This is a genomic window from Shewanella sp. Isolate11 (assembly GCF_022398315.1).
GTDB lineage: Bacteria > Pseudomonadota > Gammaproteobacteria > Enterobacterales > Shewanellaceae > Shewanella.
Genome location: NZ_JAKEVF010000001.1, coordinates 692,060 through 749,730, shown reverse-complemented (window position 1 = coordinate 749,730; position 57,671 = coordinate 692,060). Strand labels below are relative to the sequence as shown.

At 43.9% G+C, this 57,671-nt stretch carries 54 protein-coding genes and 1 other annotated feature (2 of these 55 running past the window's edge); of the genes, 15 read left to right on the top strand and 39 right to left on the bottom strand.

Annotated elements, in window-relative coordinates; genetic code table 11:
• Positions 1–211, bottom strand: the start of a protein-coding gene (locus L1D21_RS03270; RefSeq protein ID WP_239843792.1) for an alanine/glycine:cation symporter family protein. The gene continues 1,262 nt to the left of window position 1, outside the view; 211 of the gene's 1,473 nt are visible here — the first part of the coding sequence; its start codon is at positions 209–211; its stop codon lies off the left edge, out of view.
• Positions 212–637: 426 nt separating this feature from the next.
• Here L1D21_RS03270 and L1D21_RS03265 point away from each other — a divergent pair, with 426 nt between their 5' ends.
• The 5 genes from L1D21_RS03265 (at position 638) to L1D21_RS03245 (ending at position 7,638) form a co-directional block, all read left to right on the top strand.
• On the top strand, positions 638–3,001 hold the full coding sequence (locus tag L1D21_RS03265; RefSeq protein ID WP_239843791.1) for a phosphoketolase family protein: 2,364 nt from the start codon (positions 638–640) through the stop codon (positions 2,999–3,001).
• A 230-nt stretch (positions 3,002–3,231) separates the two neighbouring features.
• Complete coding sequence (locus tag L1D21_RS03260) at positions 3,232–4,341, top strand: OmpA family protein (RefSeq protein ID WP_239843790.1); 1,110 nt, start codon at positions 3,232–3,234, stop codon at positions 4,339–4,341.
• Between the two features lie 274 nt (positions 4,342–4,615).
• On the top strand, positions 4,616–5,572 hold the full coding sequence (gene tal / locus L1D21_RS03255) for a transaldolase (RefSeq protein WP_239843789.1): 957 nt from the start codon (positions 4,616–4,618) through the stop codon (positions 5,570–5,572).
• Positions 5,573–5,585: 13 nt separating this feature from the next.
• Positions 5,586–7,223 (top strand): glucose-6-phosphate isomerase, encoded by a 1,638-nt coding sequence (gene pgi, locus L1D21_RS03250; protein WP_239844179.1) that lies wholly within the window; start codon positions 5,586–5,588, stop codon positions 7,221–7,223.
• Positions 7,224–7,446: 223 nt separating this feature from the next.
• A complete protein-coding gene (locus L1D21_RS03245) occupies positions 7,447–7,638 on the top strand; it encodes a DUF3545 family protein (RefSeq protein WP_239843788.1) in 192 nt (63 codons plus the stop codon).
• A 69-nt stretch (positions 7,639–7,707) separates the two neighbouring features.
• Here L1D21_RS03245 and L1D21_RS03240 read toward each other — a convergent pair whose 3' ends face one another.
• Complete coding sequence (locus L1D21_RS03240; protein WP_239843787.1) at positions 7,708–8,250, bottom strand: hemerythrin; 543 nt, start codon at positions 8,248–8,250, stop codon at positions 7,708–7,710.
• Between the two features lie 283 nt (positions 8,251–8,533).
• On the opposite strand from L1D21_RS03240, the gene nfo reads away from it, so the two are divergent.
• A complete protein-coding gene (gene nfo / locus L1D21_RS03235) occupies positions 8,534–9,385 on the top strand; it encodes a deoxyribonuclease IV (RefSeq protein ID WP_239843786.1) in 852 nt (283 codons plus the stop codon).
• A gap of 334 nt (positions 9,386–9,719) precedes the next feature.
• On the opposite strand, the gene thrC is transcribed toward nfo, so the two are convergent.
• The 3 genes from thrC to thrA are packed head-to-tail and all read right to left on the bottom strand — an operon-like array spanning position 9,720 to position 14,429.
• On the bottom strand, positions 9,720–11,003 hold the full coding sequence (thrC, locus tag L1D21_RS03230) for a threonine synthase (protein WP_239843785.1): 1,284 nt from the start codon (positions 11,001–11,003) through the stop codon (positions 9,720–9,722).
• Between the two features lie 19 nt (positions 11,004–11,022).
• Complete coding sequence (gene thrB, locus L1D21_RS03225; protein ID WP_239843784.1) at positions 11,023–11,964, bottom strand: homoserine kinase; 942 nt, start codon at positions 11,962–11,964, stop codon at positions 11,023–11,025.
• Complete coding sequence (gene thrA, locus L1D21_RS03220) at positions 11,961–14,429, bottom strand: bifunctional aspartate kinase/homoserine dehydrogenase I (RefSeq protein WP_239843783.1); 2,469 nt, start codon at positions 14,427–14,429, stop codon at positions 11,961–11,963. Before thrA ends, thrB begins: the two co-directional genes overlap by 4 nt.
• Positions 14,430–15,153: 724 nt before the next feature.
• Here thrA and slyD point away from each other — a divergent pair.
• A complete protein-coding gene (gene slyD / locus L1D21_RS03215; protein WP_239843782.1) occupies positions 15,154–15,774 on the top strand; it encodes a peptidylprolyl isomerase in 621 nt (206 codons plus the stop codon).
• A gap of 206 nt (positions 15,775–15,980) precedes the next feature.
• Here the strand turns inward: slyD and trpR are convergent, their stop codons facing one another.
• Positions 15,981–16,259 (bottom strand): trp operon repressor, encoded by a 279-nt coding sequence (trpR, locus tag L1D21_RS03210; RefSeq protein WP_239843781.1) that lies wholly within the window; start codon positions 16,257–16,259, stop codon positions 15,981–15,983.
• 238 nt (positions 16,260–16,497) lie between these two features.
• Between trpR and L1D21_RS03205 the strand changes: the two genes are divergently transcribed.
• Complete coding sequence (locus L1D21_RS03205; protein ID WP_239843780.1) at positions 16,498–16,959, top strand: cytochrome c; 462 nt, start codon at positions 16,498–16,500, stop codon at positions 16,957–16,959.
• A 101-nt stretch (positions 16,960–17,060) separates the two neighbouring features.
• On the opposite strand, the gene L1D21_RS03200 is transcribed toward L1D21_RS03205, so the two are convergent.
• Positions 17,061–17,741, bottom strand: coding sequence for a cytochrome b/b6 domain-containing protein (locus L1D21_RS03200; RefSeq protein ID WP_239843779.1), 681 nt, complete (start codon positions 17,739–17,741; stop codon positions 17,061–17,063).
• A gap of 277 nt (positions 17,742–18,018) precedes the next feature.
• Here L1D21_RS03200 and raiA point away from each other — a divergent pair, with 277 nt between their 5' ends.
• Together raiA and L1D21_RS03190 are read left to right on the top strand one after the other, a co-directional pair.
• Entirely contained in the window at positions 18,019–18,381 is a 363-nt protein-coding gene (gene raiA, locus L1D21_RS03195; protein WP_239843778.1) for a ribosome-associated translation inhibitor RaiA, read from the top strand.
• A gap of 750 nt (positions 18,382–19,131) precedes the next feature.
• Positions 19,132–19,250 (top strand) — a sequence feature (Phe leader region).
• 39 nt (positions 19,251–19,289) lie between these two features.
• Positions 19,290–21,263, top strand: coding sequence for a chorismate mutase (locus L1D21_RS03190; RefSeq protein WP_239843777.1), 1,974 nt, complete (start codon positions 19,290–19,292; stop codon positions 21,261–21,263).
• A 79-nt stretch (positions 21,264–21,342) separates the two neighbouring features.
• Here L1D21_RS03190 and L1D21_RS03185 read toward each other — a convergent pair whose 3' ends face one another.
• The 10 genes from L1D21_RS03185 to ffh all read right to left on the bottom strand — a co-directional run bounded on the left by L1D21_RS03185 (position 21,343) and on the right by ffh (position 31,143).
• The gene (locus tag L1D21_RS03185; protein WP_239843776.1) at positions 21,343–21,678 is read right to left on the bottom strand and encodes a hypothetical protein; all 336 of its coding nucleotides are present in this window, start codon (positions 21,676–21,678) and stop codon (positions 21,343–21,345) included.
• 110 nt (positions 21,679–21,788) lie between these two features.
• Positions 21,789–22,853, bottom strand: a complete 1,065-nt coding sequence (locus L1D21_RS03180) for a hybrid-cluster NAD(P)-dependent oxidoreductase (protein WP_239843775.1) — start codon at positions 22,851–22,853, stop codon at positions 21,789–21,791.
• A 60-nt stretch (positions 22,854–22,913) separates the two neighbouring features.
• Positions 22,914–24,578, bottom strand: coding sequence for a hydroxylamine reductase (hcp, locus tag L1D21_RS03175; RefSeq protein ID WP_239843774.1), 1,665 nt, complete (start codon positions 24,576–24,578; stop codon positions 22,914–22,916).
• A gap of 446 nt (positions 24,579–25,024) precedes the next feature.
• Positions 25,025–26,164, bottom strand: coding sequence for a bifunctional chorismate mutase/prephenate dehydrogenase (gene tyrA / locus L1D21_RS03170; RefSeq protein WP_239843773.1), 1,140 nt, complete (start codon positions 26,162–26,164; stop codon positions 25,025–25,027).
• Positions 26,165–26,193: 29 nt separating this feature from the next.
• Positions 26,194–27,273 carry a 3-deoxy-7-phosphoheptulonate synthase gene (locus L1D21_RS03165; RefSeq protein ID WP_239843772.1) on the bottom strand — a complete coding sequence of 360 codons (1,080 nt, stop codon included), beginning with the start codon at positions 27,271–27,273 and terminating at the stop codon, positions 26,194–26,196.
• A 341-nt stretch (positions 27,274–27,614) separates the two neighbouring features.
• Positions 27,615–27,965: a 50S ribosomal protein L19 gene (gene rplS / locus L1D21_RS03160; RefSeq protein WP_028773138.1), complete on the bottom strand. Its 351-nt coding sequence runs from the start codon at positions 27,963–27,965 to the stop codon at positions 27,615–27,617.
• 35 nt (positions 27,966–28,000) lie between these two features.
• Entirely contained in the window at positions 28,001–28,747 is a 747-nt protein-coding gene (trmD, locus tag L1D21_RS03155; RefSeq protein WP_239843771.1) for a tRNA (guanosine(37)-N1)-methyltransferase TrmD, read from the bottom strand.
• A 15-nt stretch (positions 28,748–28,762) separates the two neighbouring features.
• The gene (gene rimM / locus L1D21_RS03150) at positions 28,763–29,293 is read right to left on the bottom strand and encodes a ribosome maturation factor RimM (RefSeq protein ID WP_239843770.1); all 531 of its coding nucleotides are present in this window, start codon (positions 29,291–29,293) and stop codon (positions 28,763–28,765) included.
• Between the two features lie 20 nt (positions 29,294–29,313).
• On the bottom strand, positions 29,314–29,565 hold the full coding sequence (rpsP, locus tag L1D21_RS03145) for a 30S ribosomal protein S16 (RefSeq protein WP_239843769.1): 252 nt from the start codon (positions 29,563–29,565) through the stop codon (positions 29,314–29,316).
• A 204-nt stretch (positions 29,566–29,769) separates the two neighbouring features.
• Entirely contained in the window at positions 29,770–31,143 is a 1,374-nt protein-coding gene (gene ffh / locus L1D21_RS03140; protein WP_239843768.1) for a signal recognition particle protein, read from the bottom strand.
• A 281-nt stretch (positions 31,144–31,424) separates the two neighbouring features.
• On the opposite strand from ffh, the gene ccsA reads away from it, so the two are divergent.
• Both ccsA and L1D21_RS03130 read left to right on the top strand, forming a co-directional pair.
• Entirely contained in the window at positions 31,425–32,213 is a 789-nt protein-coding gene (gene ccsA, locus L1D21_RS03135; RefSeq protein ID WP_239843767.1) for a cytochrome c biogenesis protein CcsA, read from the top strand.
• 128 nt (positions 32,214–32,341) lie between these two features.
• A complete protein-coding gene (locus L1D21_RS03130) occupies positions 32,342–33,616 on the top strand; it encodes a CNNM domain-containing protein (protein ID WP_239843766.1) in 1,275 nt (424 codons plus the stop codon).
• 77 nt (positions 33,617–33,693) lie between these two features.
• Here the strand turns inward: L1D21_RS03130 and L1D21_RS03125 are convergent, their stop codons facing one another.
• The 12 genes from L1D21_RS03125 to rpoE all read right to left on the bottom strand — a co-directional run bounded on the left by L1D21_RS03125 (position 33,694) and on the right by rpoE (position 44,126).
• Positions 33,694–34,221 (bottom strand): Mpo1-like protein, encoded by a 528-nt coding sequence (locus L1D21_RS03125; RefSeq protein ID WP_239843765.1) that lies wholly within the window; start codon positions 34,219–34,221, stop codon positions 33,694–33,696.
• Positions 34,222–34,372: 151 nt separating this feature from the next.
• Positions 34,373–34,771 carry a holo-ACP synthase gene (gene acpS, locus L1D21_RS03120; protein ID WP_239843764.1) on the bottom strand — a complete coding sequence of 133 codons (399 nt, stop codon included), beginning with the start codon at positions 34,769–34,771 and terminating at the stop codon, positions 34,373–34,375.
• A gap of 110 nt (positions 34,772–34,881) precedes the next feature.
• Positions 34,882–35,619 carry a pyridoxine 5'-phosphate synthase gene (gene pdxJ, locus L1D21_RS03115; protein ID WP_239843763.1) on the bottom strand — a complete coding sequence of 246 codons (738 nt, stop codon included), beginning with the start codon at positions 35,617–35,619 and terminating at the stop codon, positions 34,882–34,884.
• A gap of 117 nt (positions 35,620–35,736) precedes the next feature.
• On the bottom strand, positions 35,737–36,432 hold the full coding sequence (gene recO, locus L1D21_RS03110; RefSeq protein WP_239843762.1) for a DNA repair protein RecO: 696 nt from the start codon (positions 36,430–36,432) through the stop codon (positions 35,737–35,739).
• A gap of 114 nt (positions 36,433–36,546) precedes the next feature.
• Positions 36,547–37,530 (bottom strand): GTPase Era, encoded by a 984-nt coding sequence (era, locus tag L1D21_RS03105; protein ID WP_239843761.1) that lies wholly within the window; start codon positions 37,528–37,530, stop codon positions 36,547–36,549.
• Entirely contained in the window at positions 37,530–38,204 is a 675-nt protein-coding gene (gene rnc, locus L1D21_RS03100; RefSeq protein WP_239843760.1) for a ribonuclease III, read from the bottom strand. Before rnc ends, era begins: the two co-directional genes overlap by 1 nt.
• A gap of 1 nt (position 38,205) precedes the next feature.
• Entirely contained in the window at positions 38,206–39,123 is a 918-nt protein-coding gene (gene lepB, locus L1D21_RS03095) for a signal peptidase I (protein ID WP_239843759.1), read from the bottom strand.
• Positions 39,124–39,512: 389 nt separating this feature from the next.
• Positions 39,513–41,303: a translation elongation factor 4 gene (gene lepA / locus L1D21_RS03090; protein ID WP_239843758.1), complete on the bottom strand. Its 1,791-nt coding sequence runs from the start codon at positions 41,301–41,303 to the stop codon at positions 39,513–39,515.
• Between the two features lie 119 nt (positions 41,304–41,422).
• Positions 41,423–41,890 carry a SoxR reducing system RseC family protein gene (locus L1D21_RS03085; RefSeq protein WP_239843757.1) on the bottom strand — a complete coding sequence of 156 codons (468 nt, stop codon included), beginning with the start codon at positions 41,888–41,890 and terminating at the stop codon, positions 41,423–41,425.
• 5 nt (positions 41,891–41,895) lie between these two features.
• Positions 41,896–42,831, bottom strand: coding sequence for a MucB/RseB C-terminal domain-containing protein (locus L1D21_RS03080; protein ID WP_239843756.1), 936 nt, complete (start codon positions 42,829–42,831; stop codon positions 41,896–41,898).
• Positions 42,832–42,886: 55 nt separating this feature from the next.
• A complete protein-coding gene (locus L1D21_RS03075) occupies positions 42,887–43,492 on the bottom strand; it encodes an RseA family anti-sigma factor (RefSeq protein WP_239843755.1) in 606 nt (201 codons plus the stop codon).
• A gap of 55 nt (positions 43,493–43,547) precedes the next feature.
• The gene (gene rpoE, locus L1D21_RS03070; RefSeq protein ID WP_239843754.1) at positions 43,548–44,126 is read right to left on the bottom strand and encodes an RNA polymerase sigma factor RpoE; all 579 of its coding nucleotides are present in this window, start codon (positions 44,124–44,126) and stop codon (positions 43,548–43,550) included.
• Positions 44,127–44,325: 199 nt separating this feature from the next.
• Here rpoE and nadB point away from each other — a divergent pair, with 199 nt between their 5' ends.
• The gene (nadB, locus tag L1D21_RS03065) at positions 44,326–45,936 is read left to right on the top strand and encodes an L-aspartate oxidase (RefSeq protein WP_239843753.1); all 1,611 of its coding nucleotides are present in this window, start codon (positions 44,326–44,328) and stop codon (positions 45,934–45,936) included.
• A gap of 4 nt (positions 45,937–45,940) precedes the next feature.
• Here nadB and L1D21_RS03060 read toward each other — a convergent pair whose 3' ends face one another.
• The 9 genes from L1D21_RS03060 to rppH all read right to left on the bottom strand — a co-directional run bounded on the left by L1D21_RS03060 (position 45,941) and on the right by rppH (position 54,222).
• Entirely contained in the window at positions 45,941–46,351 is a 411-nt protein-coding gene (locus tag L1D21_RS03060) for a protein YgfX (RefSeq protein WP_345773502.1), read from the bottom strand.
• Entirely contained in the window at positions 46,332–46,571 is a 240-nt protein-coding gene (locus L1D21_RS03055) for a succinate dehydrogenase assembly factor 2 (RefSeq protein ID WP_239844178.1), read from the bottom strand. The genes L1D21_RS03060 and L1D21_RS03055 overlap by 20 nt, the downstream gene beginning before the upstream one ends.
• Positions 46,572–46,676: 105 nt before the next feature.
• Complete coding sequence (gene nhaR / locus L1D21_RS03050; RefSeq protein WP_239843751.1) at positions 46,677–47,585, bottom strand: transcriptional activator NhaR; 909 nt, start codon at positions 47,583–47,585, stop codon at positions 46,677–46,679.
• A gap of 29 nt (positions 47,586–47,614) precedes the next feature.
• Positions 47,615–47,998: a hypothetical protein gene (locus L1D21_RS03045; RefSeq protein ID WP_239843750.1), complete on the bottom strand. Its 384-nt coding sequence runs from the start codon at positions 47,996–47,998 to the stop codon at positions 47,615–47,617.
• Positions 47,995–49,170: a Na+/H+ antiporter NhaA gene (gene nhaA / locus L1D21_RS03040; RefSeq protein ID WP_239843749.1), complete on the bottom strand. Its 1,176-nt coding sequence runs from the start codon at positions 49,168–49,170 to the stop codon at positions 47,995–47,997. The genes L1D21_RS03045 and nhaA overlap by 4 nt, the downstream gene beginning before the upstream one ends.
• 300 nt (positions 49,171–49,470) lie before the next feature.
• Entirely contained in the window at positions 49,471–50,322 is an 852-nt protein-coding gene (locus tag L1D21_RS03035; RefSeq protein ID WP_239843748.1) for a thymidylate synthase, read from the bottom strand.
• A gap of 72 nt (positions 50,323–50,394) precedes the next feature.
• Complete coding sequence (locus L1D21_RS03030) at positions 50,395–51,189, bottom strand: sulfite exporter TauE/SafE family protein (protein WP_239843747.1); 795 nt, start codon at positions 51,187–51,189, stop codon at positions 50,395–50,397.
• An 86-nt stretch (positions 51,190–51,275) separates the two neighbouring features.
• A complete protein-coding gene (gene ptsP / locus L1D21_RS03025) occupies positions 51,276–53,507 on the bottom strand; it encodes a phosphoenolpyruvate--protein phosphotransferase (RefSeq protein ID WP_239843746.1) in 2,232 nt (743 codons plus the stop codon).
• A gap of 190 nt (positions 53,508–53,697) precedes the next feature.
• Complete coding sequence (rppH, locus tag L1D21_RS03020) at positions 53,698–54,222, bottom strand: RNA pyrophosphohydrolase (RefSeq protein WP_239843745.1); 525 nt, start codon at positions 54,220–54,222, stop codon at positions 53,698–53,700.
• A gap of 693 nt (positions 54,223–54,915) precedes the next feature.
• Here rppH and mutH point away from each other — a divergent pair.
• Positions 54,916–55,590 carry a DNA mismatch repair endonuclease MutH gene (gene mutH, locus L1D21_RS03015; RefSeq protein ID WP_239843744.1) on the top strand — a complete coding sequence of 225 codons (675 nt, stop codon included), beginning with the start codon at positions 54,916–54,918 and terminating at the stop codon, positions 55,588–55,590.
• A gap of 308 nt (positions 55,591–55,898) precedes the next feature.
• A complete protein-coding gene (locus L1D21_RS03010; RefSeq protein ID WP_239843743.1) occupies positions 55,899–56,978 on the top strand; it encodes an adenylate/guanylate cyclase domain-containing protein in 1,080 nt (359 codons plus the stop codon).
• 19 nt (positions 56,979–56,997) lie between these two features.
• Here the strand turns inward: L1D21_RS03010 and oxyR are convergent, their stop codons facing one another.
• Positions 56,998–57,671 carry the 3' portion of a hydrogen peroxide-inducible genes transcriptional activator OxyR gene (gene oxyR, locus L1D21_RS03005; protein ID WP_239843742.1) on the bottom strand. The gene runs 238 nt beyond the window's last position, so 674 of the gene's 912 nt are visible here — the last part of the coding sequence; its start codon lies off the right edge, out of view — the gene reads right to left on this strand; the stop codon is at positions 56,998–57,000.

Here is a 57,671-nt window from a genome sequence, read left to right as displayed (position 1 = left end):
ATACTTGGAATGACGAGATCCCATTCGTCTTCTCCCTGCCCTGCAGTACCAATTTCACACCATGGCCAAACATTCTAAATTGAATAAAGCCAAGGCCTAGGGTAAAAAGCACACCAGCTGCGACCAGCACATAAATCAACACACTGCCCCACAGCATGCCATTTAATGCATTGATCGTTGCCTCAACTAAATTGATTACAGATTCAAACATAACGCTTACTCTCTCCCGAACGACTTAGCTGAACAACAGGTCCAACATCGTCATTCGTTGTGAATTTCCTTCCGCTTTTGATCGAAATATATCAGCAGCTTTATAGTTTACATTGATGATTTTCGATGACGATGCATCGCGCTTGCTAAACTTCGATGCAGCAAAATAACACATCCACAAAATGACGCCACGTGATATCGCTCCCAAATAGCCATTTGGATGACAGTGATAGCACATGAGTAAACATGAATAGACCACATCCTTAACTTAAATAACATCTTGATCACAGATCTGAACGAATCTTTTTTACTAATTTAAACGGTTTTAAAAAGTAAGATACGGGACACATTTTTGTAAAAAAATTACAAATATAGTGCTTAGCAACAAATTTGATTAATTCTTCGCTTACGTTTAAAGAGGTTCTTTATGTCACAACAAGAGATAAAAGCACTTAAGAAATTTGTTAGAGCGACTAACTTTTTAGCCACCTCCCAAATCTACTTAAAACAGAATGTGTTACACAAACGGCCATTAGCGCATGGAGACATAAAACCCAGGTTGCTCGGCCACTGGGGAACCTGTCCCGGCATCAACTTCGTCTACGCTAACGTTAATCGCTTAATCAAGAAAAACAATCGTTCCTTCCTCTACTTAGTTGGCCCTGGCCACGGATTTCCAGCAGTACAAGCTAACCTCTTCATGGAAGGCTCTCTCAGCCACTTCTATCCTGACACCATCCCTTATAATGAAACTGGCATCGAAGATATCTGTAAGAAGTTTTCAGCCGCTTATGGTTATCCTTCACATGCAAACCCAGAAGCCCCAGGACAAATCCTTGAAGGTGGCGAGCTAGGTTATTCATTAGCCGTAGCTTGGGGCGCGGTGCTCGATAATCCAGATCTTATCGCTACTGTATTAATTGGTGATGGTGAATCAGAAACCGGACCACTTGCAGCCTCTTGGTATGCTAACCGTTTAGTCTCTCCGGCAAACAATGGCGCAGTGTTGCCTATCGTGCATATCAATGGCTATAAAATTTCTGGCCCAACCCGTATGGGACGCATGAGCCATGAAGAGTTGGAGATGGAGTTTAAAGGCTTAGGCTACTTCCCTATTATCGTCGACAGTGATTTAGAAGAAGATGTCTATATCCAGATGACCAAAGCCATGGATACCAGCTATGAGATGATTAACGCTATCCAGACCAAAGCCCGCAATGGCGAAGATGTGGTAAAACCTCGCTGGCCAGTGATCCTCATGCGTACCGCTAAAGGCTGGACCGGTGTCACCGAAGATAACGGTAAAAAACTGGAAGGCAACTGCGAATCCCATCAAGTTATCGTCAACAAGTGTGCGACGAATAAAGAACACCTCGATGCTTTAGATACTTGGTTAGCCAGCTACCGATTCCACGAGCTCTATAGCATTAATGAAAATAACCAAATTATTTTCGATGAAGATATCCAGTCGCTTCTTCCCCCTAAAGAACTCACATGTGGTCGCCAACACCTCAGTTACGGTGGCGAGGTCGTGCGGGCTTTAACCACTCCAGATCTGACTAGTCTGGCTTATGGCGCAGAAACGCCTAGAGGACAACGTGGTTACTCCATGCTTAAAATGGGTCAATGGATGCGTGATGCCTTTAAGCTCAACCGAGATCAACGCAATCTACGTATTTTCAGCCCAGATGAAACCTATTCAAATCAGCTTCAAGCGGTATTTGAAGAAACCGATCGCGCGTGGCAATGGCCGATTGAAAGTTGGGATGAAGATATGTCACGCGATGGTCGCGTGCTAGAACTCCTGTCTGAGAACTTATTATTCGGCATGTTACACGGCTATACCGTAACCGGTCGTCACGGTATGTTCCCTACCTATGAGTCATTTTCACAAGTGGTATCCTCTATGGCTGACCAATACTGTAAATATGTATACGCCAGCCAAGGGGTGCATTTCCGCAAGCCAGTTCCTGCGTGTAACGTCGTGCTTTCGTCACTATTAGAACGCCAAGACCATAACGGCTATTCGCACCAGAATCCGTCTTTCTTGGGCGCAATGCTAGAGAAACACCCAGAGATCATCTCTGCTTATTTACCAGCTGATGCTAACTGTACCCTAGTGTATACCGAACGCGCCTTTGCCGACCGCGATAAACTCAATATCATCGCTGCAGGTAAAAAAGAGCTACCACAATGGTTAACCTTAGATGAAGCCCGTCAACAGGCGAAAGATGGCGTCATGGTATGGGATTTTGCCTCAGATGAAAATCCAGATGTGGTGCTTGCAGGTTGTGGCGACTACGTCACTCAAGAATGTTTAGCATCACTGGTATTACTGCGCGAACTGCTGCCTCGGGTCAGAGTGCGATTTGTTAGTGTTACCGAGTTAACTAGCAGTGGCTTAGGTAGCCGTAAGTTCCAAAGCAAACCATGGAAAATGGATGAAATCTTTACCGAAGATAAAGGCGTAGTATTTAACTACCATGGTTACCCGAATACCATTAAGAAGCTGGTGTTCGATTATAAAGGTAGCCATAGATTCCGTATCAAAGGCTATGAAGAGGAAGGCTCGACTACAACACCATTCGATATGGGCGTACGTAATGGGACTTCACGTTACCACCTAGTTATCGATATGGCCTACAAGCTATTCCAACAAGGTGTTATCGATGAAACCCAACATGTGGGGATCACCACAGATATGTTACAACGCTTAGTCGATCACCGTAATTACATCAAAGCCAATGGTATCGATCCTAGTAATATTGAAGATTGGGTTTGGACTCGATAAAGCCATTATTTCAATAAATCCATAATAAAAAGGTGTTCTCATTGAGGGCACCTTTTTTACGTTATCAGCATGTAACAACAAAAAAGTTACTAAATATAATGGAAATATTAATATTAACGCCTGATAATATTAAGGCTGACGATAAAATCAAAGGATCCTCCCATAAAGAGTCAGCCTGTTATTAAAGTCTTAAAACAGTCATGGGGGAAATAAAACAAAGGATTTGAATTATGATGAACAATACATTGAAAGCTGTTCTGCTAACGTCAATGCTTCCCTTTGCAGCTAATGCAGCACAAGAACTCACACCATGGTATGTCGGTGGTGGATTAGGCATTAATAACTACGAGCCTAACTGCGACGAGAAAACCATGAAACAATGTGGCGAGGATGAACCCTATGCATGGGATGTCCTCGGCGGATACCTCTTTAATGACTATTTTGGTATCGAGCTCGGTTATCGCGATCTCGGTCGCGCAGAATGGACAGATTACTCCAACAAGCTTAACGATGCAGGCGCTAAAGGTATCACCTTAGGCCTTGTCGCCTTCTGGCCACTATTTGACAAATTTAGCCTTTCGGCTGAAGCCGGGGCAATGAACTATCTGCTATCAAATAAAAAACAGTGGGGAAGCGAATACTATAGCGACAGTGGCATCGCGCCTTTCGTCGGTGTAGGACTGGGCTACAACATCACTGAAAACCTCAAGCTATCCGCTAAATATCGTCGTTATGAAAATCTCGATGAGAATGAATGGAACACGCTTGAGATGGAAAGTAACTATTACGGCCTAGAGCTAACTTGGCGATTTGGTCGTTATAAATCAGATCCGGCACCAGCTCCAGTTGCCGCAGTAGAAACAGATGCCGACAACGATGGTGTAGCAGATACTCAAGACCAATGTCCTGACACACCTAGCACACATAAAGTCGATGCCATGGGTTGTACGGTTTATGAATATGTCGATGGTAAACGTGATATCAACCTCGGTCATATCAATTTTGAGAATAACTCAGATACCATCACCGATGAACACCATGAAGATTTAGAGAAATTGGCAAAATACATGAATGAAAACGATAAAGTTGTTGTTCATCTTGCAGGCCATGCGTCTAACGTTGGTAACCCTGATTACAACATGAAGCTATCTGAACGACGCGCTCAAGCGGTAGCTAAATTAATGGTCAATCAATACGGCATTAGTGCAGATCGTGTGTCAGCCAAAGGTTATGGTATTACCCAGCCAGTAATGGAAGGTAATACACCTGAAGCACATAGAGCTAACCGCCGTATCGAAGCTCATATCACAGGTCCAATGAAACAAGCTGTTCTTAAATAAACTCGATTCAGAATCACCACTCTAAAAATCGCTGCATTGGCAGCGATTTTTTTTCTATCAACACAATATATGGTCACAATATAGGTATACTTGAACCACATAATCATTAAATCAGAGCAATTAAGTCTGTCAGCAACAAAGTTGCTTTACTGACATTTAGCCACTTTTCTGTAACTTTTTTTCAATCATGGTTGGAAAAATTGCCAAAATCGCGTCTAATAGTGTTAGTAAACAACATAACTTAAGCTGCTTCTTAAGAAAGGATGTAATTTTCATGGCTAATACACTCGAACAATTCAAGTCTTTAACTACCATCGTTGCCGATACCGGTGATATCGAAGCAATCAAACGCTATCACCCAGAAGATGCCACAACTAACCCATCACTTATCTTAAAAGCAGCTCAGATCCCTGAATATCAACATTTGATCGACAATGCGATTGAGTGGGCTAAAAGCCAGAGCGACAATCTTGCTCAACAAATTGAAGATGCTGGCGACAAATTAGCTGTTAACATCGGTGTTGAAATCTTAAAAATTGTACCAGGCCGTATCTCAACCGAAGTCGATGCTAGACTCTCTTTCGATAAAGCAGGTTCTATTGAAAAAGCCCATAAGCTTATTAAGCTCTATCAAGAAGCGGGGATCGATAAATCACGTATTTTGATCAAACTTGCTTCTACATGGGAAGGTATTTGTGCGGCAAAACAATTAGAGCAAGAAGGGATTAACTGTAACCTTACGTTGCTATTTACCTTCGCTCAAGCAAGAGCCTGTGCCGAAGCAGGTGTCTTCCTTATCTCTCCATTTGTAGGTCGTATTCTTGACTGGTACAAGAAAGACACAGGCATCGATTATGCCTCTCACGAAGATCCTGGTGTGGTTTCAGTGACCAACATCTACAACTATTACAAACGTCATGGTTTTAAGACTGTCGTAATGGGTGCAAGCTTCCGTAACACTGGTGAAATCATGGAACTCGCCGGTTGTGACCGTTTAACCATAGGTCCTGCACTGCTGGAAGAAATGGCAAATTCAACTACACCAGTTGTGCAAAAACTGCAGCCAGCGACTGAAGTGGTCGCTCCTGAAGCACCAATGAACGAAGCCGAATTCCGTTGGGAATTTAACCAAGATGCAATGGCAGTTGAGAAACTGGCCGAAGGTATCCGTAATTTTGCGGTAGACCAAGGCAAGCTGGAGCAGATGCTAACGACACAATTACAGGGTTAATCTCGGAGGAAGAATAACAATGCTTACTCAAAACCCGACTTGGTCTAAGCTAGCTGCACATTGTGCCCAACTTCCTCATATGCGTGCGTTGTTTGAAGCGGATGCAGAGCGCTTCGATAAGATGTCGCTCTCAGCTTGTGGTCTATTTCTCGATTACTCGAAAAACAGAGCCGATAGCGAGACCTTGGAATTACTTTTCTCACTGGCCAAAGAGCGTAATTTAACGGCTAAGATCAAAGCGATGTTTAATGGCGAGATCATCAACAATACCGAGAAGCGTGCGGTACTGCATACAGCCCTTCGTGCTCATGCAAATCAAAGCATCTTAGTCGATGGCCAAGATATCGTTCCTGAAGTCAAACAGACTCAGGCTAAGATGGCTCAATTTGTTGAGGCCGTAACCTCGGGTCAATGGAAAGGTTATACAGGTAAAACCATTACCGATATCGTTGCGATTGGTATCGGCGGTTCTTTCCTTGGTCCTAAGATTGTGACTCAGGCCCTTCGTCCTTATTGGAACAAATCACTTAACTGTCATTTTGTTGCCAACGTTGACGCTACATCTTTATGCGAAAAATTGCGCCTAGTCGATCCTGAAACCACCTTGTTTGTGATGTCATCAAAATCTTTTGGCACTCAAGAAACCTTGACCAATACGCTTAGCGCTAAAGCTTGGTTTTTAGAGAATGGCGGCAGCCAAAACGATGTTGCTAAACATTTTGTGGCTGTAACCTCAAATGTTGCCAAAGCAACAGAGTTCGGTATGGATGCTGACAACATCTTTCCTATGTGGGATTGGGTTGGTGGACGTTACTCACTATGGTCGGCAATCGGGCTACCAATCGCTTTGCTGATTGGCATGGATAACTTCTATGCGCTGCTTGATGGTGCTAAAGAGATGGATGAGCATTTCTTAAGCGCACCACTTGAAAGCAATATGCCGACAATCATGGGGCTATTCTCGTTACTGTACAGTAACTTCTATGATGCACAATCTCATGTGGTATTGACTTATGATCATTACCTGCGAGGCCTGCCAGCTTACTTCCAGCAACTTGATATGGAAAGTAACGGCAAATCTGTCACCTTAGATGGCTCAGATGTACAGCACAATACAGGCCCAGTGATCTGGGGTGGTGAAGGCACGAATGGTCAACACGCATACCACCAACTTATCCACCAAGGAACAGCGCTAATTCCAGCAGATTTTATTTTACCGCTGCAGAGCCATAGTCCGTTAGGTGAACACCATGTTCAGTTGGCATCCAACTGCTTTGGTCAAACCCAAGCTATGATGCAAGGCCGTACTTTCGATGAAGCGCTAGCTGAACTTGAAGGCAGTAAGCTAGATGAGACAGACAAAGCCCTTATCGCTAAGCATAAAGTCATGCAAGGAAATAAGCCGAGTAACACCATCTTAATGGATAAACTCACACCGTCGAGTTTAGGTGCCCTTATTGCACTATATGAGCACAGAACCTTCGTTCAAGGTGCCATGTGGGATATCAACTCTTTCGATCAATGGGGTGTTGAACTAGGTAAAACCTTAGGCAATGATGTTCTGGATAGATTACAGGCCGATGTTGATGCAACCGAACTCGACTCCTCGAGCAACGCGTTAATCAATATGTTTAGAGCCTCGCATATCTAAATTGACCTCCTAGTAAAAAAGCCAGTTTTCACTGGCTTTTTTGTTTTTTACAGCCAGATCCACCCTATTTACTTTTTTACCCATGGGCGTTGTTTTGTAAAGCGGACCACAACTTCATAATTGATTCACGCCAAATTAACAAAAATGAAACATTCTTCTTGCACCATAAAATGAAAGTGTGATATTTAATTGTTGAGAAAAAATACAACAATAGGAGGTTGCCATGAATCGACTAGATTATGGTAGTGCGCTAGAAGATACTGTCGTTGAAAGACCCAATACTCGTTCGCGAAGCTCCAACAAAAAGCGAAAATGGCGAGAAATTGAGGCGATACAAGAAAAACAACGTTTACTCAAAGAACTTCAAGATATTGATTGTAATTTTGACGGTGATTTCGATAGTCTCCTTATGTAGATAACAACAAATCCCAAAAAAATAGCGCCTAAGGCGCTATTTTTATTTAGTTATACTGAGCGAATGCTACTAGTCCTCGGCTTTAGCGATGTATTCTCTTAACTCTTCAAACACCACATTGTCGTCATCACTAAATAAAGGGTCCTGAATCAGCTTCTCTTGGCATTGAGCCGCAATAGTCTGCCAATCTTCATCACTCAAGCCTTTTTCCCATTTAGGAAACACATGGGCTTCCTCATAAATCATATGCGCCTTTTGCTCCAACACATATTGCTTTAGGGTCTCACTTAATTGCTCGGTTTGTACCGGAACATCACTCAATATCAGGTTTAATGTAGCCATCAATTCTGAAGAGCTTTCGGTTAATAGTGCATGTTCATCAGCCAGCTTTTTTTCTATCGCTTGCTTTGGATGCGCTGCGACGTAAAAATCATTAATCAAATCTTCCAAAGGATGATGACTATGCTCAGCGTAACTTTGCATGTACTCAACGACGTCTCTGATCAAATTAAAATTGACGACGTTACCGCTCTCTAATTTTTCCTGTTTGCTACCTAACAGTTTCAATAATATCGCGATATGTTTATGATCGTTATGAAGCCTTGCTAACATCGACACCTCCATATTTCTAGACGTCTCTAGTTACTATAGTCAATAGTTGGGTATTTACTCACACTAATATGTAACCGATGTCAGTGACGTGACTCAGATCAATAAACTAAATTTAAAATAGCGACTTAGTCGATAACTCGGCACTATTTCACACAAAAAATTATCACGCTATAAGCCTATATGAGATTGAGTTCACAAAGTAAACACGATAGAGTCCCCAGCAATAAATCCCCATCAGCATCCAGCTTAAAGCCACACAAATAAACGGGATCTAAGGAACACAATGCTGCAAGATCATCTAATCGGCGCTCATGTAAGTGCTTCGGGCGGCATAGCTAATGCGCCGCTCAATGCCCAAAAAATTGGTGCTAATGCCTTTGCCTTATTCACCAAAAACCAGCGCCGCTGGCAAGCCGCCCCACTTTGCCCTAAGCAGATAAACGCTTTTAAACAGCATTGTAATGACGCCAACATCGCCGCTAACGCCATATTGCCCCACGACAGCTACTTGATAAATTTAGGCCACCCAGATGAGAGTCAATTAGCCCGTTCAAGAGAAGCCTTTCTCGACGAGATGCAGCGCTGTGAACAGATAGGCTTAAGCCTGCTTAACTTTCACCCTGGAAGTCACCTGAAGCAGATCCCCATAGATGAATGCCTAAGCCGGATCAGTGAGTCGATAAATTTAGCCCTCGATAAAACTCAGGGGGTGAGTGCTATCATCGAAAATACCGCCGGTCAGGGCTCCAACCTCGGCCATAGTTTCGAGCAACTGGCACAAATCATCGATAAAGTTGAAGACAAAACTCGAGTTGGCGTGTGTATTGATACCTGCCATATGTTCGCCGCAGGTTATGACTTAACCAGCCATGATGCCTGTGAAGCCAGCTTTAATGAGTTTGATAACGTCGTCGGCTATCAATATCTCAAAGCTATGCACCTTAACGACAGCAAAACCCCACTAAATAGTCGGGTTGATAGGCATCACTCTCTTGGCGCTGGCTATATTGGCAAAGCGGCTTTTAGCTTTATTATGCAGTTGCCAGCAAGCCGAGGGATCCCGCTGATATTAGAAACCATTGAGCCCGAAATATGGCCACATGAGATCAACTGGCTACGCAGTCAGGCGAAATAAATCCAGTAATAATTTGAATAGCAATAAAAAGCCAAGAAACACTGTTCTTGGCTTTATTTATTGAGGCTAGGAAAGGCAGGTTCCTAATATAACCTGAACTCGCGATAACGAGTGTCGGAAAACCTAACTTTAACAAGCTAATTCAATTAGCTATAAAGGATTAGTTCGAAAAGAAAGTCTATTTCCTGACTGAATGCGCAGATTTTTGAGCATATCAAGGCGCTCTGTCATACACCATAGTAAGCTATGGTTAGGCAGGGCAACGCAGAGAGGCACGCAAAGATGCCTATTCAGCGGCTCTGCCTATCCAGAGCTCAGGTTAATATAAGAAAACTTATCCCAAGGTCGCCAGCAAATGGGCTTTTAAAGCACTAAAGCTAGGTTGCATCGCCACAGATAAAATGGGTTTATCTGCTACCGCTTGTAGTTCTGCAGGCAAAGGTAATTCAATGCCTAACACAGATTCAACCACATCTTTAAATTTCGCCGGATGCGCCGTACCAAGGAAAATCCCCTGCTCGTCATGATTCATAGTCAAAGATAAAGCTTCTGCGGCAATGGCTGCATGAGGCTCTGAAAGGTAACCACCTTGCTGCAGCTGCTTTAATGCCTTGTCGGTATCAGCCTCTGACAGCGCCACACCTGTAATGGCATTGAGCTCCCAGCCCATTGCCTCAACTATGGCTTCCACTCTTGGCCAATTACTGGGCTCGGCCACATCCATCGCATTGGACATGGTTGCCACGGTTTTATGAGGCTGCCATTGTCCATCGGTTAAATAACGTGGCACGGTATCATTACTATTGGTGGCCGCCACAAAGCGTTTTATCGGCAAGCCCATCGCTTTAGCAAATAACCCTGCAGTTAAATTACCGAAGTTACCACTTGGAACCGCTATCACAGGGTCGCCTTTATGCTCACGCTTAAATTGAGCCACTGCCTCGAAGTAATAACAAATTTGCGCCAGTAAGCGACTGATATTGATTGAATTGGCTGAGTTAAGATGAAGGCCATCACGAACATCAGCATCTTCAAACGCGGCCTTAACCAAATCCTGACAAGCATCGAAATCAGACTCTACGGCGACCGTATGAATGTTTTCCCCGAGTGTGGTAAACATTTTTTCCTGCAACAGACTGATTTTGCCTTGTGGATACATCACCACCACTTGGATTTTATCTAAGCCATAAAACGCATCGGCAACGGCAGCGCCAGTATCGCCCGATGTTGCGGTAAGAATAGTGATCTTATCTTCAGTCGCCAAGCTGTTAAGACACTGCGCCATAAAGCGTGCACCAAAATCTTTAAAAGCTAAGGTCGGTCCGTGAAACAGCTCTAAGCAGTATCGTTTATCGTCGGCCTTCACTAATGGCAGATCGAAATTAAATGCTTTTTCAACCAAGCTATCAACCATTTCTTGGCCTAACTCCTGAGCAAGCCAAGCTCCTAGAACATGTTTCGAACGCTCAACAAACGGCATGGCTAGCAAGGCTTCAACATCATCCAACACAGGGATCACTGTTGGGAAAAATAAGCCTCTATCACGGCCTAAACCTAGCTTGACCGCCTCGGTAAAACTCACTTTTTGGTCAGGATGCTTTAAATTATATAATTCCATTTTTACGCCTTAATTTATTTTATTCACAGTCCACTCGACGAGTGCCTTGAGTATCAATCTGACAGATATGAGAAAAACCGATGCCCGCTTCAACATAATTTTTGTCTAGCCATGCCTGCGCTGCCTCTGCGGTTGCTAACGAATCGGTAACCGAAAATAGCGTTGGACCGCTGCCGGAAATACCAGTGGTTAACATGCCAAGTTCTGCTAACCCACTTCGCGCCTGCTCATACCCTGGGATCTCGCTGGCTCTGTAAGGCTCGGCGAGAACATCTTTTAATACAGCAATCGCTAATTCACTGTCTTGCTTGTAACTAGCGTGGACAAATGCACTTAGATAACGACCAAAATCAATAGCAACAGATTTATCATAAACATCGGGTAACAAGGCGCGCATCTTGGCAGTCGATAATGAAATGCCTGGATAAGCTACAACCCAATACCAAGAGGTGAATACTGGTAAGCCTTCACATACCGAAACCGGCGTATCGAGCATCAACTGCATTCCCCCTAAATAACAGGGAGCCACGTTGTCATAATGTACTGAGCCACTGATCTTGCCTTCAAATTCGCCCATTAACCTTAGCAAGGCTTGCTCATCATAAGGACGATCAAAGTGTTCATTAAGCGCATATAAGGCAGCCACCACAGAAGAGGCACTTGAACCCAGCCCACTCCCCACTGGCAGGTTTTTCTCTAGCGTCATCGCAACACCATCATCACGACCAAGTTCTGCTAAGAAAAATTGTGCACATTGATAGACAATATTTTGTTGTGGATCTGTCGGCAGTTTATTGGCCCAAGCTCCTGCCAGCGACAAATGGATCCCCGATGGGGCAGCTTCGATACTGACACGGTCCCCCAGCAAACTACCATCAATTGGAGCTAATGCCGCACCGAGCAGGTCAAAACCGACACCCACATTCCCCATTGATGCAGGAGCGTATACGGTCATGCTCATAAACCTACCTCACGAGTCCAGTTTAGGGTTCTAAGTAAATCGGCAAAGGCACCTGCCGCAGTGACATCAGTCCCCGCACCATAACCACGCAATACAAACGGAATGGGTTGATAATAACGGCTATAGAAGGCCAACGCATTTTCGCCGCCTTTAACACTATAGAGCGGATCGCTGGCATCCACTTCAGCAATTCTGACTCGGCAACCTTGCTCGTCAATCTGTCCTACATAACGCAATACCTTACCATTTGCTTTGGCATTAGCGATCTGATTGGCAATTTCTGCATCTAATTGTGGCAAGTTATTCATAAAAGATTCTACATCACCAGAGGCATCGAAATGTGCAGGCAGTACCGACTCGACTTTGATGTCGCTAAGCTCAATCTCCATTCCAACTTCACGGGCAAGAATTAACACCTTACGCGCCACATCCATACCGCTCAAATCATCTCGAGGATCGGGCTCAGTAAAACACTTTTCACGGGCAATTTTTGTGGCTTCCGAAAGTGTCATCCCTTCATCTAACATGCCAAAGATATAAGAAAGAGATCCCGATAAAATACCATTAAACCTCTGCAATTTATCACCGGCAAACAACAGCTTTTTAAGGTTATCTATCACAGGCAATCCCGCACCAACTGTCGTTTCATAGAGGAACTGACGGCGTTGAGTCAAAGCCGTTTGACGCAATGCTCGATAATAATCCAGATCACGAGTGTTGGCCTTCTTATTTGGTGTCACGACATGTAAACCCGCGTTCATCACATCTAAATATTTGTCAGATACTCGTTCGCTCGAGGTGCAATCCACCAGCACAGGATTCAGCAATTGCTGATCTTTAGCCCAAGCCAACATCTTATCGAGATCTAAGGCTTGTGGTGAATCGCTAAAACGACCCTGCCACTGATTAAGATCGACTCCTTGAGCATCGAGCAACATACGTTGTGAATTGGCAATACCGCAGACTCGAATGGTAATATGCTGCGCTTTGAGCATCTCAGATTGCTGCTTAATCTGCTCTAACAAGCCGGCACCGACATTGCCACAACCGACCAAGAACACATCTAAATAATGCTGCACATCAAAGAAACTTTGATGACATGCGGCGATCGCATGCTTAGTCTTACGCAACTCGATAACCGCAGAGATAGAACGCTCTGACGAGCCTTGCGCAATCGCAACAATATTTACGTTCGCTTGTGCTAAAGCTTGGAAAAATTTGCCCGCGACCCCTTTGTGGGTACGCATACCATCACCTATTAAGGATACGATAGCGAGGCTATGACGCATCTCTATCTCTTCGAGAATATCGCTCTTAAGTTCAAGCTCAAATTCCAACTCTAATGCCGCACGCACTTTATCGGCATCTTGCGTCGCCACACAGAAACTGATGCTGTATTCAGAAGAGCTCTGGGTGATCAAGGACACCGAAACGCCTGAGCGAGAGATGGCTCCTAAGATACGACTGGCCATACCAACCATGCCTTTCATCCCAGGACCTGCAATATCAAACATGGTTTGGTCATCGAGATTAGAAATCGCTTTGACATTCAACCCGGTTTCATCGGCTTGATTTGAGACTAAGGTACCAGGAGCATCTGGGTTAAAACTGTTACGGATATAGCAAGGAATATGATACTGAGCGATAGGCGATATTGTCTTAGGGTGCAATACTTTAGCGCCAAAATAAGACAGTTCCATCGCTTCCTGATAACTCAATTGAGTCAGCAGCTTGGCATCGGTTACGACTCGAGGGTCGGTATTATAAACGCCATCGACATCGGTCCAGATCTCACAGCAGCTGGCATCGATACAAGCCGACAAGACCGCTGCCGAATAATCAGAACCGTTACGCCCAAGGGTCACGATACGGCCATGCTTATCACCAGCGGTAAAACCGGGCATTACCCAAATCCGTTGAGAATCGAGGGCTAATGCAGCGAAATTTTGTTTACTGGCGTGAATATCAACCACAGACTCAAGCACTTCACCTGAGGCAATAAAAAGCGCCTGAGGCACTAATTGCTTAGCGGATAATTGTCTGCTCAGCATTAACTGTTCCATCAAGGCTGCCGACATTTTCTCACCGCCGACCACGATTTCAGCCCGTACATAATCGGGACACTCTCCCAATAACACGATGCCTTGCAACTTGTCCTGCCACAGTGAAAGCTGCGCCTCTAAGACTTGCTGCAACAGTTGTCGTTGTTGCTCGTTTAAATAGGCGCTGACGGCATGGCTGAATAGCTCATTAAACACTTGCTTCACATGCGCCAGTACCGCAGAAAACGACTCACCAGCAACCGCTAAGTCGACCATCTCAAGTAAGCTATTGGTCACCGTGGCCGGAGCCGACAATACCACTGCTACTTGTTCTTGCTCAGCACTTTGAACAACGATATCGGCGGCGCTGCTAAAACGCTGCCAATTGGCAAGCGAGGTACCACCAAACTTCATCACTTTCATCATAATCTCCTTGTACCGCGCACCCTTAGAAACAAAAAACCCGCTCCTTGTTGGGGAGCGGGCTTGATTAATACATATTAAATTTAGTGTATATTCAGCCTGCCCCCACGCTAATAATCGTGGTGGTTGTAATAATGGTGGTCATTACAAAGTTGAGGCCAAACATAATAATTCGTTATTCGTCATCTATCTGATTCAATGGATAACAGAATTGCTTTTTTTGTAGCCAAATGTCAAGCCCCTATTTTCTCTTTTGATCAAAATATTCCATTGGTTCCAGATAGCCTACCAAACAACTATAAAACAACTTAATAGCCTTACTGAATTGCCCCTCTAAGCATATACATATAACAACCGCTTACGTTAACGTAAGCACAAAAACCAACAAACTACTTTTATTACAATCGATTAGTAATGAAGTATTTAGTAAAAAAACACAAAGCTAACAAAATAAGTGCTTGAACAAACTTACATATTCAACTCACTAAAACCACATTATTTAGCTAAATATTTTCATCATACCGCTCAGCATATTTTCTTATAAATTATGAAATTAAATTCAGTATTTACCTTAAGAAGCGGATTCAAACCACACAAGGTCATTTTGTTAGCAATTTAGCAAACAATGATTTTTACAAATATTTCCTTCAAGAAGCTGAGCTAGGTCATCGCCAAGCTCTTAAAAGCAAGCTAAAATGCCGCCACATTCTGAATTGGAGGCGATATGACAATCACCCAACATAAAGCGGTTAGCATCCATTACCGTTTAGAAAACCAGCAAGGTGAATTAATTGAGAGTTCATTTGAAGGTGAACCGATGATCTATCTTCACGGTGCTGAAAACATGATCCCAGGTCTTGAAGCAGCCTTAGAAGGTAAATCTGCTGGCGACAAGTTAGAGGTTACTGTCGAAGCAGAACAAGCTTATGGCGCTTATCATGATGGGCTTCGCCAAGATGTTCCACTTTCAGCATTTGGTGATATCGAAGATATCGTACCAGGTATGCGCTTTATCGCTGAAACAGAAATGGGGCAACGTCCAGTTCAAGTCACCGAAGTAAAAGATGATGTTGTGGTTGTAGACGGTAATCACCCGCTAGCAGGCCAGAGCCTGAACTTTACTGTAGAAGTATTGACTGTACGCGACGCAACTGAAGAAGAGATCGCTCATGGTCATATCCATGCCGGTGGTAGTTGCGGTGGTCACGAGCATCATCACGAAGGTGGCTGTTGTGGCGGCGAAGGTCATAGCCATAACCATGAAGGTGGATGTTGCAGCCATGATAGTGACAAAGAAGCGAAAGAAGGTTGTGATGGTAACGGTGGATGTGGCTGTCGCCACTAATCACTAACCAAACACTCTAGGCTAAATTAAAGCTGACAATCTTATATTAAGTTGTCAGCTTTTTGATTGACTAAATCAAGCCGCCTGGCCTCACTGTTTACTATAACGTTATTCAATATAGAACGTTAACTACAAAAAATTTTAACGACAAAAGAACGTTAACTACAAATTTTTCTACACCGTGGTACGACAAAGAGGTAATCGCCTCATTCTAAAATGAGATTTTTGATTTTCTCACGCTGTTGAGTGGACATATGTTTTAAATAATTAGAGCAACGGGTGATCGTTGCAATACTAATTTCAAACTCAGCAGCAATCTGCCTCTGGCTCATATCTGCTTGCAATAATGCTTGAAACACTTTCAAACGCCCTGCAATCGCACTGCGCTCCTCTTCTGTCAGTAAAAGTTCAAATAGATCGATTAACGCTGCATGATCTTGATGCGCTACTACCTTCTCTAAAACTAAATCCCAATTTGCTCGCACTTGTGCCTCTTAGTAATTACTTACCATTACAGTTAGTGTACCAACAAACCTTAAGCTAATGCTATAACAGCCTTTTCCTCTAACCAGTTAGAGGAATCTGTCTCTATCAGAAACAATACACATTTTGCAACATTGTCTGACAAAACTTTTCCGAAAAATCATTAGTATCTGATGGTTAATTATGATTAGAATATTTGTGCCAGATCACACAACAACTAAATTCGTGAGAATAAGCCAGATGAAGAATAAGATTAAGCTAAGCCTACTAGCCCTAACCGGTAGCGCCCTACTCACTGCTGCAGTACAGGCAAACAACTTTAAAGACAGTGATGATGCAATTCACTACCGCCAAGCCGCATACGGCCTAATTGCACATAACTTTGGCGATATGGCCGACATGTTAAAAGGTAAAAAGCCTTTTGATGCAAAAGTATTCGCTCAACGTGCTCAAAACGTGTCTGCACTTAGCTTGATCCCTGCTGAAGGCTTTATTGAAGGTTCTGATAAAGGTGATACCGAAGCACTAGCAAAAATCTGGACAGATAAAGCTGATTTCGATAGCAAGATGGCGACTTTTCAAGACAACGCAGCGAAACTGGCTGTAGTTGCTCAATCAGATGACCAAGATGCGATTAAAGCGGCATTTATGAATACTGGCAAAAGCTGCAAAGGTTGCCATGACGTTTATAAAGCTGACTAAGTTTTTATAAAGATTTAAATTTTTATAAAGCGAGTGAAAAGCAAAAAGGTTAGCGGCACGATACGTACCGCTAACCTTCTATTCAATATCTCACCGACCAATTACAGCATGGCTGTTAATGGTAAAATCAGATAGTTAGCCACTACACCAGCCAAAAGACATATCAACACAAAAGCCAACAGATTCGATCTGAAATTCAGTTGTTGCTGAATATCATCAGCAACATATTTATGGCCGGTGATCATGGCCCCGACCAATTTGTCACCTTTAATACCATGTATGATCACCGCTAAGATATGCATAGTGGCTAAGGCAATAATCAGGTCGAAATTCAATTTATGTAGCGAAGTTAACGTGCTACTGACACTGTCGCTAACATAACTATACAAAGGGCCTTCGGTGAACACATCGTCGGTGGCAAATAATCCACTGATAAACTGAAATAGCATCACAACAATTAAAGTAATGACCATATAACCTCCGAGAGGATTATGGCCAATAGTCGATTTTTTACGTTGCTTTAGATATTGCAGCACTTCTTTGGGTGATTTGATGAAGTGAGTAAAGCGTGCCGTATCACTCCCGATAACCCCCCACACTAAGCGGAACAAAATCAATACGATTAAACTATAGGCAAAAATTTGATGCCATAGCATCTCCCCTTCCTCAGCACTCCACCACAACAGGCCTAACAAGCACACCATGCTCCAATGAAAAAGACGGGTCGGCAGATCCCACACTTTTATTTTCTTACTCGTTACATCCAAACTTTCGGTGGGCATCAGTCTCTCTCAAACAACAGTAGAAGATAATAATGATGATGATATTTGAAGCACTACGACGAGGCAAATAGATTTATCACTGCAGAGTTATCTAATCAAATATGAGCCGAAATTTATCTGAACACAAGCCAAATTCGAGCTTTAATATGCAAAAATGTCTAAGGGGTCAAATAAACACCAAACAGACAACTTAGCCATAAATAACATGATACAGATCACAAATTATCGGGTATAAATTGGTAATCTGAAGTCAAGAAAGCAAAAGAAGGTTAGATATATGACAAAGATTACCAGCAAAGATTTCGACGTCACCGCCCCTATCCGCGAACGTATTGAGAGCCGCTTGGAGAAACTTAGCAGACACGATATTCAGTTAATCAACCCACATGTCATTATCACCCAGGAGAAGCAAGGGTTTAAGATTGAAGCTTCAGTAGGTATTCCAAGTAACACGCTTTTCGCACAAGCAACAGACAACGATTTATATGCTGCGATTAATGCTTTAGGACAGAAATTAGAGAAACAACTCAATCGCTTAAACAACAAGGCTGAAGGTTCTCGAAGAACGGCACCAGCATATCAAGAACAAGCGATTAACGATGACATCGATGACGACTTCGAAGAGGAATACGTCGCATAACGAGTTCAACCTAGATGATGCAAAACGGTCCTTACTCATCACAAGGAAAATCGCTAATAAATTAGCTCATATCATCTAGCAGCAAGAAAACACCGATATCAATATCGTTTTAAAGGGGGAGGCAGCAATATCATCCTATTCAGGCTAAATAAGCCGAAGGAATTTAGCTTACAAGCTAGCGATGTTGCCACCCCTTGTTATACTTAATTCAGACGCCATTTTTATCGGTAACCCTATTAACTCAGCGTTGGAGAACAAACTTAATCTCAATTTGCAGTTACGTTAAAACCGTCACGACTGACATCGCCTTTCGAGTTTATACAATCAAAGGAATAAGCTAACGAGCTAAACAAGCAGTCGTCCCTCAGTGAAAGAGGTTATCGCATAAATAGATGTCCCGATAACCAAGAGTAAAATGAATTCAACGAGGAGAAAACCACACTTGCATAATGAAACATTAAGACGCTAAAGGCGGCAAAATACCCAGTAAAGATGCACCACAAAATACACTGGAACCTCGCTAACGTAATAGCAACGCCGCCTCATTAACAATGGGAATATCGAGTGATACCAACACACTCCGCCATTCCAATATTGATAGGAGAGCATGTCGAGTTTGAACATCATATATAGCAGCAACTAAGCGCATCGTTTAAGATGCGCTTTTTCATGGTGCTACAAAATAAATCCACCTACTGCCAAGTTTTGATTGACACTCAACAGCCTGCGTTCTACTTTGAAGCCTATGAAAATTCAAAGCACCGCTTTTTTTACTTTCTTTTTTATTCCACCCTTCTAGGGAGGCGGAATTTCGGTGTAAAAACGAAAGTAAAAATTCCAAAGCCTCCCATTAGGGGGGCTTTTTCATTTTGAGCAATTAGATATTAAGTTCAGTAACAGAGGACAACATGAGCAAACCACATCCCCTAAATCAAACTCGGGAAGCGATCACCGCACTGGATAATGAACTCCTCGCCCTGTTGGCTAAAAGACGCGATCTCAGTTTAGATGTTGCACGCAGTAAAGAGGTCGATATTCGCCCTATCCGAGATACTCAACGAGAAAAAGAGTTACTGGCAAGATTAGTCAAACAAGGGCGCGAACAAGGCTTAGATGCGCATTACGTTTTATCACTCTACCAAAGCATCATCGAAGACTCAGTCCTCAATCAGCAAGCCTATCTACAAAATCGTGCTAATCCCGATCTGCAAAAACAACAATACAATATCGCTTACCTAGGTGCTCGAGGCTCGTACTCTTATCTCGCCGCCAGCCGTTACTGCGACAGACGCAATGTAGTGATGCAAGATCTTGGCTGCAAGAGTTTTGATGAGATAGTGCAATCGGTAGAGTCAGGCCACGCGGATTATGGATTTTTACCCATAGAAAACACCTCTTCGGGCTCAATCAACGAAGTCTATGATGTATTGCAACATACCAGTCTCGCCATTGTGGGCGAAACTACCATCGAAGTAGGCCACTGTTTACTTGGCAAAGCTGGCGCACAACTTAAGCAGATAAAAACCGTTTATGCCCATCCGCAACCCATTAGCCAATGTAGCCGCTTCCTAAGCCAACATCCTCAGCTCAAGCTCGAATACTGTTCTAGCAGCGCCGAGGCAATGGAAAGAGTGCTCGAAAGTGATGATATCGGTGTGGCAGCGATTGGTAGCGCCGAGGGCGGAGCCCTTTATCAGCTTGAAGCAATTGAGAAAGAACTGGCCAACCAAAAAATCAATCAAAGCCGCTTCATTGTTGTCGCACGTAAAGCGATTGCGGTGCCAGAACAATTACCCGCAAAATGTACGCTCATTATGGCGACAGGCCAAAAACCTGGTGCCTTAGTTGAAGCACTATTGGTTCTGAAAGCACATAACCTCAACATGAGTAAGCTGGAGTCACGTCCAATCCCAGGAACGCCGTGGGAAGAGATGTTTTATCTCGACTTGGATGCTAACCTCTCCAGCGAAGCGATGCAAAAGGCATTAAAAGAACTGGAGCGTATTACTCGCTTCATAAAGGTGCTCGGCTGCTATCCCTGTGAAACAGTCAGCCCAACCCAACTAAGCCACAGTCAATTAATGATTGAGCCCAACACCAGCCGTGTGGTTGCACAAGCTGAAGATAATAAAGCCCCACTACAGCGAGTCAGCTTAAGTCAAAAGTCTCAACCTACTCAGGTGAGTTATGCACATTTAAGTATCGGTGATACCCAGTTTGGTGCGCTGGCACAACTACAATTAAGCACAGATACCGCCAGCTATAGCCAGTTGGCTAAACAAATCAAAGAGTCAGGTTTCCAAGCGGTAGTCGTTTGTGGTTTAAATGATGTGCCAGATGCCGAAGCATTATTGCAAGAAATGAAGCGAGCCTTACATCAATTCGATTTGGCTTGTGTGGTGAATATCGAACATGAGGCCGAGTTGAAACTGGCCACAGAACAAGGCGATTTATTGTTTGTCAGCGGAAAACAGATGCACAATGCCTCGTTATTACAGCAAGTTGGCTCACTACATATGCCGGTAATTTTAGAGCGAAATACCATGGCCAGTGTCGATGAACTACTCGATGCTGCAGAGAGCATTCTCGCCCAAGGTAATCAGCAGCTGATCTTGTGTGAATCAGGGATTCGAACCTTTAATGAAACACTTAAACCCACTTTAGATTTAGCGGCTATTGTGACCATAAAATCTCTCAGTCACCTGCCCATTATCGTTAATACCAGCTACGCCTGCACCATAAATAACGTGCAGGCTCAGGCGGTTGCCGCTAAACATTTACATGCCGACGGAGTGATCTTGTCATTAATGGATGAGTCTGTTGAACTTAATGCGCAGCTTGCAATAAGCGGCCAGAGTTTAAGTGAGATCTATAGAGATTAATCTTACCCAATAAAAAGAGGACTTAAGTCCTCTTTTTTATTTAAACACTTTGCTATTCAACAAGTAATGTTTCTGCCTTTTAGATACAGTGGCCATCAATCAGTGCCATCCAACCTTTTAATGTACGATGACAAAACCAAGTTAATGACACCACGGCCAACACCATACCTAACCAAAAGGTCGGCACGCTATAGGCCAGCACTAACACCGATAACAAGGTAAATATCGACCAGCGCTGCCAGCGAATATGAGAATAAAGTAGCTGGCTCATCTTATTATGCTTTTGAGCACAATTAATCACTAAGGCAAAAATGGGCGGCAACAAAAACAGCGGAAACGCCAACATCATTCCATATAGCAGATGCCCTAAACTATGATCGTCAATTACAACATTTTGAGAAGGTAAAGGTGTCATAAACGTTCCAGCGTGCCAAAGTTAGCATGGCTTAATTGCCAAGCATGCATAATTATAAACATACTGTGCGATAACCGATTGCGCAAATAGCTCGGGTTAATATCACTATTTTAACCATTAAGACTCAGGGTCACATCGGATATTAACTTGCTGGAACAAGCCAGGACATACCCCTGCTCTATCTCCTCAGCGGTTAAGGTCATTTGACTCGTCGACTCCACCTTCCCTGCCGTAACCTTACATTTGCAGGCACCACAAACACCTGAGCGGCATGCGGCAATAATCGGTAACTTAAGCTGTTCAATGCCCTCTAATAGCGGCTGTTCCGAGCTAAGCGCCACATTAGTTTCTCCAACGGTTAACATAAAGGACTGTGTCGCCACATCTGTATTTCTATCGATAATGGCCTGTTTCGTCGTAGGTTCGCCAAAACTCTCCTGATGAAAGCGGTTCATATCGAAACCAGCTTGCTGTAATAAGTGATTAACGGCCTGCATATAAGGCGCAGGACCACAAACAAAAATCGTGCGGGTTAAAAAATCGGGCACAAACTGCTGTAACTTCGCCAAAGAGATTCGTCCATTGGCAAAATTGCTCTCCTGAAGTAAATCTTTACTTTCAATAAGATAATTAAGTTCAAAGCCTGAATGTCGCTGCGCCATAGTGGCTAATTGATGTTTAAATATCAAATCATCTAAGGACTTTGCACTATGAAGAAAAGCAATATCACTCCCCATTTCGGTATCGAGCAGCCAGCGAGACATAGAAAACATCGGAGTGATACCACTACCGGCGCTCAAAAACAGGTATTTATCTGCTTCGATATCGACCAAGTTAAAGGCTCCCTCAGGCCCCAAAACTTTCACACTCTGACCGACTGCCAAATGATCGATCAAGTAGTTAGATACCTTACCTCCCTCAATTCGCTTAATAGTCACTGTGATGGAAAATGGCCGCGATGGAGAAGAGGAGATGGTATAGCTTCGCGCCACAGATTCATCATCAATATGCAATAGAAATGTGATGAATTGCCCCGGTTTAAAATTAAACTTGACTGGCTTTTCCGCCTGAAAACGAAAACTGGTCACATCGTGAGTTTCCTGCCAGCGCTCGACACAGATCAAACGACATTCGCCACGCTGCCACTCCGAGGCTTGCAGCCATTGATTATTCATAAATAGCATTCTCCAAACGACAACACCTGCTGAAAATAGACAGCAGGTGTTTAGAGGAAATTAAGCAACACTCAAGATTGCGTTTAGGTCGGCTTCCACCGTTGTAGTAGTGCGTAAACCAAACTGTTGTTCAAGAGTTTTCAGTAAGTTAGGAGTAAGAAATGCTGGCGCTGAAGGGCCTGTACGAATGTTCTTCACCCCAAGAGAAAGTAAGGTCAGCAAGATAACAATCGCCTTTTGCTCGAACCAAGATAATACCAAGCTTAATGGCAACTCATTAATGTCACACTCAAATACCTCGGCAAGAGCAATCGCTAGCTGAATTGCCGAATAAGCGTCGTTACACTGGCCGATATCAAGCAAGCGTGGAATGCCATTGATCTCACCAAAAGCCAACTTATTAAATTTATACTTACCACAACCTAATGTCATAATAATGGAGTCTTTTGGTGCCGCGGTAGCAATATCAGTAAAGTAGCTACGCTCAGACTTGTCGCCATCACAGCCACCGATAAGGAAGAAATGCTTAATCGCACCATTTTTAACATTCTCGACGACTGCTGGAGCTGCAGCCATCAAGGCATTACGCGCAAAACCTATGGTGATTAAATGCGGGATTTCATCGTAAATAAAACCATCAAGAGACAGTGCTTTATCAATCACAGCAGCAAAGTCATCACCGACAATATGAGTCACTCCAGGCCAGCCCACAATACTGCGGGTGAAGATACGGTCAGCATAATCCCCTACATTAGGATCGATAATGCAGTTTGAAGTCATCACCACTGCGCCAGGAAAATTAGCAAACTCTTTCTGCTGATTCTGCCAAGCACTACCATAGTTCCCCACCAAATGAGGATATTTTTTGAATGCGGGATAAGCGAGTGCAGGCAACATTTCACCGTGAGTGAAAACATTAATTCCCTTACCCTCTGTCTGTTGTAAAATCAGCTCTAAATCTTTCATATCATGACCGGATACTAAGATAGCTTTACCTTTTACAGCAACGGTATTCACTTCAGTCGGTTCTGGATGCCCAAAGGCTTCAGTCTCTCCTTTATCAAGCATAGCCATAACCCGATAATTCAATTGACCGATTTCCATTGCCGTAGCAAACAACTTATCGGCATCTTCCGAATCACTCCCTAGAAATGCCATGATTTGATGGAAGTTTGCAGCGACATCTTCATCAGTTTGCTCTAATACTCTGGCATGTTCCATGTAAGCTGCCGCCCCTTTAAGACCATACAAGCAAAGCAATCTCAGACCCATAATATCGTCATTAACGGCTTCCTTACCGCGATTGGGTGCCGCTACGGATGCTTGCGCTAACAGCTCTGGCTTAGATGTACCAAGTACAAGAGACGCAGCGGGGATCAAACTATCCACTGCTTTACCCGCTTTTTCACAAGCAGTCTCATAGGCGAGCTTCAAACGGGTACGTAATTTTTCAGCCTGCCTGACATAGTCAATGAGTCTGTCGTCATCAAAGTTCACATTAGTTAACGTAGAGAAAAAAGCTTTTGGAACAAAGGTATCCACTTCACTATCAAGGAACTCAAACTCCCGTAACTTAACCGCATAAGCTGAAACACCTTGCAATAGATAGATCAACAAGTCCTGTAGATCCGATGTATCTGACAACTTACCGCACATACCTTGAGCATAACTGCAACCATTGCCCACTGGGGTTCTAATCGTTTGCTCACACTGAATACAAAACATATTACCGCTCCTATTTTTAATCATGTATATTTTTTGCATGTTTTAGGTGAGTCTACTGCGGTAAAAAATTCTGCAAAAGAAAATTCGTGATCTAAAGGCTCAAACTATGAGGCAGATCAAATCAGTGAAAGCTGAAGTAATGCCAATCGCAGTAATTGTATGATCATTCTTACTCGTTAAAATCGCCGATAACCGTGTTGTAAAATTTGTAATTAGAATAACTAGTTACAGCAATCTATGCCTTGTTCTCGACAATTTTTCCTGTGCCTATTCTTTTATAAAGCGGGCTGTTCACTAATTTACTTTGATTGGTATAATGAAAAAAGCACTATTAATTGATTTTTAATATTTAAAAAATTGCCTTTTTTAAAATAAAAAGACCAAGATGAATCAACATCATCTTGGTCTTAAGATACACAAATTAAATTAAATAAAATTAAATTAAACTAGCCTGTTTTCATATCATTAACCGATTGCAACATGGCACGACTTTCACGCTGGAACTGTGGCGCAAAATCTCCAAACCAATTTGCGACCTCTTCAAACTGGTCGATAAAGCCTTGTCGATCTCCTGACTTAAGCAGTTCTAAGGCTTGAGTATAGTTTTCTAAATAGTCACCAATCGCAGTGAGGCTTTCGCGCTGAGCATAAATAATATCGGCATATAACTCAGGACTTTGAGCAAACAAGCGCCCTACCATGGCTAACTCTAAACGATAGATAGGCGAACTAAATTGCAACAAGTTGTCGATGTCAGCGGCTTCTCGGTACAGGTTTAAGCCATAAACAAACGAAGAGAAGTGACGCATCGCCTGCACTAACTGCATCGCTTTATCATGTTTAGTCGCGTCCGCTTCAACCAATCGAGCGCCCCAAATTTTAATCTGCTCAAGAAGCCACTGGTACTTATCGGCGTCTCGGCCATGACAGACCACAACAACCTGTTTAGCTAAACTACCAACGTCAGGCCCAAACATTGGATGTAAACCAACGACAGGGCCGTTATGAGCACTGAGCATTGCCGCTAAAGGTTCAGCTTTTATCGAGGTTAAATCCGCTAAAATACAAGACTCAGGTAAATTAGTGAGTTTACTGGCGATTAAGTCGCAAGTGATGCTAATCGGCACAGTAACAATCACCAGACCAGCACCATCAAAAATAGTTTCGGCTTGCTGCCAATCATCTTTATCCAAGGATTTAACTTGATAACCAGATAACTTAAGCATCTGGCTAAATAAACCGCCCAACTTACCGTCACCACCCACTATCACAACTGGCCCAAGATCGGTTTTAACTTGCTTAAAGCCCACATCTTTCTCATTGAGATAAGATTCACGCATCAAGCGACGTAAGATATCTTCAATCAGCTGTGGCGACACATTCATCTGCACCGCTTCTTCACGGCGCTTAGCTAACATGGAAGCTTCACGTTCAGGGGCATAAATCGGTACCCCCGCAGCGTGTTTGACCGCACCGACTTGTCCCACAAGATCGAGACGTTTACGCAATAAATGCAATAGCTGCTGATCGACATTATCAATATGACTGCGTAACTTCTCTAACTCTTCTGTGGTTTTCTCATTCATTTAGTGCTTCCACCAATCAAGCATTTATTTTAATTGAGCATATCAAATCTTGTTGGTAAAACAGAGGCTAGTTGCTCTGCACCGTGACGCAACAATTGCTCGGTCGTTTGCCAGTCGATACAAGCATCGGTAACTGAGACCCCATAAGCAAGTTCAGATAAAGGCTTGTTACTACTTTGATTACCGGCATTAAGATGACTTTCCAGCATCACACCAATAATCGACTTATTGCCATTTTGAATTTGATTAAATACATCTTGGCAAACAACAGGCTGCTTGTTGTGATCTTTCGATGAATTACCATGACTACAATCGACCACCAAACGTGCTGTTAAATTCGCACCGTGCAGCTGGTTTTCACAATCTGCCACACTGGCAGCATCGAAATTAGGCTTTTTGCCACCACGTAAAATAACATGGCCATCCGGATTTCCCGCCGTTTGTAATAACGCTACCTGACCCTGCTGGTTTATCCCCATAAATCTATGGCTGCTTGCTGCTGACTCTAAAGCATTAATTGCAACAGCCAGCTTGCCGTCAGTACCGTTCTTGAATCCAACTGGCATAGATAAACCAGAAGCCATTTCACGGTGAGTTTGTGACTCAGTAGTACGCGCTCCAATGGCTGACCAAGTGACCAATTCTGAGAGGTATTGAGGGCTGATCGGATCCAGTGCTTCTGTCGCAACGGGTAAACCTAACTCGGCTAGCCAGATCATTAGCTCACGTGCCATACGCAAGCCCTTTTCGACATCGAAAGACTCATCCATATCAGGATCATTAATCATGCCTTTCCAGCCAACGGTAGTACGTGGCTTTTCAAAGTAAACTCGCATCAAGATGTAAAATTCATCTTGTAGTTCATCATGCAATTGCTTGAGTTTAAGTGCGTATTCTTTTGCCGACTCAATGTCATGAATAGAGCAAGGGCCACTCACAACCAACACACGATTATCCCGTTTATGCACAATATCAGCCACGGTTTTGCGTGCATTTAACACATATTGATAGGCAGCATCAGACAGAGGAAATTGTTGTTTCAACTCAGCAGGGGTAACCAACACCTGCTCTGCACTAATATGAATGTCATTGATTGTGTCTTGCTGCATACCTTTTACCAACCTAAATTCAATTATTGACTCACTATAGCCATTATTTAATTTATACCAATCATAGTCATTAATAACTCTGACTGACATAACCGCATTTGCATCTTTACATAAGGAGTGCACACCCGTAATAGTACACCATTACAATGGTGATAACTATGCCTGCGCTTGATGATCAGATCAAGCACAAATTAAACAATAGCGCTAATAAAATGTGAATTGCTGGAGAAAGTCCAGTTTTCAATAGAGCTTGATGATTTTCAGTGCCCTAAAACACAAAAAACCGCCATAAGGCGGTTTTTTGTGCGAACACTGCATCTTTTTTTACTTGAAGTAATTTCTTACTTAGCAAGTTTCTCACGGATACGTGCAGACTTACCTGAACGCTCACGTAGATAGTAAAGCTTAGCACGACGAACACGGCCGCGACGCTTAACTTCGATGCTAGAGATAATAGGGCTGTGAGTTTGGAACGCACGCTCTACACCTTCACCATTAGAGATCTTGCGAACGGTGAATGCAGAGTGCAAACCACGGTTACGCTTAGCGATTACAACGCCTTCAAACGCCTGTAGACGCTCTTTACCGCCTTCAACAACACGTACTTTAACAACTACAGTGTCACCTGCACCAAATTCTGGTACGTCTTGCTTCATTTGCTCATCGTTGAGCATTTTGATGATGTTATTCATGAATAAACTCCATACTAGGTATAACTGACCAGTTGTTACTCGCCTTTATCGGCGGTATCGACAAACTCGGCTAATAGCTTGGTTTGTTCGTCAGTCAGAGCTAGATTTTCAAATAATTCTGGTCGTCGCAGTAAAGTTCTTCCGAGACTTTGCTGTAGACGCCAGCGTCTAATATGTTCGTGGTTACCGCTAAGCAACACATCTGGTACATCGATGCCATCTAAGCTTTCAGGGCGAGTGTAATGTGGACAATCCAGTAATCCATCAGAGAAGGAGTCCTGCTCTGCTGACGCTTGTTTACCAAGTACACCTGGAACCAAACGTGATACCGAATCTATCAGAGTCATCGCTGGAAGTTCACCGCCCGAAAGCACGTAATCTCCAATTGACCACTCTTCATCCACTTCCGTTTGAATAATGCGTTCATCGATACCTTCGTAACGACCACACACTAAAATCAAACGCTCCGATTTAGCCAGCTCTTCGACGCCTTGCTGAGTCAGCTTGCGTCCTTGAGGAGACAGATAAATCACCTTTGCTTTATCTCCCGCAGCGGCTTTCGCTGCATGGATAGCATCGCGTAGAGGTTGCACCATCATTAACATTCCCGGTCCGCCGCCATAAGGCCTGTCGTCCACGGTACGATGTTTATCATGGGTGAAATCACGAGGATTCCACGTTTGCAACTCCAGTAAGCCGTTGCTAACGGCTCGACCCGTTACACCAAAGTCTGTTACGGCACGAAACATCTCTGGAAACAGGGTTACTACCCCTAACCACATCTGTTGCCCCTCGACTTAGAAGTCCGGATCCCAATCCACTAAAATCTGTTTATCCGATAGGTTCACCTCAAGGATGAACTGCTCGGTAACAAAAGGAATCATACGTTCCGTTTTGCCAAAGCCATCTTTCGCGTTAGCTTTAACTAAGAGCACGTCGTTCGATCCTGTTTCCACGATCTGATCAACCTTGCCCATGTTATAACCTTTAGTATTCACCACTTCACAACCAATTAAATCACGCCAGTAGAACTCGTCTTCAGGCAGATCTTTCATCGCTTCAGCAGGAATCGCAATCTCACAATTAGTGAGCATTTGCGCTTGGTCTCGAGTCGTTACATTTTCCAGAGCCGCAATTAATGCTTTACCCTGAAAACGCCACTGTTCAACCTTTACTTCGCGCCATTCGCCTTGCTCTTTAATCAACCAAGGTGAATAGTCAAAAATATCTTCGACAGAATCGGTATAGCTAGTGATCTTCAACCAACCTTTAATGCCGTGACTTGAGCCTAATTTGCCTAGCACGACTGGGTCTTGGTGACTACTCATCAATCTATACCTTAACGCTATTAAGCAGCAGCTTTACGAGCGTCTTTGATCAGTTTTGCTACACGTTCAGTAGTAGCAGCACCGTTAGAAACCCAGTGCTCAACACGATCTAGGTCTAAACGTAGTGCTTCTTCTTGACCACGAGCTAGTGGGTTGAAGAAACCAACACGTTCGATGAAACGACCGTCACGTGCGTTGCGGCTATCAGCTACAACGATGTTATAAAATGGACGCTTTTTTGCGCCGCCTCGAGCTAAACGAATGGTAACCATGCGTCTTTTATCCTCTAATGATTTGCCCGTTTATAGGGCAAAAATAAAAACTGGAACCCCGTGTTCGCGAAGAGTCCCAGATAGAAAGCCGCACGATTCTACCTGAATCGGCGACAAATGCAACTTTTTTAACGCTTAAAAGAAAGCTCATAAAGCGTGACAAACCCTTTATGAGCTTAGCTAATTCTCTAAAAAATGAGACGATTAACGACCCGGCATTTTCATCCCTGGTGGCAACATACCACTCATGCCACGCATCATTTTTTTCATGCCACCTTTACCGGACATTTTCTTCATCATTTTCTGCATCTGAGTAAACTGCTTCAACAGACGGTTCACATCTTGAATTTGGGTACCTGAACCCAAAGCAATACGACGCTTGCGTGAACCCTTGATGATTTCAGGGCGCTTACGCTCACCAGGTGTCATCGAGTTAATGATCGCTTCCATCTGTCCGGTCATCTTGCCATCTTGCACTTGTGCTAATGCTTCAGGAGGTAATTGTCCAACACCTGGCAGCTTTTCAAGCATGTTCATCATGCCGCCCATGTTTTTCATTTGCTGTAGCTGTTCGCGGAAATCTTCGAGATCGAAACTACCGCCCTTCTTCACTTTAGAAGCCAGCTGCATCGCCTTTTCTTTATCGACGCCACGCTCGACCTCTTCGATAAGCGACAGCATATCGCCCATACCGAGAATACGAGAAGCAACACGATCAGGGTGGAAAGGCTCAAGGGCATCGGTTTTCTCACCCACACCGAGGAACTTAATCGGTTTACCTGTGATATGACGAATCGATAACGCTGCACCACCACGAGCATCACCATCGACTTTAGTCAACACCACACCACTCAAAGGCAAGGCTTCGTTAAAGGCCTTTGCCGTATTGGCGGCATCTTGACCTGTCATGGCATCGACCACAAATAGGGTTTCAATTGGCTTAACGGCGGCATGAAGATCTTTGATCTCGTCCATCATGCCTTCATCGACATGCAGGCGACCTGCAGTATCGACAATCACCACATCGATAAATTTCAGCTTAGCGTGTGCCATCGCGGCATTAACGATATCAATCGGCTTTTGACTTACATCTGATGGGAAGAACTCGACTTCCACTTCTGCCGCTAACGTTTCAAGCTGTTTGATTGCCGCAGGACGATAAACGTCCGCACTCACCACTAAGACAGATTTCTTTTCACGCTCACGCAAAAATTTCGACAGTTTAGCAACACTGGTAGTTTTACCTGCACCCTGAAGACCCGCCATCATGATAACGGCAGGTGGCTGCGCCGATAGATTCAGTGCTTCGTTGGCTTCGCCCATGGCGTTTTCCAACTCACTCTGTACTATTTTAATAAAGGCTTGGCCTGGACTTAAGCTTTTAGAAACTTCTTGGCCTACCGCACGCTCTTTTACGCTATTAACAAAGGCACGGACAACTGGTAAAGCGACATCCGCTTCTAGCAACGCCATACGCACTTCGCGAAGTGTTTCTTTGATATTGTCTTCAGTTAAGCGACCACGACCACTGATGTTCTTCAGGGTACGTGATAATCTATCGGTTAGGTTCTCAAACATTATTGCGTTCTATACCGTTTAGAGTGGTGATGATTGGGCAGTATTATAACCATGCATAGAGATTATGCTACCGCGTGTATAAAGTAATCCTAGTCGAGAACCGATATTAATTTTCAAAAGTTAGGACTAACGCTCAGAAACGGTTAATTTTTGTGTGTAAAGCCTCTGCCAATTTATATCGCTGTCGTGTTATTCTAGTGGTAATAAGTAATGTAAATTTTGCCTTCTAACGGCTTACTTTTACTGATAACAAAGCGAACATAACGATAGGTTAATTATCGATGGTTATTTTTTCGGCTTCAGCCATATTTTTTTACAGTATCGCCCTGATCTTAGTGGTGACACGTTTGTTTCACGCCGATGGTCCTAATCGCAAAGCCGTAGCAGGGTTTGCAGCCATCGCGGTAATATTGCATGCTGCCGCTCTTTATCAAGCCATCTTTACCGGCAATGGCCAAAACTTCAGCTTAACCAATGTAATCTCCATGGTGAACTGGATCATCGCTTTCACTTTCACCATTTTAATGTTCCGCCTAAAAGTGATTGTGGTTGTGCCAGTGGTATACGCCTGCTCGGTGATTTCCGTTGCACTATTATGGTTATTGCCACCTAAATTTATCATCCACTTTGAACTGCATCCTGAAGTGCTTGCCCACGTAGTGTTATCACTGATGGCCTACAGTGCTTTGATGATTGCAGCGTTATACGCCATTCAGCTGTCGATAATTCAAAATAAATTGAAGAAAAAGCAGCTGATGTTGAGTCCGGTGATCCCACCATTAATGACAGTAGAGAAACAGTTATACCATCTCGTAATTATTGGTGTGGTCTTGCTGAGTCTGTCTTTGGCAACCGGCTTTATCTTCCTCGATGATATGTTCGCCGATGGCCAGGGCCATAAGGCAATCCTTTCAATCATGGCTTGGTTCACTTATATTGCCATGCTGGCGCAACAATACTGGGTCGGCTGTAAAATTCGCACTGCAGTGGCATATACACTGGCGGGAGCCATTTTGCTTTCACTTGCCTATTTCGGCGCCAGAATTGTCAAAGAATTGATCTTAACTTAAGCTGCATTTATCCCTATTCTTTATTGCCGCCTAAAAGCTGTAACGCTGCGGGCGGCTTGACTCTTAACTCAAATCGCTGTATTTACTACTCCTTACAGCAATTTTCATCGCCAAAGCGGGGCAACTGATTGGACGCAATATCCACCAGCGTACTTCTAATAATCCTTTTCGTACTCATTATTATCTCTGCGTATTTCTCTGGTTCAGAGACCGCTATGATGTCGCTCAACCGCTATCGTTTACGCCACCTTGCTAATAACGGTCATAAAGGGGCTAAAAGAGCCATTAAATTACTGGATAGGCCTGACCGTCTGATTGGACTTATTCTAATCGGCAATAACTTAGTGAACATTCTGGCATCGGCTATCGCAACCATTATCGGTATCCGCCTTTTTGGCGATGTGGGAGTAGCTATTGCTACGGGTGTGCTGACATTAGTCGTCTTGGTATTTGCTGAGGTCACTCCAAAAACGGTGGCGGCCATGCATCCTGAACGCATCGCATTTCCTTCAAGCCTGCTGCTGAAATTCTTATTAACGGTATTATCGCCGCTGGTAAAAATCGTCAACCTCATTACCTCGACTTTCCTGCACATCATGGGGATCCGCTCAGTTAAAGAGGATGATGCTTTAAGCCAAGAAGAACTTCGCACCGTGGTACATGAAGCTGGCGCCTTGATCCCAAGACGACATCAAGAGATGTTACTATCGATTATGGATCTAGAAAAAGTCACCGTTGAAGACATCATGATCCCACGTTCAGAACTGTATGCCATCAATATTAATGACGATTTTAAAAGCATCAATAAACAGGTAATCCAAAGCCCTCATACACGAGTCTTACTTTATCGCGATACCATAGATGATGCCGTGGGTTTCGTTCACTTACGTGATGCCTTACGTCTGCAATCAAAAGAACAGTTCAGCAAGTCTTCACTATTACGGGCAGTAAAAGAGCTCTACTTTATCCCAGAAGGCACGCCACTTAACGTACAGTTGGCCAACTTCCAGCGTAATAAAGAACGCATAGGTCTTGTGGTCGATGAATATGGCGATATTCAAGGTTTGGTGACGTTAGAAGATATTCTCGAGGAGATTGTCGGTGACTTTACCACTTCGATGATCACGACTCCGAGTGAAGATATTAATAAGCAACAAGATGGCAGTTACCTGATTGACGCCACTATAAACATCCGCGAACTCAACAAAGAGATGGACTGGGAATTCCCTATCGACGGACCTAAAACCCTTAACGGTTTAATCCTCGAATATCTCGAAGAGATCCCTGAACCTAACACCTCGATGCGTATTGCCGGTTATCCACTAGAAGTGGTTGAAGTAAGTGAAAACATGGTTAAAAGCGTACGCGTGATGCCACAGCATTATCAACGTCCTAAAGGCTAAAATTATTACACCGCTCTCGAATAGTAAAAGTAAAAAGGCGCTGTAAGCGCCTTTTTTTTTAATTCTGCAGCTTCCTGCTACTCCTGTGAACTCTTATTCATGGCTCTGCGTTTAGCTATTGCTAACGGAGTGATCTGTTTATGTAACTCCGGCTCTAACCCCAACATGAAATACAATTCAGCCATTAAGAAAAACGGACCAATAACTAACTGATTAATATCGTCCATAAATGCTGGCTTCGCTTTTTCATATTTATGGCCAATCAGCTGAATGATCCAACCTATCAAAAACACTGCCAATGCTAGCCACCAAGCATGTGCTAACTTCGATGCTAAATAGGAGGTATACAGCACAGGTAATATAAACAGGGTTAACCCCAATGCAATTTTGGTATGCAATATAAAATAGTAGGCCAACACCACTAAGGTAAACACCCCGGCAGCATTAAAGAAAGCATCTTCTATTTCGAGGCTGGCAGGAATAAGGTTTAAAATTAAATACACAGACCAAATGATCAGTGGCACCCCCACAAAGTGACTCTTTATATTGGTGGGATTAAGATGAACACTCTTATAAGTAGATAACTGTTCTACAGCCGATTTCATCAATATGCTCCATTATCGAATAAGTTCAAAATACATTTAACAAGACATCAAACAACAAGCATTGAACTGCTAAGTGTAGAATTTTTCAGTGAAAGTTCAACTTAAACGATTGTTTAACTACTGTCCAGGGAAGTCCAGTAGTTGGATAAGCTTAAGACTCTAAAATGACCGTCGCGGTCGCATAGTGCTTTTCATCGGCAATAGAGAGGTGGCCTCTAACACCACCCAAAACATGTAAGCGCTCGGCAGCGCCAGCAGAAAAGTCAATTAAAGGAGCACCATTAGTGTCATTACTAATGGTGATATGTTGAAAAGAGACACCACGGCCAATCCCTGTCCCAAGGGCTTTTGCCGCCGCTTCTTTAGCGGCAAAACGTTTGGCAAGATAACGTCCGGGCTGCGCGGAATGGATAAAGATGGTCAATTCTGATTCTGTCAACACTCGTTTAGCCAAACGACAACTTGCTAACGCCCCAACCTCACCGGCCTGAGGAACCCTATCTTCAATGCGCGCAATCTCGACGATGTCTGTACCTATGCCGACGATCATGAAAGCTCCTTAAAACCCCTTACACTAAGAGGCGGCAACTAAACCAATAGTTAACTGCCACACTCTTAAGATAAACCAATAAAGCGAGTTAAAACTCGCCTTTGATATTGCTATTCGCCGTTACGGCCTTCGACCATTAACTGCTTCATATCGCGCACTGCAGTGTCCAAACCATCGATAGCGGCACGGGCAATAATCGCGTGGCCGATATTAAGTTCATACAACTCAGGAATCGCCGCAATAGCTTTGACATTATGATAATGCAAGCCATGACCGGCATTCACCACTAAGCCTTTGCTATAAGCATAGGTTGCCATTTCGCTTATACGAGCAAGCTCTTTAGCTTGCTCTTCGTCAGTTTCAGCATCGGCATAACAGCCAGTATGAAGCTCAATCACAGGAGCACCTACGGCAAGAGTGGCGTCAATTTGCGCCTTATCGGCATCGATAAACAATGAGACTTTAATGCCCTGTTCGCTTAGTCTTGCCACTGCTGCACGGATCTTATCTTGCTGGCCCGCAACATCAAGGCCGCCCTCAGTTGTCAGTTCTTCTCGCTTCTCAGGCACCAAACAAACGTAGGTGGGTTTGACTTCACAGGCGATATCGAGCATTTCATCTGTCACTGCCATTTCAAAGTTCATTCGCGTCTTGATGGTCTTGGCCAGCAGATAAATATCACGGTCACAAATATGGCGGCGGTCTTCACGCAAATGAACCGTAATACCTTCTGCACCAGCATGTTCAGCAACAGCAGCGGCATGAACCGGATCGGGATAATTGGTGCCACGAGCCTGACGTAAGGTGGCTATGTGATCGATATTAACGCCCAAATGAATACGGCTCATGCTGTGTCCTTAACCTATTATGATGTAAAGTGATTGTGGATTTAATTACCGCTATTGTACTAAAGCCAGAGGGAAAGCGACAACAAAAGCAGCGGCTGAAAACGACGTAAAATCAGCTTATTTTACGATTGGCGACTTTATCGCCCCTTTACCAAATAACGCACGCGACTTCAGCGGTTTATCACCTAAAACCGCCGACAATAATTGCCGCATCAATAATTTAGCCTGCATAAAGTCATCGCTATGTAATTGGCCACTATCGAGCGCCAACAGCATCTGTCCTGAATAATGATTAAGTTTAGGTCCTAAGGCGGGCGTGAAGCCCTCTTCCGATAGCAGGCGATAATAATAATCGGCCTCTATAGCCGATTGTGAGGTATCGATTTGCAGCGATGGCATCACTCCAAGCTCTTTTAGCAGTTCCACCTCAAAATAGCGTAACTGCGCCTGATTAAACTCAGCCGCCATTGCCATCAAAGTTTTGTGGTAGCTAAAGAAGAACTGCTCTGCGCCATGTTCGACGCTCAAACAACGCACCAGTAGCTCGTTAAGATAAAAGCCAGCAAAGCTGACTTCACCACTCAAGGGCACTGCTGGACTGGCCGCTTCGACCTGATACAAGCTCTTAAGGTTACTTCGTCCCGACAATTGAAATAACAGCGGCTGAAATGGCTGCAAGATGCTCTTAATCGATGACTTACCGCTACCTAAGCGCGCAACACAGTCGACTCTGCCTTGGCCGTCGACTAAAAGGTTAACCAGTACGCTAGACTCTCGGTATGGCCGAGTATGAAGCACATAGCCGCGCTGCATCTGTTCCTACTCAATTGATGAATACAATAAAGGCCAAGATAATCTATTTAAGATAAATTATCTCGGCCTTTTACTAAACTTAGGTATAACTATCAGCGGTTAATCTGCAACAGGTTAATCTTCGCCATAGCCCAACGACCTCAATGCTCGTTCATCGTCGGCCCAGCCAGACTTCACTTTCACCCAGACTTCGAGAAAGACTTTGTTATCAAATAACACTTCCATATCTAGCCGCGCTTGAGTGGCAATAGTACGAATACGCTCGCCCTTGTTACCAATCACCATGCGTTTTTGTGTTTCACGTTCGACCAAGATTAAGGCGTTGATCTGGTAGACGCCATTTTCCATCATCTTGAACTGCTCTATCTCAACCGTGGCGTCATAAGGCAATTCATCGCCTAAGAAGCGCATCAGTTTTTCACGCACAATTTCAGAAGCCATAAACTTTTGTGAACGGTCGGTCACATAGTCTTCAGGGAAATAATGCGGAGATTCGGGTACCGATTCAATCGCCATATCCATGATACGCTGCACATTGGTGCCTTGAGTCGCGGAAATAGGCAGAATTTCATCAAACTCAAATTTAGCCGCTAACTGTTGTAGGTGTGGAAACAGCGCTTCTTTGTCTTTGATATTGTCTACTTTATTGATCGCTAGTACAGTCTTACGGCCGTCATCACGACTCTGGAGCTTTTTCAGCACCATTTCATCATCTTCGGTCCAATTGAGGCCATCGACAACAAATACCACTAGACTAACTTCTGCCAATGAACTCGAGGCGGCGCGATTCATTAAACGGTTAATGGCACGCTTTTCATCAATATGTAAACCTGGGGTATCGATAAACACCACTTGCCGTGGACCTTCGGTATGGATCCCCATAATTCGGTGGCGTGTCGTCTGTGGTTTCTTAGAAGTGATTGAGATCTTCTGCCCCAACAGCTTGTTAAGCAGGGTCGATTTACCCACATTGGGACGCCCCACAATGGCAACCATACCGCAGTAGGTCACATCGTATTGGCTGCCACTTGCGCCACTGTTCATTCGAGCAAGTAGTTCATCTAAACTCGGATCTTGTGGCTTTTCAGGTTTACTCATTATTTAATTTGCTCCAACACTTTTGCCGCGGCTATCTGTTCCGCCTTTCTGCGAGAATTGGCTATGCCCACTACCGCATCATCGAGTTGCTCAACCTTACACTCTACGGTAAAGGTCTGCGCATGGGCTTCACCACTGATATGCACCACAGTGTAAATCGGCAAAGGCTTTTTAAATCCCTGCAGATGTTCCTGCAACAGGGTTTTAGGGTCTTTCTGGTTAATTGGCTCAATAGTCGCCAGACGACTCTGATACCAGTTAAGCACTAATGGGCGGCAAGTTTCTAAGTCTGCATCGAGATAAATCGCGCCAATAATGGCTTCGACAGCATCAGCCAGAATAGACTCACGACGAAAACCACCGCTTTTTAATTCACCAGGACCCAGTTTAAGGTAATCACCTAACTTAAATTCTTTAGCGATTTCAGCTAACATCTTGCCGCACACGAGCGTAGCACGCATTCGGCTTAAATCCCCTTCTGTCGCCTTAGGAAACTGATGATATAAGGCATCTGATATCACAATCGATAAAATGGAGTCACCTAAAAACTCAAGGCGCTCATTGTGCTTGCTCGCCGCACTTCTGTGCGTCAACGCCTGTTCCAATAAGTTTAACTGGGCAAACTCATAACCCAAGGTTCGACATAAACGCGGCCAGTTTTTAATCGGTTCCATGTTAAATAATTCCGCCTACACGATTAAAGCGCACGCCTGTTGGTATCCAAGCGGGTAAGAAGTCAGATGGACGGCGTTCAAATTCGAAACTGATCCAAATAGCAACGGCTTTACCGACTAAATTCGCTTCGGGTACAAAGCCCCAGAAACGCGAATCAGTACTGTTATCACGGTTATCACCCATCATGAAATATTGCCCTTGAGGCACGATAAACTCGCCCACATCTAGATTTTTCTCATGATAATAATAAGACGTAGGCTCTCTGCGACCTGGATTAATTAAGATATCGTGGCTGACATCGCCAAGCTGTTCCTTATATCGTAGCAGTGGAATATTGTCTTGATTGAACTCACCTTGATTGACACCAACACGGGTCACTTTTTCAAGCCCCGGGCAGTCGCTGTTACCTTCTGGGCAAGCAGGCTGAACATAAAGCTCTTTATTACGGTATACGATCCGATCACCCGGTAAACCGATGACACGCTTAATGTAATCAATCTGAGGGTTTTCAGGATATTTAAATACCGCAACATCACCGCGCTTAGGTTTACCTGTTTCCACCAACTGACTGCGCCACACAGGGTCTTTTAAACCATAGCTAAACTTCTCAACTAAAATAAAATCCCCGACCAATAGGGTTGGCATCATAGAGCCAGATGGAATTTGAAATGGTTCATAAAGAAATGAGCGTAAGATCAATACGAAGGCGATAACCGGAAAAATAGAGCGTGACGTTTCGACCAATGCCGACTCTCGAACAATCTTCTCTGCACTCTCTTCACTAATTTCAGCTTGTGAGGCTTGAGCAACTGCCAGCTTCTGTTGACGCTTAGGTGCCAAAACAAATGCGTCGAACATCCAGATCAAACCACTGCCTAACGTCACCAAGACCAAAATAAGCGAAAAATAAGCTGCCATAGCTAACTAACTCCTGGAAATAAAACCTGTGTATCTGACCTCTTGCCAAATACCTAAAAAGCGCCTCTGTATCGTGTTGCTATTGTTATACCAATCGCAGTAATTATCTGATCACTTTTGCTAGTTAAAATCGCCGATAACCGTGTTGTAAATTTTGTAATTAGAATAACTAGTTACTACAATTTATGCCTTGTTATCGACAATTTTTCCTGCGCCCATTCTTTTATAAAGCAGGCTGCTCATTAATTTACTTTGATTGGTATTATAGCGAAACGCTTTTATACCGAGTCCCTTTTAAACTGATACTCTTTTATACTGAAACAATGAAAGCGCCGCAAATCGCGGCGCTTATTCTTAATCACTATTAACAAATATTAACCAAATAGTGATTATTCGTTCAATTTTAGTACCGCAAGGAAGGCTTCTTGTGGAACTTCCACGTTGCCCACTTGCTTCATGCGCTTCTTACCTTCTTTTTGCTTATTAAGCAGTTTCTTCTTACGCGATACGTCACCACCGTAACATTTTGCCGTTACGTCTTTACGTAGCGCTTTAACCGAAGAACGAGCAATAATCTGGCTACCGATAGCAGCTTGAATCGCGATATCGAACATCTGTCTTGGAATAAGCTCTTTCATCTTATTCACTAATGCTAAGCCTTGATAACGAACGTTGCTCTTATGCAAGATCATCGCTAACGCATCAACGCGGTCACCGTTAATCAATACATCTAGTCGAACCATGTCTGCGGCTTCAAAACGTTTAAAGTTATATTCCAGTGAAGCATAACCTCGACTGGTCGACTTCAAGCGATCGAAGAAGTCCATGACCACCTCTGCCATCGGCATATCGTAAGTGATGGCCACTTGATTGCCGTGATAAACCATGTTGGTCTGCAAGCCACGTTTCTCAACACATAAGGTGATGACATTACCTAAGTACTCTTTAGGTACTAAGATATTGGTTTCAACAATAGGTTCACGCATCTCTTCGATGTTGTTCATCGGTGGAAGATCCGATGGATTATCAACATAGATGGTTTCACCTTTGGTGGTAACCACTTCATACACTACCGTCGGCGCAGTGGTGATCAAATCCAAGTTATATTCGCGTTCTAGACGCTCTTGAACGATCTCCATGTGTAATAGACCGAGGTAACCAATACGGAAACCAAAACCTAAAGCAGAAGATGTTTCAGGCTCAAAGAATAAGGAAGCATCGTTCAGGCTCAGCTTGTTGAGCGCATCACGGAAGTTCTCATAATCATCGGTAGAAATAGGGAATACACCCGCATAGACCTGCGGTTTAACCTTTTTAAATCCAGGTAATGGCTTTTCAGCGCCGTGTTTAGCCAGCGTTAAAGTATCACCAACCGGTGCACCATGGATCTCTTTAATACCCGCAATAACAAAACCAACTTCGCCAGTATTCAATGCGCCAGTATCAGTTTGTTTTGGAGTAAAGATACCAACACGATCAGCAGTGTGTGTCTGACCTGTTGACATTACCTTAAACTTGTCACCCTTCTTCAGCTTGCCGTTTTTAATACGTACTAATGAGACAACGCCTAAATAGCTATCGAACCAAGAGTCGATGATCAAAGCTTGCAATGGCGCATCAGGGTCACCTTGTGGTGGTGGAATTTGCGCAACAATTGTCTCTAAAACATCGGTAATACCAACGCCAGTTTTAGCAGAACAACGCACCGCATCAGCAGCTTCGATACCAACAATATCTTCAATCTCTTCGGCAACACGCTCAGGATCGGCTTGCGGTAAATCGATTTTATTAAGGATAGGCACTACGTCCAAATCCATCTCTAATGCGGTATAACAGTTTGCTAGTGTCTGGGCCTCAACACCTTGACCGGCATCAACAACCAGTAAGGCACCTTCACAGGCAGCCAATGAACGCGAAACTTCATAGGAGAAATCCACGTGGCCTGGAGTATCGATAAAATTAAGCTGATAGGTTTCACCGTCTTTAGCTTTATAATCGAGCGTCACACTCTGCGCTTTAATGGTAATACCACGCTCACGCTCAAGCTCCATTGAGTCTAATACTTGCGCCGCCATTTCACGGTCAGACAAGCCACCGCAATCTTGAATAAGACGGTCAGATAGGGTTGATTTGCCATGGTCAATATGGGCAATAATCGAAAAGTTTCTAATATGCTTCATTATGCGAAATGACTACACTCGAAGTTGAAAATGTTCTAAAAGTGCCGAATTGTACCCGATCAACGACCTAATACCAATTGGAATCAGCGACAGATAACAAATATTACGCTAAGAACGAGTTAAGCAGAGGTGGTGATCGGTAGACCTAGGCGGGAAATAATAATTGGCTGACTATTCTCTTCTAACGCACTCGCCCAGCGCTTTCCCATATCCCAAGCAAAGAAAGCCCCTAAAAGCCCAGTGACAATGGAACCAGCATCTACTGCAGTACTGCCGAACAGAGTCATCAGGAAATGTCCCACACCGGCGCCGATAAACAAACCTGCCAGCGGTAACAGATAGACAATTGCCGCTGCTTTAAGAATCACGCTTTCAGGTAGTCCTAATTTAATAAGCTCACCAGTCTGATATTGACCTTCAGCGGCAACAGCAAAACGCTGCACTTTGGGAGAGAAAGCCTTAGACACAGCTGAAGTGCCGCAACTATCATTATTATCACAATGATTGCAGGCATTTTTTACTTTGACTTCAACTGTTATCCAACCGTTACCCTCATCACGAATAACCGTTGCCACCTCTTCCATCATAATGTTTATCGCTCGATAGTAATGCTTTTAGCGATGCGCGCTAACGTTTCTGCAGGGGCTTTCCCCACCGCAACCACTTCGGCATTGCCAACGCGTTCACTGGCTAATGAGAGACCATTTCGAGTCATCAATTCGTCTGGCATTGCAGCCTCACTGGCACGTGCCACATATACAGAGATATTAGTTAAACCATCGCTAAGCGCAATATATTCCGCCGCTTCATTGCTGCCGATTAATCTATGATTATCTTTGACTAAAACTTTAAATCCATCAGGGAGCCAAGAAAACGTCCAGTTATCCACTTGTGCACGTTTACGCTGTGTAACCACTGCAGGCCACTCTTGCTTATAAGCCTCACGTAAAATAGCTGGCGCATCATCAAGCACAATCAGCTCGACCACTAAGATCTGCTCTAACAATTGTTTCTCTAAGTTGAGCATGTCATAACGCAGTGGCAGATAGGTATCCATATCCAGCCAAACCTGATAGCCATAACGATAATCGTCATTGGGGATAATGCGCACTAACTGACCTGGGCGTCCCGCTAAACGGCTACGACCACCTAAAACAAATTGATACCCCGCCTCTAAAGAGCTGATATCACCAGCGAAAGCTGGAGGCAAAACACCTTGTATACGTTCGGCTTCAACGCTATATGCGGGTTGATCATGCTCAATAAAAGTAACGGTATTACCAACACGTACGGCATTCTTTGGTGGACCATTGAGGTGCTCTAAAAAAGCCACTTCTTGATCTTCAACCTGACCATGAATATACACTAGGGGACGAATGTGATCCGACTGAAGGTGGATCAGAGACATTTTGAATTCGCGTTGCTTCAAAGCTTGACTCATGTTTTCTAACCAAGCTTTGGCGGACAACTCTTCTTGAGCGCTAACGGGGAGCGCGAAGACTAACAGGGCCAACCAAATAAGACGCAAGCTAACTCCTTAAAAAAGACTGGCCACATCGATTATGTGACCAGTTCAATAGCGTTTAGTGGGGCACCGGGATCGGTGTTGTGTCGCTATTGTCATCTATATTCGCACTATTATTCAATCTTTGCTGCAGCATATGGTCTTGAATATAGGTGTTGATGCGGTGACGTTGCTCCATAACACGTTCATTAGTTATGCTCTGGTTTTGCTGAACAGGACCAGTCTGTAAACTCACAGGAGACGCGCTGCCAATTAAAGGACGCGTATTTAATACGGGTAATGGTGAAGCATCTTGTTCGGCTGTTTGGTTATAGTTTTGCACGCCAACAACCGCAACTAAGGCGACACTAGCGGCAATGGCATATTGACCAAACTGTTTAAACATTGGGATCACATTGGCTAATTTGCCAGCAGAAGCCGCTTCGCTCTTCTGTGCAGTTTTTGGCGCAATGATAGTCGGTTCATCCTCAATAGCGGTTGCGATGCTGGCACTCAGATCAAGGTTGATCATTTTAGGCAGCTCACCACGCATTGCGTCACCGATCATATGATAATCACGCCACTCTTGATGTGAATCCGTATCAGCCGCTAATTCAGCCAATACCTGCGCATCGACTTCACCGTCGACTGCAGCGGATACCCATTCCTGACCTAATTTATCCATTTATCACCCATATATAAAATTAATGTATTGAGATAAAACTGTTTTGTTACCGCGATCACTGTTGAAGCAAAGGCTGTAACTGTTTATCGATGGCCTCCCGAGCACGGAAGATACGCGATCTCACCGTACCGACGGGACACTCCATCACATTGGCAATCTCTTCGTAACTCATACCATCGAGTTCACGTAGAGAAATTGCCATCTTCAATTCTTCAGGCAATGTATCTAATGTATCGAATACTACTTTGCGGATCTCATCTGACAACATCAAACGCTCTGGAGAGGCAAACTCTTTCAGGGCATCACTACCGTCATAATATTCCGCCTCTTCGGCATCGACATCATTAGCAGGCGTTCGCCGACCTTGTGCCACTAAATGATTTTTTGCAGTATTGACTGCAATACGATACAGCCAGGTATAAAATGCACTTTCACCTCTAAAATTCGGCAATGCACGATACGCTTTAATAAACGCCTCTTGCGCAACATCTGCCACATCAGCCTGATTGCGAACATACCTTGCTATCAGATTGATTACTTTACTCTGGTATTTTTGTACCAGCAGGTTAAAAGCGTTTTTATCTCCCTGTTGTACTCGCTCAACTAATTGTTGATCACTTATTTGTCCACTCATCCGAGCCGACTACTCCTAAATCTAAAATGCTGATTTCTCAGTCGCTCGAATCATATTCACATATGTAGACTAGCCCATACCGAAAAAGTTCTAAAAAAAATTGCTAAATATGAATTTATTTTCTACCGCAAGACCTGTATCCATATTTTCTGTCTTGGTTTACCATAGGTAATACCCACATAACTTATCATGATACCTGATGAAACAAGTAGTTGAACACCATTCTGACGTTTTGGTGATCGGCAGCGGCGCTGCTGGTCTAACTTTAGCGCTACATTTGGCTGAGAAAACAAAGGTTATTTTGCTCTCTAAAGGGCCTTTATCTGAAGGTTCTACCTTTTATGCACAGGGTGGTATCGCTTCCGTTTTCGATGAAGAGGATACCATTGAATCTCATGTCGCCGATACTTTAGTCGCGGGAGCTGGGCTATGTGATGAGCAAGTGGTCACTTACACCGCGGAAAATGCCAAGAGTTCGATGGAATGGCTTATCGATTGCGGTGTCGCATTCGATAAAGAAGAAACCGCCGATGGCGATCAATCCAATGCACCTTATCACCTCACGCGAGAAGGTGGACATAGTCATCGACGTATTCTTCATGCCGCCGATGCTACAGGTAAAGAGGTACAGGTTACCCTACAAGATCGCGCCCTCAACCACCCAAATATTCAGGTTCTAGAACGTTATAACGCCATCGATTTAATTACTTCTCGTAAACTCAAGCGTCCAGGTAACCGAGTATTAGGAGCCTACGTTTGGAATCGTGATCAAGAACATGTCGAAACCATCAAGGCACGCTTTGTCGCGTTGGCAACGGGGGGCTCATCTAAAGTTTATCAATATACTTCTAACCCTGATATTGCTTCGGGTGATGGTATCGCCATGGCTTGGCGTTCAGGTTGCCGTGTCGCCAACATGGAATTTAACCAATTTCACCCAACATGCCTGTACCATGCCGATGCACGTAACTTCTTGCTCACCGAAGCACTTCGTGGCGAAGGAGCATATTTAAAACGCCCCGATGGGACTCGCTTTATGCCCGACTTTGACGAACGCGGCGAATTAGCGCCACGGGACATCGTCGCTCGTGCCATCGATTATGAAATGAAACGTCTCGGGGCTGACTGTGTTTACTTAGATATCACCCATAAGCCTGCTGACTTTGTGATAAAGCATTTTCCGACTATCTATAAACGTTGTTTAGAATTAGGTATAGATATCACTAAAGATGCCATTCCCGTGGTACCGGCGGCGCACTATACCTGTGGTGGCGTAATGACAGATCTGCATGGTCAGACCGATCTCAACGGCTTATATGCTATTGGCGAAGTGGCTTACACTGGCTTACACGGCGCTAACCGCCTCGCCAGTAACTCATTATTAGAGTGTTTAGTATTTGCTCGCGCTGCCGGTGAAGACATTGAAAGTCAATTAGCAAAAATCCCTATGCCTGGTGATATCCCACCTTGGGACGAAAGCCAAGTATCAAACTCAGACGAAGAAGTTGTTATCGCCCACAACTGGCATGAACTTAGACTCTTTATGTGGGACTACGTAGGAATTGTACGTTCAGATAAGCGTCTTGAGCGTGCATTGCGCCGCTGCGCCATGCTGCAACAAGAGATCCAGGAGTATTACAGTAACTTTAGAGTGAGTAACAACTTACTGGAGTTACGTAATCTGGTGCAAGTCGCTGAGCTGATCATACGTTGTGCGATGGAGCGTAAAGAGAGCCGCGGCTTACATTACAATATCGATCACCCCGAAAAGAGTGATAATCCACATCCCACCATTTTACTGCCCGATTAAATCATCAACCATATCGTAATAGCAGACGACACAAGTGACGATAACTTGTGTCGTCCAGCATATCTCGCCACACCAACACCAGCCGCTTACGTTTTAGATCTCTAAGTTGAAACACTAAAATTAATGGACTGATCCACAGCAGTTTGATCTGACAAGGTGCGTCCAGTTGATCGCAAGAGGCCTGCCCCGCTTCATCTACCCAGAACTCAAATGACCATAGCTTTAATTTAAGCCATTGTAGGATAAAGAAGATGGCTAAGCCGATAGCGACAAGCCATTTAAACAGTGTAATAGCAAGATGGTTTATTGCAGGCCAAGCAAGTAAAGAGGTAAAGCAAACAGCGGCAAAAATGACCAACGATAATCGTTGGTCAAAGGAGGAAAGTAAGGTGAAACTATGGCGCCGCCCGGCCACGAACCTGAACCACCATTTGCGCTAATTGTGGATCGGGGCAAACTTCATGTCCCATAAACCAGGCAAACAACTCTGGATCTTCACACTCTAACAAACGTACAAATATGGCTTTATCTTGAGCAGACAGCGACTCATATTGAGTCTCAACAAAAGGTTGAAACAACACATCAAGTTCAAGCATACCTCGGCGGCACGCCCATCTTACTCTGGCAATATTCATTGGCTCAGACACAACTTCTCCCTTATCTGTCATTACGCCCACATAATTGGCGCCACATAATTTAACAGCGCAAGTGTACCAGTAACGCTTTAAGCTGGCATCAATTTAAAATCGTTGTACTTGGAGATCTTTACCACCAAACAGATCTGAAAAATCGGTGGCCAATAATCTTTTTACCGCCGGATGTTGTATCATCCGCTCGGCAAACATTACATGGTAAACCTCGGTAATATCCGTGGTTTCCCCTAAAAGATGCATGTCATGAGCAAGGATATCTTGCTTGTAGATGGAAGGTGCGACAAAGATCCCGCGGTTGAAATAACCAAACGCTTTCATCATCGCTGCATCATCAAACTCGCCCAGAATAGACACATTAAGGCCATTCTCATCAAACCAATGGTGTAACTGCTGCCCAAGCGAAGTGCGTTTACCTGGGATCAGTAACTTACCCTGCTCTAAACATTGGGGAAACGGTTTCGAATAGCTTTCAGAAGAGAAGAATGCAACGCCACATTCACCTAATTTCTTAGATAAAATTTCGGGATACTTTAACGACTCGCCGGCACAATCGGAAAGGATCATATCCAGCTTATGGGCACGTAGCCGCTCCATTAAGCTTTCATGAGTTGCTTCATAGCAGGCTAACTGCATCGAACCATCACTCGGTACCACAGAGAGTAATACTCGGCTGGCTAATGCCTTAGAAAGTGCATCGGCGATCCCAACTTCAAACAGGATATTATTGTCTTTCTGATAATTAAGAATATCGAGCATTTCATAGCTAAGCCGAAACATCTTATCGGCATAGCGAAACACTAATTCACCTAATTCGGTAGGCTCTAAAGAGCGACCAACTCGTTTAAATAAACTGCCATTTAAACGACCTTCTAACACGCGGATTTGACCGGTTACCGTTTGCGGCGTTAAGCAAAGGGTCTCAGCCGCTTTCGCGACTGAGCCTTTTTTATGCACCATCCAAAAATAATACAGATGGTTATAGTTAAGATGGGACATCAATGGTGATATTCACTCCGCCAATCAGACTATTTCAGTCTTTGGCAATCCATCAAGCTGTAAACCACTTCGGTTAATTCATCCGGCGTTTTAATACTACCCGCCAAATAAGCTTCCACAAGTCCACTCACCAAAGCATCGCGATCTGGGATTCGATCTTCGCAATAGGTGCGATTTGCTTGTTGAAAACGAGAACCACTGCGATACTTTAATGCACGAGATTCATAGCCATTGCCCTCGAGGCGTTTTCCGACGGCATTAGGCTTATACATCAAAGCTCCATCGACCACACCTTCAAGATAAGAATGACAAATATCGCTTTCAGTATTTTTACTGCAAGCATCGAGCTGTGAAGCCGAAGCTGTCGATATCATCCCTAAACTCAGCACTAATGCTAAACACACTTTTATCATGCTTTATCTCCTTTTTCAGGCAGTACTTTAGACAACCAGAAATAGCCAATTACCGCAGACAATATAGAACCTGTGAGAATACCAAGCCGTGCAACATCACCATAGCCACTACTATCGCCAATAAAGGCCAACGATGAGATAAACATCGACATGGTAAAACCAATACCACACATCACGGCAACCGGTGCGATATGGCGCCAGCCCATACCGTCAGGTAATACAGCCAACTTCAACTTAACCGCGATAAAGCTAAATAGCATTACGCCTAATGGCTTACCTAATAATAAGCCTAACGCAATGCCCACTGGAACCGGTGACATTAAATCGCCAATACTCATGCCTGACAAATCAACCCCTGCATTGGCGAAAGCAAAAATAGGCAGAATAATGAAAGTGCTCCACGGATGTAGGCTATGTTCCAAATGTTCCGACGGAGAGCTACCATCTTTAGCTCGAAGAGGAATACAGAAGGCAATAATCACACCCGCTAGCGTGGCGTGTACGCCTGACTTTAATACCGCTATCCACAAGATTAAACCCACGACACCATAGGGCCCAAGTGCCGTTACACCTTTACGGTTCATAGCCACTAAAACGACAATCGCCACAGCTGCAACAACGAGACTAATAGTCGATAAATCCGTGCTATAGAACATAGCAATAATCACCACAACACCTAAGTCATCGATAATCGCTAAGGCAAGTAAAAACACCTTAAGTGCAACAGGAACACGATTACCTAATAACGCCATGATCCCAAGAGCAAAGGCAATATCTGTCGCAGCCGGAATCGCCCAGCCGTTCTGGGTTACCGGGTCACTATAGTTAAAAATCAAATAGATTGCTGCAGGGAATACCATCCCGCCAATAGCCGCAAACGTTGGCAGAGAAGCCTGAGCACGTGTCGATAATGCACCTTCGAGTAGCTCACGCTTAACCTCAAGACCAATCAACATAAAGAAAAGTGCCATTAGACCATCATTGATCCAATGAATTAGGGTTTTATCTATATCTAAGCTTCCGACACGAACTTGCATCTCCATGTGTAAGAAACCCTGGTACATCCCTGAAAGCGGCGAGTTAGCCATAATCATAGCTAATACTACGGCTCCCATTAACAAGATCCCGCCGGCAGATTCTTGGCTTAGAAAATTTCTGATAGCCTTTTCCATATATAACTCCATAATCACTCAATCTATTGAGTCTAGCCGAACGCAACCAGACTGAATAATCGTTTGCCTCTGCTTTAAACATCGAAATTTCCGATGTATTAACTGTAGTAGGCTCTGCCAGTGTAATCAACTGAATTCGAAGTTTATTGAAATAAATCAGTCTAGAAACGTTTATGTGATTGGAGTCACAATTAATTACGCTAAGGAAGTAAGAATTTTTATGCTGTTCAAATAAATAAAGCGCCAATCATCGATAAAATCTTTGGCGCTTTAACCTCAGTATTTCCTCATTATCAGGGCTTAAACAGAGAATGGATACTTGATGGCTTCATGATGTTGATAACCCGTCACTTCAAAATCATCCATGGTGACCCAGGTTTCCAGATCGGTAAGCGACTTGATATCAGGATTAATATGTAATTGCGGCGACGGGAATGGTTCGCGCTTCAATTGCACCTCTTTCATCAGCGGCAACTGATCTTCGTAAATGTGAGCATTTACTATCTTGTGATAAGCCGTACCAGCCTTATGTCCAGTAATTTGTGCCACAATCGCCAACAGTGCGAAGACTTGGACTTGATTAAAGTTCAGCCCAAGCGGCACATCACACGAGCGCTGGAAACTATTTAAATAAAGCGTATCGCCCAACAGAGAGAAGTTATGAGTGTGCATACAAGGGCGTAGACAGCCCATGTGAAACTCACCGGGATTATAAAAACTTAAAATCTCGCCGCGATCATCAATGCCTTTACTGAGGTTATCGACAATCTTCTTAAATTGATCGACAGTACCACCATCGGGCTTGCTCCAACCGCGACCCTGAACGCCATAAACTCGGCCCATGTCATCATGGCCTTTACGATGAGGATTGTTCAACCAGGCACTGTTCTCATTGGCGTTAGCATCCCAAGTTTTAGCGCCCAACTTTCGAAAATCTGCAGCGTTATCGTAGCCGCGTAAATAACCAAGTAGCTCAGCAATGGCACCTTTCCAAAAGCTTTTTCGAGTGGTAATTAATGGAAACTCATTATGGTCGACTCGATACTCTAAATCGGCATTGATAACCGTCAGACAGCGCTTACCTGTACGCTCGTTTTCAACCCAAACACCTTCATCAATAATTCGGTTACAAAGCTGCAAATACTGTTTCATGATTCCCTACTCAGTTATCGCAATTAATCGATTGCTTGCTAACACATTAGATGCAACAAACATAAACTTATATTAAGTGAATACTAATTTTAGCCCGGTCACGATAAGCAACAGGGCAAAGATTTTTTTCAATCTTGCTGTCGGCCAGATACTCGCAGCCTTTGCACCTAAAGGCGCGGTTAACATAGAACAACACACTATGCCCACTAACGCCGGCAGATAAATATATCCCAAGGTATAATCGGGTAGCCCTTGTGCACTCCAACCTGCAGCAACATAACTCACGCTGCCAAACAAGGCGATGCAAGCCCCTGTGACCGACGAAAAACCGATAGCTAGGCGCATCTGAATACCACACCAACATAAAAATGGCACCAGCAAGACACCACCACCAATGCCCATTAATGCCGCAATAATCGCAATCAACATTGCCGCAAGAAACAGAAAGCTAGCCTTGGGTAAATCACGTTCAACCGCCGCAGTTTTAAACGGAAACACCATCTGAATCGCCATAAGAATGACGAACATCGCAAAAGTCTGTTTCAGCAGATCGGCGCTAAATAATGCCGACACAAACCCCGCCGATAAAGCGCCGAGTATTAATCCTGGCAACATGACTTTCAATAAAGGCCAAGGAACATTGCCCCGCTTGTGATGAGCGCGAGCCGAAGACAATGAAGTAAGAATAATGGCGCCCAGCGAAGTCGCAATAGCCACATGAGTTAAATGCTCAGGATATACACCAACGGTAGGCAAAAGATACAGCAGTACGGGAACGGCTATCAAACCGCCACCAATCCCAAGTAAACCTGCCATAAAACCGATAAAAGCACCTAAGACTAAACAACTTAACACTATGCTGATCATGGCTTCTCGATTATGGCGTATAGAAAGTCCAATAGCTTAAATGAATTTAACCCAGATTGAAATTATCCCTAGGCTAATCCAAGCGTTTAGATAAACTCTTCTAATTGATTATCTCGCAGGTATTGAGCGACAAGCAGCCTCACTTCGCTGCCATTAGTGAGGGCTAAGGCTTTTTCTAATAACTGATTGAGATCGGTACAAGACACCCGTCTAATGAGGTAATTGATTTTAGCCAAGCTACCTTGATTCATACTCAACTGGCTATACCCCATAGCCACCAACAAGATAACCCCAATGGGCTCACCAGCTAATTCGCCACAAACACTGACTGGCAATTGATAGGTATCACACTCAATACGCGCCCGCTTTAAGGCACGTAAGATCCCCGGATGATAACAATCATACAGCGGGCTCACTCTTGGATTATTACGATCGACCGCTAACAAGTATTGGGTTAAATCATTGGAACCCACGGAGATAAAATCAACCCGTTTGGCCACCTCTTCCATTTGGAACAGCAGCGCCGGAACCTCCAGCATAATTCCCACTTTAGGGCGCTGAAGTTGGGGATCATAATCTTGCTTCACTTCTATATAGGCCTGATCAAGATAAACAAGGGCCTGATCAATCTCATCGAGACAGCACACCATAGGCAACAAAATATGCAACTGATCGCCGCCAGCCGAAGCCGTTAACATGGCGCGCAATTGCACTAAAAATAGCTCAGGATGATCCAGAGTTAGCCGAATACCACGCCAACCGAGGAAAGGATTCACTTCGGTGATAGGTAAGTAAGATAAAGGCTTATCACCACCGACATCTAAAGTTCGCATCACCACAGGTTTATCGACGGCTGCCTGTAGTACCTGACGATAAACGTCGACTTGCTCGGCCTCGCTCGGGAAACGACTTTGGAGCATAAACGGAATTTCGGTGCGGTATAAGCCTATGCCATCGGCACCCTCGGCAATTTCAGAAGCCAGGCTGCTGAGTAATCCGGCATTCAGATACAGATGAATACGCTCGCCATCACGAGTTTGAGCCGGTAAAGCCAGTTCGTCAGAATAACGTTTTTGCAGTGCCTTCTGCGCCGAAATGTGGCTGCGATATTCACGGATCAAAGTTGGTGTAGGAGAAACTAACACTTGGCCGCGGCTGGCGTTTAAGATTATCTGCTTACCATCAATACCCGCCTTTAAAATTCCTTCGACACCAATAACGGCAGGAACCCCAAAGGCTCTGGCTAAGATCGCTGCATGAGAATTCACTCCACCTTGTTCGGTGACTATGCCCACCAACTTATGTTGTGGGAACTCAGCCAGCATGGTCGCGGTTGCTTCCTTAGTCACTAAAATCACTGGCGCCGATAACTCAATGTGCATCTTTTGCGGCTCAATAAGCTCACGCAAAACACGTTGGCCTAAGTCTCTAATATCACTGGCGCGTTCTTGCAGATATGGATCTTGCATCTGCATAAATTGCGCAATATAACGCTGTGAGACTCGACTTACCGCCGAAATAGCGCACCAACCAGACTCGATTTCGCGGGCATACTCCCCCCCTAAGCTGGTGTCATCGAGCAACAGCATTAAGGCAGAGAATATCGACTGAACTTCCTTTTCATTGTCACCATCGAAGCGCTGCGATAAGGCACTTAAGGTATTGCGACAAGAGCCCAGAGCATTCTGCAGTTGTTGTGATTCCTGTTCGATATCTTCGGCAAGTATCTCATCTTGCTCGAGTGAGATATCACCACCAATGACCATTGCATGCGCAATCACCACACCATCGGCTGCGGCAGTACCATTTAAAAAATATTGATCTGGGGTCGATTTGACCTCGGCTTTTTTACGTTGCTCCCGTACCGCCACCGCAAGCTGCGCGGCCAACGTCATTAAGAAGGCTTCTTCCGCTTCGCTAAATTGGCGCTCATCGGCTTGCTGCACAACGAGTACACCAAGGATTAATTTCTGATAAATGATCGGTACTGCAAGAAAGGCTCTAAAGTCTTCTTCAGCAGCTTCGCTAAACAATTTAAACCTAGGGTGAAGTGGCGCATCTGCAAGATTTACCGGCTCTTCCCGCTCAGCGACAAGCCCCACAAGACCTTGAGTGAGCGGCATCTTTACATTGCCAACAGCTGAAGGATCGAGGCCGTCAGTCGCAGACAGCACCAGTTGCTGCTCTTCTAAGATATAAATAGAGCAACATTGAGTTTCCATTGCGGATTTGGTTTGTTTAACCAATAAAGATAAGGCAGATTGGAGATCTTCAGCCGCGGCTACAGCCTGAGTAATGTCCCGAAGCGTTTTTAACACAGCCTATCTCTCCCTTTACTTTAAGGCCTTATGACCTAACGAAATACTCCTGCGATTCCTATCAAAAGGAATGATCAAAGCGCCAATTAACGCCGTTTAATTCTAATCAGAATAAAATAGCGATACTCTATACAGTATCGCTAACATGATTGAAGCATAGATGATGTCCAATCTTAAGTCTTAAAAGCTCCTACCTACGACGACCTCTTCTGCGGCCACTATTCGTGGATTGTGCCGCCTGAAATGGTAATGCCGTTGGCGCAAACTCCTTCATGACTTTGCGGTATACATCCCGTTTAAACGATACTACTTGTCTCACCGGATACCAGTAACTCACCCAACGCCAATCATCGAATTCAGGATGACCGCAAGCATTGAGATCAATCGCAGACTCTTGGCTTTTTAACTGCAACAAAAACCACTTCTGTTTTTGACCGATACATAAAGGTTTACTGTCTTGCCTAATTAACCGTTTCGGTAATCTATAACGCAACCAGGAACGAGTTGAAGTTAAAATTTGTACATGTTCTGCTTTTAACCCAACTTCTTCATACAACTCCCTATACATGGCTTGTTCGGCTGTTTCGCCTTCATCTACGCCACCTTGTGGAAATTGCCAGGAATGCTGACCAAACCTTCTAGCCCACATAACCTGCCCAAAGCGATTACAGATAATGATGCCTACATTTGCACGAAAGCCGTCACTATCAATCACATGGACTCCAAAATGAAATATTCTAATGAATCGATTGTTTCACAAAGCGGCTTGCTCGGCAATTGTCTCTTAACAGATATTATTTGGATAAAAAACAAAAAAATGAGTTTTTATCAACAACGATAGTAGAGAAAATCTGAGGATATCCACAAAATCTGTGGATATCTCTGTTTGAAACTCAATTAAAAATGTTATTTGTCTAGAATAACAACCAAATGGGCGGACACCACTACCTTACCAACAAAACAATAACAAATTGTATTAAAAGATAAAAACAATAAAAACAGTTAGGTTGAAACCGATAAATAAAACGATCGCATAAATTTCAAACAATGACTTTCTTTAACTGGATTAAAAAATCATTCCTGCAGGGTTATGCACAGCTAAATATATTTTTCAATAAATAGACCAACAAAAACGGCCATAAATGGCCTTGACTCTGACGAATAAAGCACTTTTCAAACTTTAAATGCAGACTTATCCAAAAGTTCTGTGGATAAACATGTTGGAAACGTTGGGGAAATCACAGGGTAAAGTGACTCATGGTGTTAACCATAAAACAAAACAAATAAACAAAACATTATTTTTCAATACTTTAGTAAAATTAATTCAGTTAATATTTTATACCATTTCAACAGCGACTACTTTTTAACCAGCATTTGATTAAGTGGCTAACTTGAGTAAAATCCCATTATGAACATCAGATCACGCTCCCCAAAATCCATTAATGAGCTAATGCAACGCGCACAAGATATGGCAGGGCTCACCCTAGGCCAGCTTGCATCCTTGCACAACATTGCTGTGCCTCGCGATCTTAGAAGGGATAAAGGTTGGGTTGGCCAGCTAATCGAACATGAACTTGGCGCCCTTGCCGGTTCAAAACCTGAACAAGACTTTCTCCATCTCGGCGTAGAGCTAAAAACCATCCCCATCGATGTCAATGGTAAACCTTTAGAAACTACCTATGTAACTGTCGCGCCATTAGTGAATATTCAAGGGTTAACCTGGGAGCAAAGTCTGGTTTATCACAAGCTACAGAGGGTACTTTGGGTACCGGTTGAAGGCATGCGTGATAAACCCATAGCACAACGCCGCATTGGAATGCCGATCCTTTGGACCCCATCCGAGGATGAATTTGCCATGATCCGCCAAGACTGGGAGGAGATCATGGAATTAATCGCATTAGGTAAAGTGGAGCAGATCACCGCTCGACATGGTGAGGTTCTACAACTGAGACCCAAGGGAGCCAACAGCCGCTCTGTCACCCAAAGCATTAATAATGAAGGCCTAATATCCCAAACTAATCCCAGAGGGTTTTATTTAAAGATCCCTTTCACCCAATCCATCCTTAATCATTATTTTAATTAACCTCTATCGAGCTAGACCCGAATCTCGACGCAAATGCATATGGCTCAGTTTAAAATAGCAATGAGATTGCACTGCAATAACAAAAAATAACAGCAAACCAAACTAAAGCAAATTACAAACACAAAGCATCCAACCAAAAAATAATTAAAACTAAGTGGTTAAATCCACTCCTGTTGGTAAAACTGGATTTTTAACCAACATCTGAACTTCATTTGACCTACATCACAAATAACACTGGAAATTGTAGGGATGTTTTCTATACACTAGCGCCTCTTGAAACATCTGCATCATCAGGATTAGATTTTAACGTGAGAGCACGCAGACAAGCGAAGAAGCTTACATTTGCGATTGCAGCTTGGACAGTGGCCATGGCGGCGTTTGTATTTTTCCGCTATTCACAATCACCTGAACTTCCCCAGTGGGCGGTAGGCTCTGCCGATCTCGCAACATTGTCCATCTACATGGGGCTGATTTTTGGTAGTCTGCACTGGATGTCGAACTTGATCGCTGACTTCAGCACGATCAACCGTATGCCTTATCTTTTTTCAGTCTTTTTCAAAGGACTGTTCTTATTACTTGGGGCGACAACTCTCGCCTACATTACCCAGTTCCTCAATATGTGGGCCATTGAGAACCATGTGTCAACCTTACGGCAGATGCTCACCGCGCATATTTTATATAGCCCCTCCTTTCAGGCGCTAATCATCTATTTAGTCGTGGTAAGAGTCGGTTTAGCCTTTATTGAGCAGATGGCGTTAATTGTAGGGCCCCGTATTTTGCTGAATATCGGTTTAGGTAAGTATCATAGACCCAGATATGAACAACGCTTGTTTCTGTATCTTGATATGGTGGCGTCAACAACTCATGCGGAATCCTTAGGTGATTACCGTTTCAGCCGATTGATCCAAGACTGTTTTAGTCTGTTGTCAGACACCATAGTCAACAACGAAGCTGAAATTTATCGCTATATGGGCGATGCGGTGTTGATCTATTGGCCCACCAAGTTAGGGGTAAAACATGATAGAAGCTTGAATGTCTATTATGAATTTAGTCAGGAACTCAACTGGCAACGTAAATATTTCGAAGAGCAATATGGCTTTGTGCCCAAGTTCAAGGCAGCGGCTCACTGTGGCCAAGTTGTGGCGGCAGTGGTTGGAGTTCAAAAACAAGAAGTGAGTTTCTTTAGTGATGTACTCAACACCTTAGCGCGACTTCAAGATCAGTGTAACCCGCTAGGCCAACGCATGTTGATTTCAGGCTCACTACACTCTCAGCTAGATACCAGCTCGAGTGACTATCAGTTCGACAACTTAGGTCCAATTAAACTTAAAGGGAAACAATACTCGATTGAAGTATTTGGTGTTTCCCCAAAAGTATCAGACAACTAAATCACAACTTACCCGCTTTCTAGTTGTGAGCATCAGCCAGCAAGGTTTCAATCGCTTTGCCTATGGTTCTAAAGGTCATGATACGGCTAGACGTTTGACGCCATACCAAGCCAATATCGCGATATGGCGCTTCTCCCGGCGGCGTGATCACCGCAAGATCGGTATCCTTTAAAATCCCCGCATCGATCGCCATTTGTGGTAAAAACGTGGTACCCAATTTGCTGTTAACCATCTGCACTAAGGTATGCAAACTCGTCGCCGCAAAAGGGTTAATCTTGTCGCTGTCGCCCAAGCGGCAGGCACTGATCGCATGACCCGTAATACAATGCTCCGACTCCAACAAGAAAATACTCTCATCGGGCAACAATTTATAATCGATAGGTTGACTAATATCAGAAGATAACTCTTTATGGATCACCAATTTGAAGGGGTCGATTCCTACCTTCATACTGTGATAACCACTGGTATCGGCAGGCAATGCCAATAACAACAAATCTAACTCACCTTTACCCAGAGCATCGAGTAAACGTTCGGTGGTATCCTCTTTTAAAAACAAGGTAAGCTCGGGATAACTCGCCTGACAATGCCTAACAACACGGCTCAACAAAAATGGCGCGATTGTCGGGATACAACCCAAACGAATATCACCTGTCATCGGCTGCCCTTGATGCTTCACCAACTCCACCAAGTCAT

Coding starts and splice junctions, on each gene's coding strand:
- L1D21_RS03265 (WP_239843791.1), top strand. CDS start 638: ATGTCACAACAAGAGATAAAAGCACTTAAGAAATTTGTTAGAGCGACT.
- L1D21_RS03260 (WP_239843790.1), top strand. CDS start 3,232: ATGATGAACAATACATTGAAAGCTGTTCTGCTAACGTCAATGCTTCCC.
- tal (WP_239843789.1), top strand. CDS start 4,616: ATGGCTAATACACTCGAACAATTCAAGTCTTTAACTACCATCGTTGCC.
- L1D21_RS03245 (WP_239843788.1), top strand. CDS start 7,447: ATGAATCGACTAGATTATGGTAGTGCGCTAGAAGATACTGTCGTTGAA.
- L1D21_RS03240 (WP_239843787.1), bottom strand. CDS start 8,250: ATGTTAGCAAGGCTTCATAACGATCATAAACATATCGCGATATTATTG.
- nfo (WP_239843786.1), top strand. CDS start 8,534: ATGCTGCAAGATCATCTAATCGGCGCTCATGTAAGTGCTTCGGGCGGC.
- thrC (WP_239843785.1), bottom strand. CDS start 11,003: ATGGAATTATATAATTTAAAGCATCCTGACCAAAAAGTGAGTTTTACC.
- thrB (WP_239843784.1), bottom strand. CDS start 11,964: ATGAGCATGACCGTATACGCTCCTGCATCAATGGGGAATGTGGGTGTC.
- thrA (WP_239843783.1), bottom strand. CDS start 14,429: ATGAAAGTGATGAAGTTTGGTGGTACCTCGCTTGCCAATTGGCAGCGT.
- slyD (WP_239843782.1), top strand. CDS start 15,154: ATGACAATCACCCAACATAAAGCGGTTAGCATCCATTACCGTTTAGAA.
- L1D21_RS03205 (WP_239843780.1), top strand. CDS start 16,498: ATGAAGAATAAGATTAAGCTAAGCCTACTAGCCCTAACCGGTAGCGCC.
- L1D21_RS03200 (WP_239843779.1), bottom strand. CDS start 17,741: ATGCCCACCGAAAGTTTGGATGTAACGAGTAAGAAAATAAAAGTGTGG.
- raiA (WP_239843778.1), top strand. CDS start 18,019: ATGACAAAGATTACCAGCAAAGATTTCGACGTCACCGCCCCTATCCGC.
- L1D21_RS03190 (WP_239843777.1), top strand. CDS start 19,290: ATGAGCAAACCACATCCCCTAAATCAAACTCGGGAAGCGATCACCGCA.
- L1D21_RS03185 (WP_239843776.1), bottom strand. CDS start 21,678: ATGACACCTTTACCTTCTCAAAATGTTGTAATTGACGATCATAGTTTA.
- L1D21_RS03180 (WP_239843775.1), bottom strand. CDS start 22,853: ATGAATAATCAATGGCTGCAAGCCTCGGAGTGGCAGCGTGGCGAATGT.
- hcp (WP_239843774.1), bottom strand. CDS start 24,578: ATGTTTTGTATTCAGTGTGAGCAAACGATTAGAACCCCAGTGGGCAAT.
- tyrA (WP_239843773.1), bottom strand. CDS start 26,164: ATGAATGAGAAAACCACAGAAGAGTTAGAGAAGTTACGCAGTCATATT.
- L1D21_RS03165 (WP_239843772.1), bottom strand. CDS start 27,273: ATGCAGCAAGACACAATCAATGACATTCATATTAGTGCAGAGCAGGTG.
- rplS (WP_028773138.1), bottom strand. CDS start 27,965: ATGAATAACATCATCAAAATGCTCAACGATGAGCAAATGAAGCAAGAC.
- trmD (WP_239843771.1), bottom strand. CDS start 28,747: ATGTGGTTAGGGGTAGTAACCCTGTTTCCAGAGATGTTTCGTGCCGTA.
- rimM (WP_239843770.1), bottom strand. CDS start 29,293: ATGAGTAGTCACCAAGACCCAGTCGTGCTAGGCAAATTAGGCTCAAGT.
- rpsP (WP_239843769.1), bottom strand. CDS start 29,565: ATGGTTACCATTCGTTTAGCTCGAGGCGGCGCAAAAAAGCGTCCATTT.
- ffh (WP_239843768.1), bottom strand. CDS start 31,143: ATGTTTGAGAACCTAACCGATAGATTATCACGTACCCTGAAGAACATC.
- ccsA (WP_239843767.1), top strand. CDS start 31,425: ATGGTTATTTTTTCGGCTTCAGCCATATTTTTTTACAGTATCGCCCTG.
- L1D21_RS03125 (WP_239843765.1), bottom strand. CDS start 34,221: ATGAAATCGGCTGTAGAACAGTTATCTACTTATAAGAGTGTTCATCTT.
- acpS (WP_239843764.1), bottom strand. CDS start 34,771: ATGATCGTCGGCATAGGTACAGACATCGTCGAGATTGCGCGCATTGAA.
- pdxJ (WP_239843763.1), bottom strand. CDS start 35,619: ATGAGCCGTATTCATTTGGGCGTTAATATCGATCACATAGCCACCTTA.
- recO (WP_239843762.1), bottom strand. CDS start 36,432: ATGCAGCGCGGCTATGTGCTTCATACTCGGCCATACCGAGAGTCTAGC.
- era (WP_239843761.1), bottom strand. CDS start 37,530: ATGAGTAAACCTGAAAAGCCACAAGATCCGAGTTTAGATGAACTACTT.
- rnc (WP_239843760.1), bottom strand. CDS start 38,204: ATGGAACCGATTAAAAACTGGCCGCGTTTATGTCGAACCTTGGGTTAT.
- lepB (WP_239843759.1), bottom strand. CDS start 39,123: ATGGCAGCTTATTTTTCGCTTATTTTGGTCTTGGTGACGTTAGGCAGT.
- lepA (WP_239843758.1), bottom strand. CDS start 41,303: ATGAAGCATATTAGAAACTTTTCGATTATTGCCCATATTGACCATGGC.
- L1D21_RS03085 (WP_239843757.1), bottom strand. CDS start 41,890: ATGATGGAAGAGGTGGCAACGGTTATTCGTGATGAGGGTAACGGTTGG.
- L1D21_RS03075 (WP_239843755.1), bottom strand. CDS start 43,492: ATGGATAAATTAGGTCAGGAATGGGTATCCGCTGCAGTCGACGGTGAA.
- rpoE (WP_239843754.1), bottom strand. CDS start 44,126: ATGAGTGGACAAATAAGTGATCAACAATTAGTTGAGCGAGTACAACAG.
- nadB (WP_239843753.1), top strand. CDS start 44,326: ATGAAACAAGTAGTTGAACACCATTCTGACGTTTTGGTGATCGGCAGC.
- L1D21_RS03055 (WP_239844178.1), bottom strand. CDS start 46,571: ATGAATATTGCCAGAGTAAGATGGGCGTGCCGCCGAGGTATGCTTGAA.
- nhaR (WP_239843751.1), bottom strand. CDS start 47,585: ATGTCCCATCTTAACTATAACCATCTGTATTATTTTTGGATGGTGCAT.
- L1D21_RS03045 (WP_239843750.1), bottom strand. CDS start 47,998: ATGATAAAAGTGTGTTTAGCATTAGTGCTGAGTTTAGGGATGATATCG.
- nhaA (WP_239843749.1), bottom strand. CDS start 49,170: ATGGAAAAGGCTATCAGAAATTTTCTAAGCCAAGAATCTGCCGGCGGG.
- L1D21_RS03035 (WP_239843748.1), bottom strand. CDS start 50,322: ATGAAACAGTATTTGCAGCTTTGTAACCGAATTATTGATGAAGGTGTT.
- L1D21_RS03030 (WP_239843747.1), bottom strand. CDS start 51,189: ATGATCAGCATAGTGTTAAGTTGTTTAGTCTTAGGTGCTTTTATCGGT.
- mutH (WP_239843744.1), top strand. CDS start 54,916: ATGAACATCAGATCACGCTCCCCAAAATCCATTAATGAGCTAATGCAA.